General features: G+C 70.5%; 42 protein-coding genes and 2 pseudogenes. 20 read left to right on the forward strand and 24 right to left on the reverse strand.

Annotation, left to right across the window (positions count from 1 at the left end; translation table 11 throughout):
* Positions 1-333: 333 nt before the first annotated feature.
* The 10 genes from ABZX96_RS32260 to ABZX96_RS32305 form a co-directional block, all read right to left on the reverse strand.
* Positions 334-981: a hypothetical protein gene (locus ABZX96_RS32260; protein WP_355551250.1), complete on the reverse strand. Its 648-nt coding sequence runs from the start codon at positions 979-981 to the stop codon at positions 334-336.
* Between the two features lie 40 nt (positions 982-1,021).
* Positions 1,022-1,744 carry a hypothetical protein gene (locus ABZX96_RS32265; RefSeq protein WP_355551252.1) on the reverse strand — a complete coding sequence of 241 codons (723 nt, stop codon included), beginning with the start codon at positions 1,742-1,744 and terminating at the stop codon, positions 1,022-1,024.
* A 110-nt stretch (positions 1,745-1,854) separates the two neighbouring features.
* Positions 1,855-2,049, reverse strand: a complete 195-nt coding sequence (locus tag ABZX96_RS32270) for a DUF5999 family protein (protein WP_355551254.1) — start codon at positions 2,047-2,049, stop codon at positions 1,855-1,857.
* 92 nt (positions 2,050-2,141) lie between these two features.
* On the reverse strand, positions 2,142-4,031 hold the full coding sequence (locus ABZX96_RS32275; RefSeq protein ID WP_355551324.1) for an ABC transporter ATP-binding protein: 1,890 nt from the start codon (positions 4,029-4,031) through the stop codon (positions 2,142-2,144).
* A 192-nt stretch (positions 4,032-4,223) separates the two neighbouring features.
* Complete coding sequence (locus ABZX96_RS32280) at positions 4,224-4,388, reverse strand: hypothetical protein (RefSeq protein ID WP_355551256.1); 165 nt, start codon at positions 4,386-4,388, stop codon at positions 4,224-4,226.
* A 1-nt stretch (position 4,389) separates the two neighbouring features.
* Entirely contained in the window at positions 4,390-4,863 is a 474-nt protein-coding gene (locus tag ABZX96_RS32285) for a hypothetical protein (protein ID WP_355551258.1), read from the reverse strand.
* 218 nt (positions 4,864-5,081) lie between these two features.
* On the reverse strand, positions 5,082-5,525 hold the full coding sequence (locus ABZX96_RS32290; RefSeq protein ID WP_355551260.1) for an ATP-binding protein: 444 nt from the start codon (positions 5,523-5,525) through the stop codon (positions 5,082-5,084).
* Between the two features lie 162 nt (positions 5,526-5,687).
* Positions 5,688-5,867 (reverse strand): hypothetical protein, encoded by a 180-nt coding sequence (locus ABZX96_RS32295; RefSeq protein ID WP_355551262.1) that lies wholly within the window; start codon positions 5,865-5,867, stop codon positions 5,688-5,690.
* A 27-nt stretch (positions 5,868-5,894) separates the two neighbouring features.
* On the reverse strand, positions 5,895-6,506 hold the full coding sequence (locus ABZX96_RS32300) for a hypothetical protein (protein WP_355551264.1): 612 nt from the start codon (positions 6,504-6,506) through the stop codon (positions 5,895-5,897).
* A gap of 3 nt (positions 6,507-6,509) precedes the next feature.
* A complete protein-coding gene (locus ABZX96_RS32305; RefSeq protein WP_355551265.1) occupies positions 6,510-6,995 on the reverse strand; it encodes an NUDIX hydrolase in 486 nt (161 codons plus the stop codon).
* Between the two features lie 287 nt (positions 6,996-7,282).
* Between ABZX96_RS32305 and ABZX96_RS32310 the strand changes: the two genes are divergently transcribed.
* Positions 7,283-8,635 carry a hypothetical protein gene (locus tag ABZX96_RS32310; RefSeq protein WP_355551267.1) on the forward strand — a complete coding sequence of 451 codons (1,353 nt, stop codon included), beginning with the start codon at positions 7,283-7,285 and terminating at the stop codon, positions 8,633-8,635.
* Here ABZX96_RS32310 and ABZX96_RS32315 read toward each other — a convergent pair.
* Positions 8,609-9,670 (reverse strand): NAD-dependent epimerase/dehydratase family protein, encoded by a 1,062-nt coding sequence (locus ABZX96_RS32315; RefSeq protein ID WP_355551269.1) that lies wholly within the window; start codon positions 9,668-9,670, stop codon positions 8,609-8,611. The two genes, ABZX96_RS32310 and ABZX96_RS32315, sit on opposite strands and share 27 nt — an antisense overlap.
* A gap of 276 nt (positions 9,671-9,946) precedes the next feature.
* Between ABZX96_RS32315 and ABZX96_RS32320 the strand changes: the two genes are divergently transcribed.
* The 4 genes from ABZX96_RS32320 to ABZX96_RS32335 all read left to right on the forward strand — a co-directional run bounded on the left by ABZX96_RS32320 (position 9,947) and on the right by ABZX96_RS32335 (position 12,868).
* Positions 9,947-10,108, forward strand: a complete 162-nt coding sequence (locus ABZX96_RS32320) for a lasso RiPP family leader peptide-containing protein (protein ID WP_355551271.1) — start codon at positions 9,947-9,949, stop codon at positions 10,106-10,108.
* 188 nt (positions 10,109-10,296) lie between these two features.
* Entirely contained in the window at positions 10,297-12,081 is a 1,785-nt protein-coding gene (locus ABZX96_RS32325; protein WP_355551273.1) for an asparagine synthase-related protein, read from the forward strand.
* Positions 12,078-12,422, forward strand: a complete 345-nt coding sequence (locus ABZX96_RS32330; protein WP_355551275.1) for a lasso peptide biosynthesis PqqD family chaperone — start codon at positions 12,078-12,080, stop codon at positions 12,420-12,422. The genes ABZX96_RS32325 and ABZX96_RS32330 overlap by 4 nt, the downstream gene beginning before the upstream one ends.
* Entirely contained in the window at positions 12,419-12,868 is a 450-nt protein-coding gene (locus ABZX96_RS32335) for a lasso peptide biosynthesis B2 protein (RefSeq protein WP_355551277.1), read from the forward strand. Before ABZX96_RS32330 ends, ABZX96_RS32335 begins: the two co-directional genes overlap by 4 nt.
* Before the next feature lie 4 nt (positions 12,869-12,872).
* Here the strand turns inward: ABZX96_RS32335 and ABZX96_RS32340 are convergent, their stop codons facing one another.
* From ABZX96_RS32340 to ABZX96_RS32365, 6 genes are all read right to left on the reverse strand, one after another.
* Entirely contained in the window at positions 12,873-13,523 is a 651-nt protein-coding gene (locus ABZX96_RS32340; protein ID WP_355551279.1) for a hypothetical protein, read from the reverse strand.
* A 303-nt stretch (positions 13,524-13,826) separates the two neighbouring features.
* Positions 13,827-14,924: a hypothetical protein gene (locus tag ABZX96_RS32345; protein ID WP_355551281.1), complete on the reverse strand. Its 1,098-nt coding sequence runs from the start codon at positions 14,922-14,924 to the stop codon at positions 13,827-13,829.
* Positions 14,925-14,927: 3 nt separating this feature from the next.
* The gene (fxlM, locus tag ABZX96_RS32350) at positions 14,928-16,997 is read right to left on the reverse strand and encodes a methyltransferase, FxLD system (RefSeq protein WP_355551283.1); all 2,070 of its coding nucleotides are present in this window, start codon (positions 16,995-16,997) and stop codon (positions 14,928-14,930) included.
* Between the two features lie 31 nt (positions 16,998-17,028).
* Complete coding sequence (locus ABZX96_RS32355) at positions 17,029-18,264, reverse strand: lanthionine synthetase C family protein (RefSeq protein ID WP_355551285.1); 1,236 nt, start codon at positions 18,262-18,264, stop codon at positions 17,029-17,031.
* Positions 18,261-21,350, reverse strand: coding sequence for a lantibiotic dehydratase (locus ABZX96_RS32360; protein WP_355551287.1), 3,090 nt, complete (start codon positions 21,348-21,350; stop codon positions 18,261-18,263). Before ABZX96_RS32360 ends, ABZX96_RS32355 begins: the two co-directional genes overlap by 4 nt.
* A 105-nt stretch (positions 21,351-21,455) precedes the next feature.
* Positions 21,456-21,626, reverse strand: a complete 171-nt coding sequence (locus tag ABZX96_RS32365; protein WP_355551289.1) for an FxLD family lanthipeptide — start codon at positions 21,624-21,626, stop codon at positions 21,456-21,458.
* Between the two features lie 259 nt (positions 21,627-21,885).
* Between ABZX96_RS32365 and ABZX96_RS32370 the strand changes: the two genes are divergently transcribed.
* The 4 genes from ABZX96_RS32370 (at position 21,886) to ABZX96_RS32385 (ending at position 24,808) form a co-directional block, all read left to right on the forward strand.
* Positions 21,886-23,442 carry an XRE family transcriptional regulator gene (locus ABZX96_RS32370; RefSeq protein WP_355551291.1) on the forward strand — a complete coding sequence of 519 codons (1,557 nt, stop codon included), beginning with the start codon at positions 21,886-21,888 and terminating at the stop codon, positions 23,440-23,442.
* Between the two features lie 11 nt (positions 23,443-23,453).
* Positions 23,454-23,858, forward strand: a complete 405-nt coding sequence (locus tag ABZX96_RS32375; protein WP_355551292.1) for an ASCH domain-containing protein — start codon at positions 23,454-23,456, stop codon at positions 23,856-23,858.
* A gap of 3 nt (positions 23,859-23,861) precedes the next feature.
* Positions 23,862-24,164: a hypothetical protein gene (locus ABZX96_RS32380; protein ID WP_355551294.1), complete on the forward strand. Its 303-nt coding sequence runs from the start codon at positions 23,862-23,864 to the stop codon at positions 24,162-24,164.
* Positions 24,165-24,583: 419 nt separating this feature from the next.
* On the forward strand, positions 24,584-24,808 hold the full coding sequence (locus tag ABZX96_RS32385) for a hypothetical protein (protein WP_355551295.1): 225 nt from the start codon (positions 24,584-24,586) through the stop codon (positions 24,806-24,808).
* 288 nt (positions 24,809-25,096) lie between these two features.
* Here the strand turns inward: ABZX96_RS32385 and ABZX96_RS32390 are convergent, their stop codons facing one another.
* A complete protein-coding gene (locus ABZX96_RS32390; protein ID WP_355551296.1) occupies positions 25,097-26,491 on the reverse strand; it encodes a helix-turn-helix transcriptional regulator in 1,395 nt (464 codons plus the stop codon).
* Positions 26,492-27,554: 1,063 nt separating this feature from the next.
* Here ABZX96_RS32390 and ABZX96_RS32395 point away from each other — a divergent pair.
* The 5 genes and pseudogenes from ABZX96_RS32395 (at position 27,555) to ABZX96_RS32415 (ending at position 31,722) form a co-directional block, all read left to right on the forward strand.
* On the forward strand, positions 27,555-28,652 hold the full coding sequence (locus ABZX96_RS32395) for a hypothetical protein (RefSeq protein WP_355551297.1): 1,098 nt from the start codon (positions 27,555-27,557) through the stop codon (positions 28,650-28,652).
* Between the two features lie 29 nt (positions 28,653-28,681).
* On the forward strand, positions 28,682-29,404 hold the full coding sequence (locus ABZX96_RS32400; RefSeq protein WP_355551299.1) for an ATP-binding protein: 723 nt from the start codon (positions 28,682-28,684) through the stop codon (positions 29,402-29,404).
* A 124-nt stretch (positions 29,405-29,528) separates the two neighbouring features.
* Positions 29,529-30,158: a WhiB family transcriptional regulator gene (locus ABZX96_RS32405; RefSeq protein ID WP_355551301.1), complete on the forward strand. Its 630-nt coding sequence runs from the start codon at positions 29,529-29,531 to the stop codon at positions 30,156-30,158.
* Positions 30,155-30,586: pseudogene (locus ABZX96_RS32410) on the forward strand (DUF2637 domain-containing protein); the annotation flags it as partial. The gene ABZX96_RS32405 and the pseudogene ABZX96_RS32410, both read left to right, overlap by 4 nt.
* Positions 30,587-31,530: 944 nt before the next feature.
* Entirely contained in the window at positions 31,531-31,722 is a 192-nt protein-coding gene (locus ABZX96_RS32415) for a hypothetical protein (RefSeq protein WP_355551303.1), read from the forward strand.
* Between the two features lie 72 nt (positions 31,723-31,794).
* Here the strand turns inward: ABZX96_RS32415 and ABZX96_RS32420 are convergent, their stop codons facing one another.
* On the reverse strand, positions 31,795-32,025 hold the full coding sequence (locus ABZX96_RS32420) for a hypothetical protein (RefSeq protein WP_355551305.1): 231 nt from the start codon (positions 32,023-32,025) through the stop codon (positions 31,795-31,797).
* 137 nt (positions 32,026-32,162) lie between these two features.
* On the opposite strand from ABZX96_RS32420, the gene mobC reads away from it, so the two are divergent.
* The 4 genes from mobC (at position 32,163) to ABZX96_RS32440 (ending at position 35,589) form a co-directional block, all read left to right on the forward strand.
* The gene (gene mobC, locus ABZX96_RS32425) at positions 32,163-32,687 is read left to right on the forward strand and encodes a plasmid mobilization relaxosome protein MobC (RefSeq protein WP_355551306.1); all 525 of its coding nucleotides are present in this window, start codon (positions 32,163-32,165) and stop codon (positions 32,685-32,687) included.
* A 16-nt stretch (positions 32,688-32,703) separates the two neighbouring features.
* Positions 32,704-34,434, forward strand: a complete 1,731-nt coding sequence (locus ABZX96_RS32430; protein WP_355551308.1) for a mobilization protein — start codon at positions 32,704-32,706, stop codon at positions 34,432-34,434.
* Between the two features lie 80 nt (positions 34,435-34,514).
* On the forward strand, positions 34,515-34,955 hold the full coding sequence (locus ABZX96_RS32435; RefSeq protein WP_355551310.1) for a hypothetical protein: 441 nt from the start codon (positions 34,515-34,517) through the stop codon (positions 34,953-34,955).
* Positions 34,956-35,145: 190 nt separating this feature from the next.
* Positions 35,146-35,589: a hypothetical protein gene (locus ABZX96_RS32440; protein WP_355551312.1), complete on the forward strand. Its 444-nt coding sequence runs from the start codon at positions 35,146-35,148 to the stop codon at positions 35,587-35,589.
* A gap of 218 nt (positions 35,590-35,807) precedes the next feature.
* Here the strand turns inward: ABZX96_RS32440 and ABZX96_RS32445 are convergent, their stop codons facing one another.
* The 4 genes and pseudogenes from ABZX96_RS32445 to ABZX96_RS32460 all read right to left on the reverse strand — a co-directional run bounded on the left by ABZX96_RS32445 (position 35,808) and on the right by ABZX96_RS32460 (position 38,341).
* The gene (locus ABZX96_RS32445; protein WP_355551313.1) at positions 35,808-36,494 is read right to left on the reverse strand and encodes a DUF317 domain-containing protein; all 687 of its coding nucleotides are present in this window, start codon (positions 36,492-36,494) and stop codon (positions 35,808-35,810) included.
* Between the two features lie 47 nt (positions 36,495-36,541).
* Entirely contained in the window at positions 36,542-36,850 is a 309-nt protein-coding gene (locus ABZX96_RS32450; RefSeq protein WP_355551315.1) for a hypothetical protein, read from the reverse strand.
* Positions 36,851-36,977: 127 nt separating this feature from the next.
* Positions 36,978-37,337 (reverse strand): DUF317 domain-containing protein, encoded by a 360-nt coding sequence (locus ABZX96_RS32455; protein ID WP_355551317.1) that lies wholly within the window; start codon positions 37,335-37,337, stop codon positions 36,978-36,980.
* 230 nt (positions 37,338-37,567) lie between these two features.
* Positions 37,568-38,341: pseudogene (locus ABZX96_RS32460) on the reverse strand (transposase).
* 432 nt (positions 38,342-38,773) lie between these two features.
* On the opposite strand from ABZX96_RS32460, the gene ABZX96_RS32465 reads away from it, so the two are divergent.
* Positions 38,774-40,768 (forward strand): AAA family ATPase, encoded by a 1,995-nt coding sequence (locus ABZX96_RS32465; protein ID WP_355551319.1) that lies wholly within the window; start codon positions 38,774-38,776, stop codon positions 40,766-40,768.
* Positions 40,765-42,696: an ATP-dependent helicase gene (locus ABZX96_RS32470; protein ID WP_355551321.1), complete on the forward strand. Its 1,932-nt coding sequence runs from the start codon at positions 40,765-40,767 to the stop codon at positions 42,694-42,696. Before ABZX96_RS32465 ends, ABZX96_RS32470 begins: the two co-directional genes overlap by 4 nt.
* Positions 42,697-42,920: 224 nt before the next feature.
* On the opposite strand, the gene ABZX96_RS32475 is transcribed toward ABZX96_RS32470, so the two are convergent.
* Complete coding sequence (locus ABZX96_RS32475) at positions 42,921-43,145, reverse strand: hypothetical protein (RefSeq protein WP_355551322.1); 225 nt, start codon at positions 43,143-43,145, stop codon at positions 42,921-42,923.
* Positions 43,146-43,593: the final 448 nt, after the last annotated feature.

Here is a 43,593-nt window from a genome sequence, read left to right on the forward strand (position 1 = left end):
CCACCACCTATATCTACACACCGCCGTAAACACTCTTTCCCACCACGACGCTCTTCCGATCTTGCCGCTTCGGCACCGGCGGACCGGGCACGGCGCACGGGCGCCGTGCCCAGCCGGGGCCCGCCGTATCGGGGGATTGGGCGAGCCCTCACGGGTGCGGACGGGACGCTGCGCCCCAGCGACGTCCGTCCGCGGCTTCCCACGGGTGACGGCCCGCGGGAAGTGGGGGCCGCACCCGGGCGTCCCCTGGCCCGGGTGCGGCCGATGCCGCCCGGCGACGAGGAGGACCGCGCGGGTCCGCGCGGCACGGTGAGGTGTGCCGGCGGAAGCCGGTCAGGGCGGCCCGGCGGGACGGACGATTCCGGTCTCCAGCTCCTCGTCCAGGTCCACGAGCTCGCAGACGTCGAGCGACCGGACGTACTGCCCGGCGATCACCCAGGAGACCAGGGGGCTGCCGAAGGCAGCGGTGACCTTGCCGGCCGGGAGGGGACGGGGTGCGGCGGGGTAGTACCGGGTGCCGTGCACCCCCACGATCTCCGACTCCCGTACCCGGACCGCCACCGCGCCCTCGCGGCGCAGGTGGGGACAGTATCGGACGGCCTGTCCGGCGCAGGGCACGCACACCGGCGGGTGCACGGTCCAAAGCCCGCGCGGCCAGGTCTCCCACGCGCCTCGGTCGTCTTCCAGCAGCCACAGGACGCCCTGCCCGCGCCGCCGGTCGGCGGGTCCGCCGCAGCAGTGGCACAGCAGGCTCGTCATGCACTGCCGTTGCCGCTGGGGGTGGACCCCACCGAGGTCCGGCTTTCCGGCCTGGCCTGGTGCGGACGGCGCGAGGCAGGCCAGCAGGACGTCGTCCTCGTCGCGGTCGAGGGGGCCTTCGTCCTGGTAGGCGAGGCCCCGGCTCGTCGCGATCATCGGGCGGGCGATGGGCCGCTCGCCGCTCCAGGGGACGAACCACGGGATCGGCATGCGTGCGGTCATGGGGTCTTCCGTACGTCGTTGTCGGGAAGCGGAAGGGGCGTCACAGCCGGGCCCAGCGTTCGACGTCGGCCCGCGGGCGCGGGATGCGTCGGCCGCCGCCCAGGACGGGTGTCGGTTCGGACAGCCGGCGCAGGGGTTCGTCCGGCACGTTGATGGGGTGGTGGACGGCCAGCGCCAGCGGCTTGGCCGGTACCGTCCGGCGGACCACCACCGTCCACAGCAGATCGGCCCCCTGGTCGTAGACCGCATACCGGCCGGTCCTCCCGCTGGGAACCAGCGCGGCGAGCGCCGGGACGTGCCGGACCGCGGCCACGTAGGCGTCGATCACGGTGGAGGGTGTGGCCGGGTGCCCGTTCCTTTCCCGGGCGAACCACTCGATCACTTCCGGCGCCATGAGCACCGACGAGGCCGAACTGGCCCGCAGCACATACCGCCACGGCAGGCGCGCTTCGCCGGGGGGTCCGGCCGGGTAGCGGGGATCGGGAAGCCACAAGGGCGCCTCGGCGGGCGGCGCGGACACTCGTCGGGAGCACGTGGCGTCGGGGTGGGTGCTGGTGTAGTGGACGATGCGTCGCCCGCTGCGTCCCAGCACCAGTTGGTGGCACAGTCCGTGCTTGCGGCTGGTGTCGCTGGCGAGGTGGAGCTGCTTCTCCTTGTCGTACAGCCAGCCCCCCTTCTCCGCCAGCCGGGCCGGCAAGGTCCGCAGGAGACGGTTCGCCAGCCACATCTCCACCCCGTGGATGGCGGCGAACACCCGCGTCACGCCCTCCCCCACCCCGACGGACAACGTGCCGGGAGCCAGGTGCGGCGGGGGCGCGGAGCGAGCCCACCGACCGCGTTCGGCCAACCGCCAATCAGGGCGGCACTGGCTGCTCACGCCGCCGTCCCAAGGCGGCTGCGCCAGGGCTCGATGGCGCGTCCGTCCGGCAGGACCTCCCCGGTGTCCTCGAAGACGATGAGGCCGTTGCACAGCCGGCTCCAGCCCTGTTCGGGGTGGTAGGCCGCCAAGGCTGCGGCCTGTCTGTCAGAGGCATCCACCGCAGGGCAGGGCGGGTAGTGCTGGCACATGGGAAACCTTCCGATTCCAAGAACGAGTGGGGACACGGGCCCGCTGGGACGCAGGCGGACCGGCCGCGTGGACGGCGGGCCGAACGACGCGTTCACGTCGGGGGGCTGGAGGCGGGCTGGTACTGGGCGCGCTGCCGCTCGTACATCCGGTGGAAGCCGGCACGGGCGGCCATCAGTTCCTCGAAGGTCCCCGATTCGCTGAGGCGGCCGTGATCGAGGACGTGGATGAAGTCGGCGTGGCGGACCGAGTAGAGCCGGTGGGTGATCAGGATGACGGTCTGGCCGTCCTGCGCCCCGGCGCGGATCTTGGCGAAGGCGGCCTGCTCCGCCTCCGGGTCCAGCGCGGCGGTCGGCTCGTCCACGATCAGGATGTCGCCGTGCCGGAAGCGGGCTCGGGCGATCCCCAGGCGCTGCCACTGGCCACCGGAGAGTTGGTGGCCGCCTTGGTAGCCGCGGGCGAGCAGGGTGTCCAGGCCGCGCGGGAGTTCGTCGAGGAGTTCTTCGGCGTCCGCGTATTGGGCGGCTTCCCGTAGCCGGTCGGGGTTTGGTGGGGCGTCGGGGCGTCCGATGCCGATGTTGACGCGGGCGGTGAAGGGCCAGCGGTGAAAGTCCTGGCCGACGGTGGCGATGCGGGCGAAGAGCTGTTCGCGGTCGAGGGCGGCGGCGTCCAGGTTGTCCCACAGGATGCGTCCCTGGCCGGGCTGATAGAGGCCGGCCAGGAGTTTGACCAGGGTGGTTTTGCCGGAGCCGTTGCGGCCGACGATCGCGATGACCTTGCCCAGGGGGATGGTCAGGGAGAGCTCGTGCAGGGCCGGGGTGTTGTCCGTGCCGGGGTAGGTGAAGCTGACGTTCTCGAAGCGGATCTCGCGAACGTCCTTGGGGACGGGTATCCCCCCGGTGGGGATGCGGCGGCGGGCGGCCTCGGCGCGGATGGTCTGCAGGTCCTGGACGAACAGGCCCTCCTCGTACAGGGCATTGACCTGCAGGGCGAGGTTGGACAGGGAGCCGGCGCCGCTGCGGATGGCGAGGACGGCGGTGCCGGCCGCGGACAGCGCCATCGCCCCGCTCCACAGCAGCAGCCCCAGGGTGGCGAAGGTGCCCAGCGCCGCCGCGCCGGTGCAGGCCGCCCCGATCAGCCCGGTGCGGGCCGCCAGCTTGGCCAGGCGGCTCTGTTCGCCTTCGTAGGTCTGGGACATGGCGCGGAAGTGCCGCAGCAGGAAGCGGCCGACGCCGTGCAGCCGCACCTCGGGGGCGGCGTGCGGGGAGATCAGCAAACTGGCGATCAGCCTTCCCGCCCGGGCGTGCTGCGTCCACGTCTTGAAGGAGACGTAGCGGCGGCGGGCGGTGATGAGGGTGGCCCAGGCGCTGGGCACCGTCATCAGTACCAGCATCGGCAGCAGCGCCACGTGCAGCACCGAGAGCACGCCCCCGGCCGCCACCAGCGCGACCAGGGCGCTGATCACGGAGGTGGACTGTTTGATCATGCGGCGGGCCGCCCCGGCCCCGTACTGCGCCGAGTCCAGCGTGCGGTGGAACTCGTCGTCCTCGATGGCCTCCAGCTCGATGGCGGCGGTGGCCTCCAGATAGGACTCGGTCGCCAGCCGTTCCACCTTCGGCTCCAGCCGCCCGGTCCCGGCGATCGAGGCCGCGCGCAGCAGCGCGGACAGGGCTCCGAGCACGGCCACGACCATGATCGCGGGCACGGCCGCGCGCAGCCGCTCGGTGGTCAGCCCGCCGCCCAACAGGGTGGCGAGCGCCTGGTTGACGGCCAGGAGGCTGCCGGCCGCGCAGCCGCCCCGGCCGACCTCCGCCACCACCACCGTCCCCAGGGCGCGACGGTCGGCGCGGTGGGCCAGGCGCGCGGTCTGGGCCAGCAGGCCTGGCAGGCGGCGCACCATGCCGAACAGGCTCAGGTGGAGGAAGGCGTCGTCGTGGCTGGTCCAGCCGACGTCGTAACGCAGCGGGCCGCCGAACAGCAGCATCTCCGAGGTGGCCTCGGGGACGGCCGCGCCGTTTTGGCGGTCCGCGTCGGAGCGGGGTTTCCTCCGCTGTCGCACCAGCCGTTGAAGGCCGCGGGGTGGGCGGGCTGGGTGGGAGGAGGCAGTGCCAGGAAGGACCATGATGGCTCGTTTCGTTGCCGCCCGACGCGGTCTGACGTGCGGCCGGGCGGAGAGCTATCTCGTGGACAGAACAAGCAGGGGCCGGACGAGCAGCAGGTAGGTCGCGGCGAGGAGCAGCCCGGCGGCGAGCGCGAACGCGGCACGGTGCCGGGACAGGACGGCGCATCCGCGCCGCAGCCGGCCGGGGTGCGGGTGCCGAGCCCTGCGTAACCGGGGCACGTCACGGCCCTCCAAGGGAGGGGCCCGCGCCATCGGGAGGTACGGGTTCCCAGTGGGCGCAGCACTTGCACAACCGGCCGGTGAGCGTGCCGTGGCGGTCGAAGACGGGGTGGTTGTGCCACGGGTTCGGGCACCGGTGGGTGGGCTGGACGACCCGCTCGACGGTGGGGAGTCGTTGCCCGAGGCGGGTGCGGGGGCGGCCCGGGTGGACGATGAGCCCGGCGTTGCGCAGGACGCCCGAGATCCAGGATTCCGACCGGCCGTAGACGGCCGCCAGTTCGCTGACGGTGTCGGTCCAGGCGCGGGCCACGATCTTCTCCAGTGGGATCGGAGGGGCGTTGCGCAACTGGAGACCGTTCTCGCCCACCGCCCGGTACAGCTGTGTGTTGGTGATGCCGAACCGGCGCCGGATGACACCGACGGGCGTGCCGCGCCGGTAGGCGGTGCCGATCTCGTAGGAGTTCTCCAGGAACATGCTGCCTCCCAAGGCACGGCGCGCGGCCCGGTGGTGGTGCGCGTACCGACGGCGAGCACGAGCGGACGCGGGTCGGTGGCGTGGTGCGTGCCGGCCCCGCGCCCGCTGGGGTCTCCGGCCTGCCGGGAACGGGCCGGGCAACGGGCGCGGGGGGCTGCACCGTTCCGGTGTCGTGCACACGGGAAGGCCGGAACGGTGATCCGTGGGGGCGAAGGTCATCAGGCGGCCTCCGCCCGGTACGGCAGGGAGCACCACGTCGTGATGGCGCCGCCGGTGTCCACGTCGGCGCCGTACCCGGCGCCGTGGCACCGGGCGATGGATTCCACCAGGGCCAGGCCCCGCCCGCTTTCGGCCTCCGCGTCCGCGTCCTGGCGGGTCGGCACGGTTCCGGTGGGTCCGGAGGGCTTGTTGCTGATCTCCAGCACGATCCACCCGTGGCAGGTGAGCGTCAGCCGCACGCCGATCAGTGCCTGGTCGTGGCCGTGCTGGACGGCGTTGGTGACCAGTTCGCTGGTGATCACCTCCAGGTCGTCCACCAGAACGGCGGCCGTGCGGTGGGTGAGCAAGACATCGCGCACCCGGTGCCGGGCGCGGTGCGCGGCCTCGGGGAGAGGCGCTATGGCGAAGCCCAGCAGCGGCCGGTCGACCACGGGCGCTGTCACCGTCGTCCTGCGGCCCGAGCCCGAACGAGGGAAAAGAGGTTCGGGGCTGGGCGGGGAGATCCGGGTCGGCGGCCGACGGCGGTGGGTCATGCGCGGTTCCTCTCAAGCGTCAGGCTCGGATGGACGGAACGGACGGGCGGATCGGATGGGGAACGGGGAAACTCAGCGAGCGTCCGGCCCGTGAGCGGAGCGGGAGGGGCCCGGCGTCGTGCGGGAACGGTCGGAGGCGGTCGCGTCATCGCCGTGGCTGCCGTCGTCGCCGAGGCGGTGCAGCAGGTACAGCGCGACGCCGATCAGGCAGGCCAGCAGGGCCGGGGCGATCCAGGAGGGGAACGCGTTCATACGATCACCCGGGTGCTCGGGTCCGTCTCACCGCACAAGGCCGGTCTGGCGGGAGGCGAGGAAGGACCGGAGCCGGCCCATCTCCTGCGGCGCCCGTTGCAACAAGAAGGCGTGCCGCCCGCCGGAGACCCCGGGCAGGGCCGCGAAGCCGGCTTCGTCGCGGGCCAGGCGCATCACGGCCTCCGAGTCGGTGCTGCCGCGCACCCACCGGATCTGCGGTCCGCCCTCCTGGCCCAGGCGCCAGGCGTAGTCCAGCGCCCACCACACCACGAACCGGCTCAGCCGCTCGTGCCGCCGCTCGGGATCGGTGAACACCGACACGTGCAGCGCCGCCTCCGCGAGCTGGCGAGGCCACCACCCCCAGGCGGGCGTCCCCACCCGCACCGCGGCGCAGGCCACCACCTCCGCGCCCCGGCACAGCAGCCACACCACCGGCCGCTCGGACACGCGCTTCCCCACATGGTCCAGAACGCTGGTCCGCTCGACATCCAGCGCGTCGGCGGATCGGTCCCCCAGTGCCGACAGGCGCGCCTCGATCAGATCGGCGACCGCGTCGTAGTCGCCGGTGAGCGAGGGGCGGATCTCGTACCGCATCCCGGTTCTGGTGGCGGAAGCGATGGAGGCTGTCCGGTTCCGCACCGCTCAGCCCTCCACCGCGTAGGCGGGCGCACCGCGGCGCAACACCGCGGTCGTGCCTTCCGTACGGGCGGTCAGCGCGGCCATGACCAGCCGGTCGTGCTCGGGCCGGCAGTGGTGCTCCAGCGCGGATATCGCCACCCACGCGTAGCCGGCCACGCCCGTTTCCCCGCCGGGCACGACGATCGGCGTGTCGTAGGCGTAGCGACCGCAGTCGTACACGAAGGTGTAGCCGACCGGACCCCCTTCCGCTTGGGCGGGAAGGAAGTCCTTGGCGAGCAGGCGGAAGGGCGAGACGACCAGGCCGAGCTGGGTGCGGACGGAGCGGGCCATGGCCTGCCAGTCCTCCTCGCCCGGCTCCGCGACGCCCCCGGGCAGTTCGTAGGACTCGGCGCCCGTGGGCTGGACCATCAGGACGCGGTCCGAGGTGTCCAGGATCACCGCGCTGCCTCTGATGTCCAGCAAGGGTGAGGCGGGCGGAGGGGTGGCCATGAGATCTCCAGCGTGGGTGAGGAACGGTCCGCACCGCTGAGTCGGCGGGTTGCCGGAGGCCGAATGCGGTGGAAGGGCGGGGACAGGATTCCGCCGGATCCGCGATCATCGCCATGCCGCGGGAATGTCACTTCGTGACCCGCTCGTGCCACGTGTGCACATGAACCGATCACCTGGGTATCACCTGCGGCAACGGCGTTGCTTCGCGCACAGGTTCGGGAACAGTGGCCGTGGACGATAGTCAGTGCCCGGCCGCTCCTGCGCCGGGCATCGCGGAGGGAGCACGCGTGGCCGCACAGACGGTGCTGGGCCTGCTGGTCGAACAGCGGGGCCAGACGTACGGGATGTTCGTCGCGGACTACGAACGAGCCGCCCGGGAGGTGGCCGAGCTGCGGGGCGATCGCGCCATCGCCACGGCCACCGTCGCCGAGGCCACGTTCCGCCGGTGGACCTCCGGACGCCTCCAGACGCTTCCGTTACAGCCCGCGCTGCTGATCCTGGAGCACCTGTACGGGCCCGCCCACACCGCGCGCAGCCTCTTCGAACCCGCTACCGCCCTCGTGCCCGCTTCGCCCCCGCTTTGCCCCGATCCTCGCCCCACGATCGACGAAAGAGAACTGATCATGACCGCTCGGGACGCTGCCGAGCACGCGGGAGACGCCGCCTGTCTCCGGGTGCCCGACATAACGCTGGACCAGCTCCGCGACGACCTCATCGCCCTCGCCCGCGGCTACTCCCGCACCCCGCCCTCAGAGGTGCACCGCCGGGCCAAAGAACTGCTGCTCATCGCCCAGACGATGCTGGAACGCACCCAGGTGCCCCGGCAGCGCCAGCAGCTCTACCTCGCCGCGGGAGAAGCGTCGGCGCTGCTGTCCGGCGTCAGCTTCGACCTCGGCGCCATGGCCCCGGCCGTCCAGTTGGCACGGACCGCGGTCCTGTACGGCGAACTGATCGAGCACGGCCCGCTCCAGGCGTACGCGAGCGGCATCCTCGCCTTCCTGGCGTACTGGGACGGGCGGCCGTCCGAAGCCGTACGCCACGTCCACGCCGCCCAGCACTTCACGGGGCTGGGCAGCACGGCGACCACCCGCCTGTCGGTCATCGAGGCCCGCGCCTACGCCCACCTGGGCGACCCGCAGCGCGCCACCGCCGCCATCCGGGCGTCGACGGAGCAGCACAACGCCCGGCGCGATGACCTCCATGACGACATCGGAGGCGAGTTCGGCTTCTCCGCGGACCGCGTGGCCATGAGCACCGCCACCAGCTACCTGCTGCTGGGCGACGCGACCGGCGCGGAGGATTCGGCGGCCCGCGCGCTCACCCTGCTCACCGAGCACGCTGACGGGGACCCCTCGCAGGTCGTCGCCTCCCAGGCCCGCATCGACCTGGCGCGGGCCCGGCTCATGCTCGGCGAGCTGGAGGCGGCGGCCGAGGCCGTGGAGCCGGTCTTCCAGGTCCCCACCCAGTGGCGCGGCGCCGGCGTCCTGGAACGGCTGGCCGGCCTGCGCACCCAGCTCACCGAGGCAGAGTTCCGGGGCTCGGTCCGGGCCCGGGACCTCGGCGAGCAGATCGAGGAGTTCACCTCCCTGGCCGTCGCCCGCGTCCTCAGTGGCTCAGCGCGCTGGGCCATCGAGGGCTGACGCGGCCCGAGCGGCGGTGAGGATACGTTCCTCTTTCTCCGGGGCGATGCCGTGCTCCTCCCACCGGGGGTGCGGCACCGGCGCGCCCCCCGCCCGCAGCCACGCCCAGGTCGCCTCGACCGTTTCCGCCAGCGGCCGGCACACCAGGCCCGCCGCCCGCGCCCGGTCGGAAGCGATGTTCCACACCCCCGCGTGGGTCCGCCACAACGGAAGCTCGGTCCACTGCCCCACCCCGTGTTCCACCAGCAGCTCGTCCGGCACCCAGGCCAGGCGACCGCGACGGCCGGTCACCCTCAAACAGGCATCCAAGAAGCCGCCCATCGTCTCCCGGCCGACCGGCGCCACCACGTTGTAGTCCCCGCCGTTACCGGCCACCGCCTGGTCCAGCGCGAAGGCCGCCACGTCACGCACGTCGACGGGCTGAATGCTCTTGGCCGGGTCGCCGGGCGCCAGCACGGTGCCGCCGCGCTCGGCCCGGCGCAGCCACCACGGCAGGCGCCCGACATACTCCCCGGGCCCCAGGATGACCCCGGGCCGCAGGACGACGGCGCCGTCGGCGCCGAACACCTCCCGGACCGCGCGCTCGGCCCCGGCCTTCTGCCGTCCGTAGTACCAGTCGGGGCCCTCCCAGCCCGGCGGCAGCACCCCGTAGTCGGCATCGGCGTCCGGCGGCCCGTCCAGGACCTCCGAGTCCTCCGTCAGCGGCTCACTCGGCCAGCCCCGATAGGCGTTGACGGTCGATACATAGACATATCGCTTCGTGCTGCTCACCAATGCCCGGGCGCCGGCCAGTACCTCTCGCGGGGCGAGGTCGCCGGAGGACGTGTCGATCACCGCGTCCCATCGCGCCGTCTCCGCGAGACGACGGAGGTCGGCGGGGCTCGTCCGGTCGCCGTGGACGGTGTGAACGCCGGGCAAGTCCCCTCCGGACAGCCCGCGGTTGAAGGTCGTCACATGCCAACCACGAGCCAGAGCCCCGTCAACGACGGCACGGCCGAGGAACCAGGAACCGCCCAACACGAGAATGCGCTGCATGCCTTGATCCTCCACACCGCCGGCAGCGCGCGCCAGTGCTGGGCCACCCGCCGCAGCACTTAGCAGCGGGCACTTGCCAGCGTGGTCTCGCTTTCTTCTCTACGGCTGGTAACCCCGGGGGGAGAGGTGGGTGGATTCCGTGCGGGGCCCCCTGAATCCGTACTTGGTTCCGCAAACACCACTTTGGGGGGATTGTGGGGATTGACGCCGCCGTCACACGCTGGGGGGAACGGAGCGAACGCAGTTCGCTACTTTCGGCTACTGAAGGAGAGTGTCATGCACGACGCGACGAAGATGGGCCTGCGGGCCGAGGCGGTCCTTCCGGCGGAGGGCGCGGGGTATGAGTCGCCGGTGCTGGTGGAGGCCGGGGCGTTCGCCGAGGACACGCGCGGCTCCACCGGCAGCTACAGCGAGGGGTTCGTCGGGCGCTTCCTGTGAGGACGTCCTGATCGGCCGGCGGTTTCCGATGTTCTGCTCGTGGTGGGGGTGACGTGTACTGGTTCGCCGCTGTTCCGGACTGCCGTTCGGGCGAGGCTGCCGCGGAGCACCTTGGGGGTGCGCATGCGTTGCTGGTGCCCCATGCTTCGGGCCGCCCGTGGCTGGTGGGGAACATGCCGGCGTGCCAGGTGCGCTCTTTCGCTGCGGGCGGCACGCGGCTGGCGGTGCTCGGCCACGCGCCGGGCACCGCGGCCGGGTCCCCGGACGCGGCACCCGACCGCGTCGATGGCGCGCCCCGTAACCAGGCCGCGGCCGGTGAGGGGCCGGCGGCGCAGACGGTGCGCCGCTGCCTGGCCCGCGTCCGGGACACCGGGGACCTGGCGGATGTCGACCAGGTGGCCGCGCTGATGCGGGGGAGCTGCCATGTGGCGGTCACGGCGCATGGCCGGTACCGCCTGCAGGGCACCGCCTCCGGATTGCGGCGGGTGTTCTGGGCGCGCTGGCGCGGGATCGCGGTAGCCGCCGACCGGGCCGACATCCTCGCCCGGTTGACGGGTGCGGCGTTGGACGAACGGTATCTGGCACTGGCACTGCTTGTTCCCGGCCCGCCCGCTCCGGCCGACGACCTGACCCCTTGGCGGGGAGTGGAGGCCGTGCCCCCGGGCAGCGCGCTCACCGTTTCGGCCTCCGGCCCGCCCGGGGTGCGCCGGTGGTGGCAGCCGCCGCCTGCTGATGTGTCGCTGGTCACCGGGGCTCAATTCCTGCGGGAGGCCTTGCGGGAAGCGGTGGCTGAACGCGTGGGCCGCGAGGACGCGGCAGGCAGGAGGGTGGGCTGCGACCTGTCCGGCGGCCTGGACTCCACCTCGCTGGCCTTCCTCGCCCGTGACCGCGGTCCGGTGCCGGTGACGCTGACCGTGACGTACGAGGATACCGCCAACGACGACCCCTACTGGGCCGCCATCGCCAGAGAACACCTGCACCCGCAGCAAGGCCGCGCCCCGGACGAGGCTGTGGCGCTGGACATCGCCGGGGCGAGCCTGCCGGGGCAGTACACCGGCCTGGAAGCGAGGGCGACCGCCGATGCCGCGGCGCCGCTGCTGCGCGGACGCGCCGACCTGGAGTTCCTTGCCGCCACCTACCTGCGCCACGGCGCCTCGGTGCAGCTGGCCGGCCACGGCGGTGACGAAGTCCTTCAGGCTCCGCCGGGCTACCTGCACGGCCTGGTCCGCCGCCGCCCCCTGACGGCCCTGCGCCATCTGCGCGGGCACCGCGCCCGCCGCCGCTGGCTGCAGGGCGCGGCCCTGCACGCGCTTGCCGACACCCGCTCCTACCCACAGTGGCTGGCCGGCGAAGCCGCCCGGCTGAAGAACACCGAGCCCGCCCGCGGACCGTTCGGCTGGGGCGAGCCGCTGGCCCTGGCCCCCTGGGCCACCCCCGCCGCCCGAGACCTGGCCGCCGACACCCTCCACGAGGCAGCGCGCACCGCCGCGCCCCTGGTACCGGACCGCGGCCAGCACGCCACGCTGCACCGCGTGCACACCGCCGCCCGCCTCTACCGGCACCTGCGCCAAGAACACCCCCAGCCCTGGATCGCCCTGCCGTTCCTCGACGACAGGGTGCTGGACTCCTGCCTCGCCGTCCGCCTGGAGGAGCGCGGCACCCCCTTCGCCTACAAGCCCCTGCTGAAAGCCGGCCTGCGCGGCATCCTCCCCGAGGAATTCCACTCCCGAGCGACCAAAGGCGCCGGCACCGCCACCGTCTACCAGGCACTGCGCGAGCAGCGCGCGAAACTGTCCGCGCTGGCGGACCACTCCGTGCTGGCCGAGCGGGGCTTGATCGACCCGGTCGGCCTGCGCCAGGCACTGTCCGCACCCGGCCCGCGCACCGACGTCCACCTCGAAAACACCCTGGCCTGCGAGCACTGGCTGCGCTCGACCACCACGCCCGGCCCGGCCTTCCTGGAGCGCCCGTGACCTTGCGCCTGAAACCGCACGTCAGCCTGACCGACACCGAGACCGGCATGGTGGTCCTGGACGAGGACTCCGGGCGCTACTTCGAACTCAACCAGCCCGCGGCCACAGCCCTGCGCGCCCTGCTCGACGGGGCCGACCCCGCCCACGCCGCCGCCCTCCTGGCCGGCGACCGCCCCGACCTGATCGAGCGGGCCACCACCGACCTGCGCCACTTCCTGCAACAACTCACCGACACCGGCATCGCCGCCGACACCGGCGTCACCGCTGCCAGCGACACTTGCGGCACGACCGCGGGCACGGCTTTGCGCACTGCCAAGGCATGGCGGAAAGGGAGCCGATGAGCGTCGCCACCGCCCTGCCCGAGCCGCCGCGCCGCCCCGCCCGATGGCGGCAGCCCCCCGCACGGCTGGCCATCGCGCTGGCCTGGGCACTGGCCAAACTCCCCCCACGCCGCATCCGCTCCCTGATGGAAACCACCCGCAAAGGAGCCCGGCCCGCCACCTACGCCGAAGCCGAGGCCGCCCGCAACCAGATCGTCGCACTCAGCGTGGCCTGCGCCGGCGAAGGCTGCCTGCAACGCTCCCTGGCCACCGCACTGCTGTGCCGCATGCACGGTACCTGGCCCACCTGGCGCACCGGAGTACGCACCCAGCCCTTCACCGCCCACGCCTGGGTCGAAGCCGACAACCGCCCCGTCGCCGAACCCGAAACCACCGCCCACTACCGACCCGTCATCACCGTCACCCCCGCACAAAGGCAACCCCACCACAGGCAGCCACCGCGGTAGCCGGTCACCACCGCACCCCGGGGCCGGCAACACGCCTGAGGCGTGTTACGTGAGTGCGTTGAGGATAAGGAGGGTGTGGGCGCAGAGGGGTGGCGGCGGTGCGGGTGAGCAGGCCCCAGAAGGTGTGGGCGTGGTGGTGGGCCAGTCCGAGTTGTTCGGTGATTTCGCCGTTGGTGGTCTCGATGCGGTTGCGGAAGGCGGCTATCGGGCGGCGCTGGGCCCAGGACATCCGCCGGCGTTCCTCCCGGTTCGGGGCAACGACCACCATGCGGCCGTGGGCGGCCTGGTCCTGCGTGAAGGCCTCGCCGGTAAAGCCCCGGTCCAGCAGCAGTCCCAGCGGGGCCGGGCCGCATCCAAAAGGTCCTGGGCGACCTGGCGTTCGTGGCACAAAACTGCGCCAAACTGACTCTCCCCAGGCGTCGTTGTGCGCGTCGGTGTGCGAAGCCATCGCACACAGTCCCGCCAGGTACAGGGCGAAGTGCTCGTCGGGGACGACAGCCTGGTTGGCGCCGGGTCGCCGATTGCACAGATGTCCCGGTCGGGTATCGGTTTCCGGTGGAAGGTCACGCGGCTGACGGCGGACGCCAGGACGTTTTGGTGGGGCCGCGGAATTGCCGAACCTGTTGAAGGCGAACAGCAGGTGATTGGTGAACACGGCCCTTGGCCCTTGGGTGATCTGTCCGTAGTGGACGGGGTCGGCGAGTACCCGTCCGGCGTCCTCGAAGGCGGCCAGCGAGTCCGGCAGCCGCGTGAGGGGCTGTCGTCGGTGTCGCCTTGGGCGGTGATGAGCATCTGCTCCGAGGCGCAGGGCTGGGGATGGCTCTCTCTCGTCGTCACCTCGGTGTCCGGCTACCTGGGCCCAGACGTCGCCCTATTCGTAAAAGTCCAGGCCGACGGCGAACATCATGCGACCAACACAGCAGACACAAGCCCGTGGGCACGGACCGGCGCTTCCTGCCTACGACGGCTTTGCCGCAAGCGTTCGCCTGAGAACGGCTGTACTGCCGCCCAAGGCCCTTTCCAGGTCACCGCGCAAGTTGCCCGGTATATAGCCCTGTCCCAGAGAACACGAAGCCACTGTCTCCGTCAGCTCGCGCCGCTCGCTTGCTCTAAGAAGGAATGTGCGACCGTCGTGGTGCAGGACGTCTCGGGCCGCGTATCCATCGCGGGCCTCGCGGGCCTGCTGGATCACCTGGGCCGCTAGAGAGAGCGCTGCTCGGTGTTCTACACCGCCGAGGGCATCGATCGCGGACAGCCCGAGCCGGACATGGAAGACGGCCAGACCACGGGCTGAAGTATCGAGACTCTGATAGAGGTCGATCAGGCTCCTGCTGGTGGAGGTGTCCTTGCGGCACAGTAGTGTCAAGCACGCGGTGACGGTGTTCTCCCAGGGGTCTCCGGGTTGGGTGGTGCGGCAGAGGGTGAGGGCGTCGTCGGTGTCGCCTGCCGTGGCTCGGGCGAGAACCGCCACCTGGCGGCCGTCGAGCATGCGCTGTCCGATGCCGTGGTGCTCGTGGAGCCGGGCCCGGGCTTCTTCCCAGCGGCCGGCCGCGGCCAGTGCGCGGGCGCCGGTGGCCAGCAGCGTCGCCCACAACCACTTGCACACCTGGTGGTGGGCTTCGGTGGTGAGGGTCAGGTGGGCGGCGGGGATCTCGATGCCGTCGATGGTGGAGTCGTTGCGGGAGGAGACGGCCGTGAAGAGATTCTGGACGAGTTCGTACGCGCGGTCCCCCTCCCCCGCCCGGGTATGGGGGCGAGCCAGGTTGATGAGGGGCTCCAGGGCGTAGCACGCGGTCAGCGCGTCCAGGGGATGGGCGCGCAGGTACACGTCGGCTTGCCGGTGGCACCAGTGCCGGGCCAGTTCGGGCAGGCCGCAGTCGGAGGCGAGGAGCGCGGCCAGGTTGTGCACGGCGGCGGCCGAGGCCATGTCGTTGTCGCGTTCCGCCGTGCGGGCCCGGGCGCACAGGTCCGCGACGCGTTGGGGCAGCGGGGTGCAGGCGGGTCGGGCGCGGGCGACGAGGGGGAAACGACGTGCTGTTGGCCCGGCGGGGTCCATCGGTTACTCCCAGGCGACGGTGATCGGATGGTGGGGGCGGTGGAGGACGAAGCGGCCGGCGTCGGGGGCCGGGGTGTCGGGGGTGGTGGGGATGGCGAAGCGGACGGTGCGGTTGCGGAAGCCCTCGTGCCAGGTGTTGATCTCCTGCCCGACATGTTCCGCGAGGGCCGCGCCGGTGGGTCCGTGGCCGATGACGCCGACCTCGTAGCGCTTTCCTCCGTCGGCGGCGGGTTCGGCGGGCCGGATGGTGAGGTAGGCCAGGCTGCCGTCCGCGGCGGTGGTGGACATGGCAGCTACGGGGAACATGGGCGAGACTAGGCCGCTGTCCTTCGCCGTGGGCTGGACGTCCATGCGCATGATCGGGTTGGGGAGGCGGCAGGCCAGCCACAGGTCGAGCCACTCGAAGGACTCCATCGGCGCGAAGAGCACGTCCGTCCACACGGTGTTCCGGGGCGATTCGAGAACCCCGTCGAGCGCGTCGGGGTCGGTGGCGCCGGCGTTGTCCTTGTGGGTCTGCAAGGTCACCGTGCCGTCGCCGGTGAGGTCGATGACGCGCCGCGCGTCGTCGCCGATGCCCCGCAGGGGCATGAAGACGGCCATTTCGCTTTCCCGGCTGGTCCACCCGGCTTCGCCGCGGTGGAAGGCGATGCTGCGGGAGGCAGCGCCGGCCAGCCGAAGGGGGACGACCAGGAGCCCGTGCGGGGCGAGCTGGTCCAGCCACGGGGTGGGGATCTCGTAGGCGCCCACGGTGGCGATGATCCGATCGTACGGTGCCGCGTCGGGGTGGCCGAGGGCGCCGTCGGCGAGGATCACCTCCACGGTGCTGAAGCCCGCGGCGGCGAGGTGCTTGCGGGCGCCGTCGACCAGGTCGGCATCGACGTCGATGGTGGTGACGCATCCGGCTTCGCCGACGATCGCGGCCATCAGGGCGGCGTTGTACCCCGTTCCGGCTCCGAGTTCCAGAACGCCGTGGCCGGGTTCGAGCCGGAGTTGTTCGAGCATCATGGCGACGATCTTCGGTTGCGAGGCGGCGCTGATCCGGGCGCCGTTGGCGTCGCGCTTGGTGTAGACGGCATCGTCCGCGTACGCCTCCTTCAGCGGCACGCCGGGCACGAAGGCGTGCCGGGGCACGCTGCGGAAGGCGGCGTCCACGGTGGCGCTGCGGACGGTGTTCGTCTCCCGCAGGTGGTCGGCCAGTTCGTTGCGGAGGGCGTCAGCGGAGGAGGACGGCGTGTCACTGAGGGTGGTCGTCATGTCACGGACCATAGAGGTGCCGGAGGTGGCGCACGGGGAAATGGGCTGATCCGGAGAGTGAAAGACGGCGTGCACGGCCAGGGCCGCCAAGGTCGCCTGCTCGGCCCCCGTCAGGCCGGCGCGGTTGGCGTGGAAGAGGAAGTGGTGGGCGCAGATCGCGCGCAGGCCGCGTTCCAACTGCCCGCGTCGGGCGAGGGAAGCGAGGGCTCGTCCGGCGGTCTCATAGGCGGTGAGCCATGGGTCCGGGAGGAGGTCCGGCACGCTGCGGGGCTCGGCGGTCATCAGGTGCCGTACGGCCCGGCCGAGTGACGGCTCGGGAGCCAAGGACCGGGCCTGCGGGGCGGGTCGCAGGGCGGTGATCTTGGCCCAGACGTCCCCTTGTTCGAACCAGTCCAGTCCGGCTGCGCGCAGCATGGCGCTGAACAGCAGGACGGTGCTCTCTCGCCGGCCCAGGCGGAGATCGGTCCGGTTCAGGATGCACTGGCTGTCGTGGTGGAAGAGGGTGTGGGCGGCGTCCATCGCCGCCGCGCCGCCGAAGGCGAGTGCTTCGGGTTCGTAGATGCCTCGCGTCCAGCTCGCGAGGTGGCCGTCGGCGGTGAGCCGGGCCAGCAGCTCGGTGACCGCGGAGGTGTGCGGGGCGTCCGGTTGGAAGCGCAGTCGCCATCCGGGGGCCTTGCGCAGGAACCACCAGGTCCGGCGGACGCCGGGGTCCTCTGCCGTGTTGAGGGCGGGGGCGAGGTGGTGGGCGGCTGTCTGGTCGGCCGTGTGGGGGTCGGTGAACTCGCATGTGATTTGGTGCCAGTCGGGCGCGGGCGGCATCAAAGGTTCCCTTCGGGTGGACGCGGGGCGATCAGGTGATCAGCAGGCAGGCGTCCCAGCCCGTGGCGGGCGGCTGGTCCGTGGTCAGAGTGAGGGTGGACAGTGCCGTTCCGGCGCTGCCTTCGAGCAGTCCCGGACCGGCATCAGGTGCGGGGTACGGGGCTGCGGCCAGCAGGTTCTGGCTCAGCTTCCGCAGGGCCGACGCGGCGGTGGTGTCGGCGTCGGTCGCCGCGCGGGCCGTGATGCTCGCGAGGCCGGCGTATCTGTGGCACAGGGAAGCGTCGCTCGTCATCGCGAGCTGTGCGGGATCGTTCAGGGCGCCGAGCAGGGCGTCTTCGGCGGAGCACTGGCGGGGGAGGTCCTCGTGGGCCTGGGCGGCGAGTTGTTGGGCGCGGGCCAGGCCCGCCGTTCCGTAGCACCATGAGGGTCGGCGGTTCGCGCCGCTGTGGTGGTGCGAGTTCGTCGGCCCGGTGTCCAGCTCGTCCCGGGTGATCAGGTACGGCCATCGAGGGCCGGTGGGTGTGTCGAGGCGCCAGGAGTCCAGCCACGCGCAGATCGTGTGGATGGCGTCCTTCTGGCCCGGGACCGTGACCTCGTGCAGGGTGGCGGTGGCGAGCAGGGCGAGCGGGCCGCTGATGCCGTGGGCCATGCCCGCGTTGCCGTGGCCGCCGGGGAACTCCTCCTCGTCCATGCGGCCGGCGGGCCCGGTGGGCGTCCACCATCCCGGCAGCGCGGTGCCGCCCCGTGTCAGGGGTTTGGTCAGTTGGACGAGGTAGTCGAGCACCGCTCGCACGGCGGCGCCGCCCGGCCGGCGACGCAGCAGGTACGTGCCGAGCCCGGCGAGGCCGCGGATCAGGTCGAACTCCGCCAGTACCGGCAGGCGCCCGGCCCGGATGCGGTCGCCGCCCTCCTGGGCGCGGCGGTGGGCGTCGGCCGCGATCTGCTGGTCAAGGGCCTGGAGAGCCTGCCGGTAGGCGCCGGGATGAACGGTCGCGACCGCCGCGAGCGCGTAGGCGACGGCCGGGGCCCCGTAGAACAGCCCCGTACTGGGGCCGGTGGTGAGGGGTCGGGTCGCGGTGAGGGTCAGCCAGTCGTGGACGCGTCGCCACGGGCGCAGGTCGGCCGCGGCCAGCTCGGTGTGCAGCAGCGCGATCCCCGGGACGCCGTGCGCCAGGGACTGGGGCCACCACGCCCGTCCGTGCGGCAGGGCCGGGTCTGTCGGCCGCGCGAGGCGATCCGCGATCTCCAGGGCGTCTTCCAAGGTCACGGCGGTCCTCCTCCGTTCGTGCGCGCGAGGCAGGCCAGGGCCGCCGCTCGGGCGAGGTAGAGGCACACCGCCTTCGCCTGCCGGTCCACGCCGTAGGCCCGCAGGAAGTGGGCGTGCAGCAGGGCGCCGAGAGCCGCGTCCGCGTCGATGCCCCGGGTGTGCGGGCCGGGCAGGTGGCGGCGGTAGGCCGTCACCGCCGTCGACCGTTCCTCCCAGGCATCCACGATCGCCGTGCCTCCCGGGGAGCGTCGCAACGCGGCGAAGCCGTCGCGCGGATCGGCCAGCCGTACGGCGTCGGCGAACGCCAGCCGCGGGACGGCGTCGGGAGAGGCGGCCGGTACGTGCTCGATGAGCCACCGCAGGCCGGGGAGGGTGCCGCCGGTATACGCGGTGGCGAGCGCGGTGAAGTGGGCGGCGGTGAGTGCCTGCCGGTGCGGCCGGGACGGCTGCGCGAGCTGGGCAAGCACCGCGCGGGAGTCGGCGGCGAACACGTCCTCGGCCGCAGCCCGTGCGGCCTCAGTCCCCCAGCGCCCGGTGTCCGGGTACGAGGTCGCGTAGGCCACCTCGCGCAGCATCCCCCACCGGCGCAGATCCGCCACCCACGAGCTGACGCGTCCGACGGCCTCCCCGAAGGCGGCCGGGGTAGCAGCGGGCAGCCGGATACGGAGCCGGAGGCAGTCCTGCTCGTGTTCGCGGGATCGGAGGAACCACCAGATCGGCTCCTCGCCGTCCCACTGCCCGAGGAGGGTCGGCAGATGTTCGGCGAGAACGGCGTCCTGGCGCCGGGCGTCGCCGTAGAGCTGGGCGAAGAGCACCGGGGACAGCCCGGGAAGGTCGCCGTGCGCGCCGGTGACCAGGCGCTCACGGACCGGCGCAGGCGGCGTTGCCTGTGCCTTCGGCCGGCGCACGGCCAGGGGAATCACGATCTCGTGGGCCTGTCCTCCGCACCATCCCACCGCGTCTTCGGCCGGGGCTTCCTCCAGTACGGCATAGGGGTAGGAGTGCAGGTGCTCGCGCAACAGCACCCGGTGTCCGGCATCGCTCAGGGCCAGGGGCAGGCGCCAGTCGCCGTCGGTGAGGTGGACCCGCTGGGGCGTGCGACGGCGGCGGCACCACCCGGCCAGGGCGCTGTCCCAGTCCGCCCAGGTGGCGGACCGGCCGGGCAGTTCCTCGGCGCCCAGCCGCCACCGGGCAGGGGAAAGGATCGTGCGTCCGTAGCGGAGCCGGGGCAGGAACGGCAGGTCGGCCGCCGCGCCCCAGTCGAAGTCGGTCACCTGGGTGTGCTGCGCGCGGGGCAGTTCGGTCAGGAAGCGGGCGAGCGGCGGACTGTAGGTGCGCAGGTTGAGCGCGTGCATCCCCCATGCTTCTACGCGTTTGCCCAGGTCAGGCGCCGCCAGGTACAAGCGGGTGCTGTCACAGCCCACTGCCAGGTCCTCCACGGTGAGGATGTCGGCGCCGGTCGTGTCCCGGTGTTCGGCGAGGGTGATCACCAGGGGCAGGGTGCGCGGGGCCCGTGTCACATGGGCGGTGGCGGAATTGAGCGGCGGGAAGGAGAGCTGGGCGCAGACCGTGTCCGCGTCGTCTCCGGGCAGGGAGGCGAGGCTGTTGACGGCCTCGGCCCGGTGGGCGGCGTCCAGCACGCTGAGGAAGCGTCCCGTCGTGACGCCGGCCGCGCGGGAAACGGAGGTCACCACCAGGCGGAACCGGTCGCGTCGTACGGCGGACAGCTCGGCCGCCTCGACCCGGACGGCCAGTTCAAGGTGAGCGGGAAGCCGGACATCGCGACCGTCATCGGCCCCCAGGGCAGCAATCAGACGGTCGTCGAGGACCACTTCCCGTTGCCCGTCCAGCACGGCCCGCTGCACCAGCGCGAGCAGAGCCGCGTCCCGGCTCGATCGCTCCGGCCGGCAGGCGGTCCGTGACGTGCCGGGGTAGCCATCGGGCCAGCCGAGACCGCGATCGCAGAGGACTTCCAGGACGGGCACCAGCGCACCGGGCCCGTACCGGGCGTAGAAGCGGCGGTGGTAGTCGCACCACGCCCGGGAGCCGTGGGGCCGGCTACTGAGCCGGGCCAGGATCATGGCGGCGCGGCCGGCCTCGTCCGCGATCTGCTGGGGAAGCACGGCTTGCACGTCCAGCCGCAGGTCCTCCGTTACCGGGTGGCACCGTGTCCGCGCGATGCGGCGCATCACCGCGGCGGCGTCGGCCCGGATCCTGCGGCCCTCATCAGCAAGGGCCCGTTGATGGCGTTTCAGCAGCGCGTCGACCTGTTGAAGTTCGGTGACGAGGGGGTCCGCCGTGTTCCCGATCGCATGGAGTAAGTGCCGCAGTGCGTCCGGTTCGGTGCTGGGCGCGTGCGCGTTGGTGATCAGTGCGCGCTGCTGGACGAGCCCGATCAGTATCGCGGTCGCCGTCGTGTACGGAACGCGGGAGGAGTCGCCCCGCAGCCTGTGGATCAGTTCCCCGGCCGGGATCGGGGTGCGGGCCGCCTCGATCGCCGCGCGGACCGGGGCGGTACAGCGGATGTGGACGTCAACGGCCTTCACGCTCTGGTCCTCCGGGTGCGGTTGATACGGCACCACCAGGTGGTCACCGACCACCGTCATGGTCGAGTTGGCCACCACAAGCAGCCGTTCCAGCAGGTCCGGTCGACTCTCCACCTGGGCGATGACCTCGGCCAGCCACTCGGCATCGGCCCTGGCCACCCCCTGGTGCTCCGAGCCCCACCACAGGTCGGCCCGGCCCCCGAAGGGGGCGTACGCCACCCCGGCGAACAGGCCACGAGGAGTCGGACGCCCGGTCATCCGCAGCAGGTACCGCGCCACGGACAACGCCGCGCGCCGCGTCTCCCGAGCGGCCGGCGCCTCTGCGGCGCACACGGCGTGGACCTGTCGGGCGAGGTCCGAGCTGGCGTGGCTGATGGCGTCGGACACCGCAGTGATCGACCAGACGCTACGCAACCAGCCCACCTGCTGGAACGCATGCTCCGAAGACGCGGCGGACAGGTCGGGCCACGGCGGCAGCCCCAGTCCGGCATGAGGTGTGGAGCGGATCACGGCCCACCCGAGCGAACGGTATTCGGCCACGCCGCCGTACGTTGATCGCACTGCTCTCCCCGGTCATAGCTGGAGCACGGCGACCGTCGCCGCCGACGCGAGGAAGACACCCGGACGGCCGGCCACCCGTGAGCATCAGGCAGCGCTGATGCAGGTGGTCTTCTCACACGTGGACCCGCAGTTGTCATCGGTCATGTTGACCAGACCCGCGGGGTCCGCGACCTCCAGCAGCGTGATGTCCAGCACGAAGCCGTCCGGCTCGGCCGACCTCTGTTCGGGTGCCGCGTTGCTCGTTGCCGCCGCCATCGCGTTCCGCCTTTCTCTCCCCTCCCACAGACGAACGACACCGAGTTCGGTCGGCACCGGAACGGGGAGGCTCTGAGCAGGGCCGCGGTCGCGGCCCGGACAACAGCCTGCTCCGCCCGTGCCCACCGCGGTAGTGAGAGCCGCCCGCCTCCAATGGGCGGGCGCACCGCCCGAACGGCGCCGCCTTGCGACCGCGGATGTCACACGGCACCGTGTGCGCGGGACGTCGCGGCCGGAGAAGCGCCGAGAGGGGGCTGCGGTGGACAAGGGCACTCCCACCACCTCGCAACCGCACGTTGCCGCCTGCGGACGACGCCTGCGGGAACGGGCGCTGGCCCGGTCCGGTTCCCCGTCGGCGGTCCCTCATGAGCTGGTGATGGCCATCGCGACCGAGATCGAGGCGCACTGTGGGCACCACCGTCTCAAGTGCGTACGCCTCGCGCTCGGCTGGACCGTCGCCGAGGCGGTGGCCGCCGCACACCGGCTCGTGCAACAGGAGTCGCTGCCCAAGATCGGATTGACCGAGCGCTCGTGGAAGGACTGGGAGGCCGGCAACCCGCCCAGCCTGACCTACCAGGACCTGCTGTGTCGGCTGTTCACCAGCGATCCGGTCGCCCTGGGCCTCGCCCGCGACTACTCGCCGCGCGGCTCACCTCCGCATGGAAAGGTGGAAGAGCCCGGGACGAGTCCCGTCCCGGCAGCGGGCAGCGCCACGGCCAACGGCTCGTCCGGAACGGCGGAGGTGGGACCGACGAAACGTCGCGACATGGTGAAGGTCGCCGGGATCGCCCTGGCCTCCCCGGCCCTGACGGCGCGCGTGCTGGACCAGGCCGCAGCCGAGGCTTTCGACTTCACTCAGCAAGCGGAGGCCACCTCCCTCGGCGCGGGGACGCTGGATCACCTCGACCACGCCACCGCACAGTTCAACAACGCCTACTCGCTCCACTCACCCCGGGACCTGTTCGACGCCGTGCTGGACTACCGACGCAAGGTCGCCCGGTTGCTCGCCGCCCGGCACACCAACCGACAAGGCCGCGAGCTGGACGCATACGCCGGATGGCTCTCCGAACTGCTGGCCTGGCTCGCCCACGACCTGGGCAGCCCACGGGCCGGTCTCGCTTTCGCCACCGACGCCTTCGCCCATGCCCGGCAGGCCGGACACGACGAGTTGTGTGCCTGGGCCATGGACGCCGCCGCCTCGATCAGCCTGTACGCGCAGCAGCCGGACAAGGCCCGGAATGCCGCCGAGAAGGGCCTGTCCGCGGCCCCGACCGATCACCCGCTCACCGTCCGATTGCAGGCCCAGCTCGCTCGGGCGTGTGCCGCCCGTGGCGACGCCGACGGCTTCGATGCCGCCTTTCGTGTCGCCAAGGACGCCTACGAGCAGCTCCCGACACGGCCACCACGTTGCTTCGGCATGGATGTCGCACCGCTGGCCGAATACGCGCTGACCTCCTACCCGGCTACCTCTTTCATCTGGCTCGGCCGGCCCCAGGCAGCGCAGCGGCACGCCGAGCAGGCCCTGACCGCCTTCGCGTCGGCCCCCGCCGCCTCGCGCTCGCCCAGCCGCGAGGCGATCGCACACATCGACCTGGGACTGGCCCATGCCCACCTCGGCGATCCGGACGCCGCCGTGGCACTCGGCCACCAGGCACTCGACTCCGCTCGTGTCGTGGAATCCGTCCGCAGCCGCGCCGCGGACCTCGCCACCGTCCTGAGCCACCGCTACCCACGGGACTCCTCCGTCGCGGAACTGCGCGAACGCATCAGTGCGTCGGCCACCTCCACTGATCCCTCCGCACCGTCGCAGACCTGAAGGAGACCGCCTTGGGCACCGGTGACATCCCCGCCACGCATTCACTCAACATCCGCGCGGAGAACCTGGCGTTGATCAAGAGCGGCGCCAAGACCATCGAGGTACGCGTCGGGTACCCCAAGATCCGCCGGATTGCCGTGGGCGATACCCTCTGGTTCCGCTGCGGAGACGTCTCTGTTGCCACTCGCATCACCGGCAAAGTCGAATACCCCGACTTCGAATCGCTACTGGACAACGAAGACAACTTCGCGATCGCCGGTGAAACCATGCATCGGGACGAGCTGCTGGCCGCCTGCCGGAACATTTACCCGGCCGACAAGGAAGCCCTCGGGGTCTTCGCCCTCCACCTCCGCCTCCGCCTCCGGCACACTGCCGCCGACCAGGACGGGGACGACACACCTGGTGCCGGAAGCTGAGCAGTGCTGCGGGCCCGTTTCCCTGATGGCGCTCTTCGTCCCCATCCGTCGCCCGATCCTTCCCCAAACCTGCTCACCATTGTTCCTCAGCCTGAAATCTTCGACGCCGAGTCTGAGAAGACCACCCACCTCACCGACAAGATCGTCGCGATCGCCGGACGGGAGATGTGGCCCGAGGGGGAGATCCTGGTCCACGGCGAGCAGTGGAAGTCCGGCCCCGGTCCGCGGCGCGATCCGGCCTGGTACGGCGACGGCGACCCCTGTGACGAGGACGACGCGACGGACGAGGAGTCCACCGTACGGTGATCGCCGCCTGGTACCGAACGGAGGGGGCTGGTGGCCCGCCTGACACGGACGTTCCGCAGGCCCTTGAGAGCGCGGGGCGAACGTCGCCCCGAACGGGTGACACACTCTCGGACCCGTGCCGATCGGGCCAGCCCGTCGCTACGATCCGCTGCGTGAAGACCCCCAAGCCCCGGGCAGAACGGGGTAGTTCATCAGACCGGCCGAGCGGGCCGTGTGCCATCTGCCGTCGGTCGATCGGCGGCGCTCGGTGGAAGCTGAGCAAGTCGCGCAAGCCCTGCCATGAGTCCTGCCTGCAACGGGCCACCCTGGCGGGTCAGCGCTCGGCGGGGCCACCCGTTCCGGTCGACCGGGCGGCCCCGAAAGCCCCGCCGCAGCGAACGGGGCCGGGCACGCCCTCGCGCTATCCGGGGACCTGCCCGATGTGCGAGAAGCCGTACCCGGCCAAGACGCTGGTGACGAAGGTTTTCGCCGGTTGGGCCCACAGCGACTGCGTCTTCCCGCCCGAGACACGCTCGCCCGCCGGGGCGGCCGGTGAGTTCGAGCGCAACCGGCAGGCCGTGCTGTCGGGAGAGACGTTCCGCAGCCGCGCGCCCTCCAGCTGGCGCCGCGGCTCCTCGCCTTCCTCCGCCGGCGGCCGACGCTGAAAAACCAAGCGGCTTGTGGTCCGCGCTGCTGCTCTACCAGGCGCTCGCCGAACCTACAAGCTGAAGGCGTAACCCCGAGCCGTCAAGCAGGTCCACGCCGCCTTCGCCGCCAGCTCGCCTGTACGGCCTACCGCACCGGGCCCGGGCAGAGAAGTGCCGTCCTACGGGACGCTGACGGCGGTGAACCCGCGTCCCTGCCGCTGTTGTCTACGGCGCCATGAGGGCCCGGGCATCGGCAGCTCGGTGCAATGCCCATCTGCTCACCACACCGAGCTGGCGCACGCTGAATCAGAACCCGTCGATCGAACTGCGTACCGGCGGCAGGGCGTTGTCCTGCTCATACAGGTCCCGCCAGATTTCTCGCAGCAGGTTGACCCGTTGTTCGAGCTCGGGGAGCAACTGCTGGATGTGCTCGACCGCAGCTCCCGAACCGGCCGGCAGTGCGGCGCGGGTGAGGAGCTTCAGCTCGGCGCGGGCCTCTTCGAGGAGGGCCGCGTGCGGCACACGGGCGATCACCGCTTGGGCGTCGACCTCGGAGATGGCCCACTCCCCCGGTGCTTCCTCGGCTGCCCAGATGACAGTGCGGTGAGCTGGCGCGAGAGTCAGTCGGCAATCCGGGCCGATCAAGCCGCTCAGGACGGGCAGGGGGACCGCGTCCTCGCCGGCGAGGGTGGCGGCCTCCTCAGCGGAGTCCACTACGAGGCGAGCGGTGAGCATGTGCGCGTGGCGGCGGCGCTCGGCCTCGGCTTGGTTCGCGCGTGCGCCGGCCTCCTCCCGCGCCGACGTGATCCTTCCGGCCGCCGAAACGTTGGCCCACGCGTTGCGGGCTCCGCCCAGGGCGTCGCGTTCGTCGTCTTCTTCGTCTCCCTCGACCCAGGTGATGACGACGAAGCGGCAGTCGGGCATGCTCGCCGGGTACAGGACATGGCTGACGACCTCGACGGTCTCCCAGCCGAGGGCCGGGACGTTCATGCGGAAGACGTGTCCGTCGCGGGTTTCGCCCAGCTCCGAGGCGGTGTCCCAGATGTGCCGGACGTCGGGGTCCTTCTTCACGTCCTCGATCAGCCGGCGAAGCTCGGCGTCGTCCTCGTTGGTGGCCTCGGCGAACTTGAGCATCTTGACGTACGCGGAGGCGTGCTTGCCCCAGTCGTGGTACTGGGGGCGGGCTTCCTGGTTGGTCAGGGCCCAGCGCATGAGATTGGCGCGCGGTTCCATGACCCAGGGCCACCACTCGGCCATGGCCGTGTTGAACGCGATGATGTTCCAGTACCGGTCGCACAGGTAGGTCGGGCTCGGCATCTGCCGGTCGACGAGCAGGCGCAGCGCCCGACGCAGCTCCGGGTGGCTGTCGGTCGTGGACGGGTCCAGGGACGTGCCCACGTTGTACAGCAGCAGCGCGTGGCGTTCGTCCCGGTCCAGCTTGAGCAGCGTGGCCAGGGCATCACACTGAGCCCGTGTGAAGCGGGGCGGTGTCGCACCACGCTCGATCTTGCGGTAGGTACGCACGCCCATGCCCAGGGCTCTCGCGGCCGGGGGCTGCGTAACGCCGGCGGCCTTCCGCCACCTTCTCAGCAGGCCACCGAATCCCATGAACTGCCCGGCGAGCTGTCCCTGGCGCTCCTCGGAGGAGATCCTCTCTTCGTCAGCGCCATTACCGTCGGGCTCGTTCCCTTTGGCGATCATGAGGCCCTCCCTCTTCCCGTGCTTTACGCAGGAGACAACTGCTTTCGGGCATGAAAAAAGAGGGTCGGCGCATTCGCCGGCCCCCGCCCTGCCATCTCCCGCAGGAACCATACGCAAGATTTAGGCGATCTTGACCACTTGTGGCGCGGGACACAATTCCCGCTAGAGAAGACGGTTTAACCCCCAACAAATTGACGCAGGACATCTAGGCGCGATCGCGCACGAAACGGACATCTATACAGGGGGCATTCTTGCCGCACTACCGAATCGGCAAATGTTTGCCGATTTTCGTTTCCGTCCGGCCGTAACCACCTGAACCAAATGATCAACTTTTGGCGGCTTTCCCGTGAAACGCTCATCTCCCTTGCGCGAAAAGGGACTTACGGTCGCGTAGGTAAGTGTGCGGCACGCCTCCACGGAAGCCCTTACAGAGACGGAATGAGCATTCGGCCGCCGTTGACGAGGTCTCGACGCTTGGCTTAAATCCATTCCCACCAGCCAGTTCAACAGCTTGTTGTGACGCACGACGCAGGGGACCACATGAAGATCATCTCCGGGGCGCTCGGGATGATCATCCCGCTTCCCACTTGGCCGCCGGCGGTGACTCACGGCGTCGAGTTCCGCGGGCTGCTTCTGCGGCTTGTGGAGAGTTCGTTAGCTAGTTCTGGATCTTGCCGCAGGGTCCGCATATGTTCGTCGTCCTCACCCGGCAGACGGCCCGGTGACAGGCAGCAGAGGAACGAAATACGGAAGACGCGAACCGGCCGGGCCGGGTAAGCCCGGAAAAACAACGTCGGCGCCTGAGAGGTGCAACTCCCAGACGCCGACGGCGATGCACTCCTGCCTGTGCGAAGGCCGGAGATTCATCCACACCACCGCACCGGCCCTTTCCACGGGGCGTACCGGCGCGGCTTCATTGCCGAGGAGAGTGTTACATGTCGACTGCCCCGCGCAAAAGGCCAAAACCCGCGGCCCGCGCAGTTGCCCCCGCCCTTTCCACCCACCGTCACTCAGGGCCGGAGGCCCGCGGGCTGTCCCAGGTCGTTCAGCGGGACGGTGTCTGATGGCACGGATACGCACGGTCAAGCCGGAGATGTTCGAGTCCGAATCCCTCGCCGAGTGTTCGGTGACCGCGATGCTGACCTTCATCGGCCTGATGACGCAGGCCGATGACTCCGGCCGGCACCGCGACCACCCCGCGATCATCACGGGACGACTGTGGGCACTGCGGCCCGAGCACACCGCCACGCACGTCGCCCGCGACCTGGAAGAGCTGGCTGCCGCGGGGCTGATCTGCCGGTACACCGGTTGTGACGGGCGTACCTGGCTTCACATCGTGACCTGGGAGCACCACCAGAAGATCAACCGACCCACCGAGTCGCGGGTCCCGCGTTGCCCGATTCACCAGGGCGAGCAGGCATGCGGCAAGTGCAAGGCGCAGGCATGTCCGGCCACCGGGCGCACGGCGTCAGGGAGCAGGACGACGGCTTCACTGAGTCCTCACCAAGTGCTCCGTGAGGCGTCAATGAGTCCTCACGGAGGACTCGACCAGCCGTCAGTCACCGGTTTCGCCGCAGGAGCGGGCGCTGAGAAATCCGGCTGCGCGCAGGGGATGGTCCCGCCGGGGCTGTCGGACGACAACGCGGGGAGCGTCTCAGCGCCGGCCCGTGAAACCGCAGGTCAGGCGGCATTCCATGAGGATTCACGGAAGGCTCACGGAGAACTCGCCGAAGCCTCACCGTCCGGATCTAGGATCTTGGATCCTGGATCTTTCCTTACGGGGCGCGAGGCGCCCGCGACCGCCCCTACTCCGGAACCGGTATCCGCCCAGCAGTTGGTGGCCGAGTACGCCGGCGCCTGCAAGCGCCGTCCCCCGAAGGACGTGCTCGGCATCCTGGGCCGCAAGATCAAGATCCTGCTGGACGAACGCTTCGAACCGGACACCATCCGCACGGCGCTGGAGCGCATGCGGACCAAGGGACTACATCCGAGCGTCCTGCCGAGCCTGGTGAACGAGGTCGTCAACGCCGCGTCGCCGCCGACCACCGCCGCACCGTCCTCCGTCGCCGCTATGGGGCCGTGGGCCGGCGCCGTCTCGTCCCACACCCCGTACCTGAACCCGACCGCCCCCGCGCCGAGCACGTTCGGAGGTTCCCTGTGACCCGCGTCCGACACGCCGAGCCTCAGCTCGTGGTCTCCGATCGACTCCGTGCCCGCCTGGCAGCGAAGATCGCCGAACGCGGACTTGACCCGGAGCGCCCGCTCCCGGACACCCCGGAACCCATTCCGGCGCTGGAAGCCGCCCAGACGCGCATACCGGTCGACTACCGCGACGCGCTGCCCGAGCACCCGGACGTCGCGGCGTGGGTACGCGCCATCGCGGACGCCTCGGTGGCGCCGCACGTCGGCGGACTCAACCCGCACCACGGCACGGCGGGGCGCCGACGGATCACGCACGGCCCGTCCCTGCTGCTGTGGGGTGACACGGGAACCGGAAAGACCCACCAGGCGTACGGGGCGATCCGGGCGCTGACCGCCGCCGGCTGCGGCGTGCAGTGGCATGCGACCACCGCCGCCGATCTGTACGCCGAGATGCGCCCGAGGAGCGGCGTGGACCCGGAGCACATGCTCCGCCGGATCGTACGGATCCCCCTGCTGCTTCTGGACGATCTGGGTGCCGCCAAGGGCTCGGAGTGGACGGAGGAACTGACCTTCCGGCTCGTGAACTGGCGGGCCCAGAACCACCTGCCGACCATCTTCACCAGCAACCTCCCGCCGGTGCGCACCGCGGACATGGACCCGCGCCAGCCGGTGCTACGCGACAAGGTCGGCGACCGCGTGCTCTCCCGCCTGTCCGGCATGTGCACGCCGGTGCGCTTCACCGGGCCGGACCGCCGCTTCCTGCGCCGCTGATCCCCGCCTTCGGCAACCGACCTCGCCTCCGTCGCGGCACCGCCGCGCCCCAGCACTGCCTCGCCACACCGCCGTTCACCGACGCCGCGCCATCGCCCGGCAAGAGGCGTATCCGGAGAATCCCATGCGCTACATCACCACCACCGACACCCCTCCCCCGGCCCTGCGGGGGATCGCCGACCACAGCTGGCATGCTCGCGGTCTGTGCCACGGAATGACCCCCGCCGACTCCGACGAGCTGTTCTTCCCGGCGCCCCGTGATCACGAGGCCATCGCCGAGGCCAAGTCCATCTGCGGCCGGTGCCCGGTCAAGAAGGACTGCTTCGCCTACGCCCTGGACAACGAGATCCGGTACGGCCTGTGGGGCGGACTGACCGAAGCCGAACGCCGCCCCTGGCACGCGAAGGTCAGCAAACGCCTCGACTACAGCCGAGTACGCGCCGCCTTCCAGGGCCGCGACATCCACCTCAGCGACGCCGAGCGCGAGGCCGTCACCCGCCACGCCTACGTCCGGGGGTGGAGCCCCCAACGCCTCGCCTACACCCTGCGGCTCGACCTCGACTGGGCCCGCGACCTGATGCGCAAAGCGGCCCACGCCGTGGACGACCGCGACCGCTACTGGGGCCTGTACGGCGAAGACGGCACCACCGGCAACGAGCGCGACCAGGACGAGAACGAGGAGCCCTCTACCTCACCCGTCACCCGCCAGGTGCACACCCAAGCCTTGATCACCGCGCTCGGAAAGGCCGCATGACCCACCGCACCACCGCGCCCCTCACCGTCGCCCCCATCGGAGCCTGGGACCGGCTCGCCATCATCACCCTCGGGACCGCCGGCTGCGCCCTGAGCTACGACGCCCTGCAGCAGATGGCCGTCGCCATCCACGTCCGGGGACTGCTGACCTACCTCTTCCCGCTCGTGATCGACGGCTTCATCGCCTACGGCGTACGGGCCCTGCTGGTCCTCTCCTCGGCTCCGCTGCGCGCCCGGCTCTACGTGTGGACGCTCTTCGGCACCGCGACCGCCGCGAGCATCTGGGCGAACGCCCTGCACGCGGTGCGCCTGAACCAGCAGACCACCAGCGACGGGCTGCGCCTGGGCGACATGGTCGTGGCGGCTCTGTCCACTCTCGCGCCGCTCGCTCTGGCCGGCGCCGTCCACCTGTACATCCTCATCACCCGCCACCATCCGCAGACCGCCTCCGGCGAACAGGGGACCGCCGAGGCGAAGCGGGACGGTGCGGTCTCCACCGAGCCAACCGGCTGGGACCGTCGCCCGCGTCGGCTTCGCCCGGTCCCCGACACCGGTGCGGGTCACTGGGCAACTGGGGACCGAACGGGGCCCTCGCCGCGAACCGATCCGGTGGGCGTTGGGGACCGACGTCCGGAACCGCCCCGTCCCGACGGCCGCCCGTCGGTCGGGGACCGTTCCGGCGTGGACGGTGCGAGCTCGGAAGACGTGACGGACCGCCTGGCGGACGGGGACCGCGTGGTGGTCCCCATCCCGAACAGGGACCACGGCGACGCGGTCCCCGCGCCCGGTCCGAGCGCGGACGGGACCGTCGGCGCCCAGGCCTCCGACCACGGGGACCAGGCCCTGATCATCCGCCCCGTCCTCGCCAACGGGGACCAGGACGGGGCGGACTCGCGCCAGGGGACCGGACCATGCGGGGACCGCCCCCGCCCGGCCCTGGGGATCAAGTCCGTGGACGGCCGTCCCGACACAGTCCCCGGGACCGGTCCCGAAGAGTCCCGTCCCCAGCCCGGCCTCGGGACCGACTCCGAAGGCCCCCGTCCCCACCCTGGTCCCGACGGCGGAAACCAGGAAGAGACGGGCGTCGGCCCCAAGGCCACCCCGAAGACCACCGGGGACCGGTCCCGGGCGAGCCGGGGACCGCAGTCGGCAGCGAAGCTCTCCGTGGACCAGCTCGTCGCCCGGCTCCGTCCCCACGTTCCCGCGCTGCTGGAGCGCGACGGGAACGCGGAGGTCACGCGCGCCCAGCTCAGGGAGATCATGCGCGCCCACGACATCGGCATCCGCAACGACCGCCTGACCCCGGTCCTGCAACGCCTCCGCCGCGAGACGAGCAGGACCACCACGACGGCCACGACGACAAGGAGCGCACGGTGAAGACGTGCCCGCGCTTCACGCGCATCAAGACCGGCTACGAGCGGGACATCCGCTTCCTGAGCAACCACTCCGCGCGCCACCAGGGCACGACGCCGGCGAAGACCAGCGCGAAGAACGCCTTCACGGTCAAGCGGAGCATGGCCAGGGCGCTGAACCGCCACATCGACACCTGCCCCGAGTGCGGCTGATCCCCGCATAAGCGCAGGTCAGCCGCCTGTGCGCCCGCCCTTCAGAAGCGGTGGCCCGGCCTTGGTACCGGGTCACCGCCCCACGACGGAGGACACGCCATCACCCCCCGACACCCGCGTACGACGGCGCCGACCGCAGCCGAAGCCGACGCCTGGGCGGACGTGCTCGTCCGCCACCACCTCCTGCACGCGGCCGTCCTGGCGCCGACCGGCCAGTGGCTCCTCCAGGACGAGCCCGAAGCCCGCGTCCGCGTCCTCGACGGATCGGCCGCCCTGATTGCCTTTGTCGCCGAAGTCCAGCACCGACTCCGCACTCCCAGGAACCGCACCCGATGACGAACCCGATCCCACGCTCTGCCCCCACCGCAGGCCAGCCGGCCCCCAACTCGACCGTGGGGCGAGCAAGTTATCGGCCAAGACACTCTTCCCCGTCGGGGAAGGTGCCTTGGCCGGAACCCGCCCCAGGGGTGGCGGGGGCGGACCAGCGCCGGGGGGCACTGGTCCGGGAGGCAGCGGCCGAGGGCGGACCGCAGCCGGAGAAGCAGGCGCCGCAGCACAAGCGCCGCGACGCCAAGAACCACTCGCGCAAACGCTCGCCCAAACGCGAAGGCCTCAAGCGTCGGCACGTCTGCAGCGTTCGCCTGAACGACGACGAAAAGACGCTCCTCACCGCCGCCGCCCGGAGCGCCCGTACGTCCCTGCCCGCGTTCCTCGCCCGCAGCGGCCTGGCCGCCGCGCACGACCTCGACAGCACCACCGCCGCCATCGCCGGCCAGCGGGAGCTGGTGGCCGAGCTGTTCGCCGCCCGCCGCCACCTCGGACAGGTCGGCAACAACCTCAACCAGGTGACCCGCGCCATCAACTCCGGCGGCCGGCCTTCGGAACTCGACTCCGTCATCGCCGCCGTCCACCGTGCCGTACACCGCGTCCAGCACGCCACCGACCGCCTGCTCAGCCAGCCGTAGGACACAGCACCCCAGCATGATCCCCAGGATCCACAAGCGCGGCACGCGCACCATCGGCCTGCTGCACTACCTCTACGGACCCGGCACGTACGAGGAACACGTCGCCCCCCACCTCGTGGCGTCCTGGGACGGCAACGCCCCCGACCCCGGCCGCGACCCGCAGGCCACCCTCAAGCAACGCCAGCACCTCCTGGACCAGCCTCTCGGCAACATCGACGAAGCCGACCGGCCGCGCAAACACGTCTGGCACCTGTCGGTCCGCAATGCCGCCGAGGACCGCCTCCTGACCGACGACGAATGGGCGGACGTGGCGCGGCGCATGGTGGCCGCGGCCGGGATCGACGACCCCGGCGAGGCGGCCGGGTGCCGCTGGGCGGCCGTCCGGCACGCCGATGACCACATCCACATCGTCGCCACCATGGTCCGGGAGGACGGCTACAAGCCGGACCTCCGCTTCGACGCGCGCCGCGTACAGGCCGAAGCCCGGCTCCTGGAAGCCGAGCTGGGACTGCGGCGCCTCAACGCCGGTGACGGCACCGCCGCTCAGCGACCCACCAGCGCCGAGCGTCACAAGGCCGAACGCCACAAGCGGGAGCGCACCCCCCGCGAAGAACTGCGGGAGTCCGTACGCCGGGCGGTGGCCGGGGCCGAGAGCGAGACAGAGTTCTTCGACCGGCTGACCGCCGGCGGATTGCTGGTCCGCCGGCGCGTCGCTCCCTCCGGCGATCTGCTCGGCTACACCGTCGCGCTGCCCGACGACCGCAACAAGGACAGCGAACCCGTCTTCTACTCGGGTTCCAAACTCGCCCCCGACCTCTCCCTGCCCCGTATCCGCGAGCGCTGGTCCGGCACCCCGCGGCCGAGCACCAACGACGAAGTCCCGCCGGGCTCCCCTGCCCGCCGCTCCCCCAGCGGGCCCGCCACGGCTCGCCGCCGTGCCACCGCCGCCGTCTGGCAGGCCGTGCTCATCCTCGACCGCGGTCCCGACCCCCAGGCCGCCGCGCACATCGCGGCGGCCGGCGAAATCCTGGACGCGCTCGCCAAGACCTCCGCCGCCCACACCCGGCAGCAGCTGCGCGAGGCGGCCTTCGCCTTCGAGCGGGCCTCGCGCTCCCACGTCCGTGCGGAACGCGGCCACGACCGCGCCCTGCGGCAGGCCGCCCGCGATCTCGTCCACAGCGGCCCGGCACTGGGCCGTGGAGAGGACGGCGCCACCACGGCGATGCTGATCGACATGGCGTTCTTCCTCGTCACCGCCGCCGCGCACTGGCACGCGAAGAAGGAACACACCCAGCAGGCCGCCGCCGCCCTGAAGGCCGCCGACCACCTGCGCGCCGCCTACCGAACCGCCGCCCCCGTGCCCATGGGCGTCCTGTACCAGCGGGGCCGACGCCTCCCGCAGCCCCTGCGGCACCGGCAGTCCGCCCATCTGCGCACGGCGGTACCCGAACTGGCCGAGCAGATCCTGGCCGAGCCGGGTTGGTACGCCCTGGCGGCCACCCTCGCCGACGCGGAGAACGCCGGCCACGACCCGTCGGCGCTGCTGGCCGAGGCCGCCGGTCGGCGCGAGCTGACCACCGCGGAGTCCGTCAGCGACGTTCTGGTGTGGCGGCTGCGCCGCATGGCCGACCTGCCCGCGGACGCCTCGACGATGCCCGAACACCACAACGCTGCCACGGCTGGCTCGACAGGGCGCACCGCCTCCCCCTCGACCAGCCGCCACGACCGGTCGCGCAGGCCCAGATGATTATGGACTCTGAGAGTTGCAGCAGGTCAGGGCCATGGTGCACGCTCCCTGTGGCCTGCCAGACGACCAGAGGAGTTCCGGTGTTCCGACGCGCTCGTGCCCACCGTGAGTTCCGCGACGCCCAGCGCGCGGGCTACGCGCTGCTGCGGATGCACCCGACGCAGCCGCTGCCCGACATGGCCGGACCGAACACCCCGGCCCCGGCCGCACCGGAAGCAGCAGCGCCGGACTTCTTGCCGCCGGACTTGCGGGTGCCCTCGCGACAGGAGGTGTCCGGCCTGATGATGCGCTGGGAGCAGCCGCTCATCATCGACGGCGAGGTCCGCTCGTGCCCCGAGTGCGGCGCGTACCGGGACTGGATCATCTTCAGCATGCGCGACGACTCGGTATGGCTGCGCTGCCGGGCCGGCCACGAGACGCAGGAACCCAGGCTGGACGCAGCTTGGTACAACCGCAACTCTGGCCCGGTCGACGGGTTCCACGCCACCCTCGAAGAGGGCTTGCGGCACCTCGGCCACTGATTCCGAGACCCCTACTCATCACCGGCCCCCGGAGGGCCGGTCCAATCAGACCGTCCGCTCCACAGTCACTCAGGGGCCTCGCAGCCACCTTCACACCACGACCGCCCTTGGCCTGGGCACCCTCACTGCCCTGGCTCTGGCAGGCTGCACCCGCAAGCCCGCACGCCCTGCGCGTCACGACGACGTCACCGTGACCGGCTGCCCGACGCTGGAACAGCTCTGCGGCGACGCAGCGACCGGCGGCAGCCTCCGCTTTCCCCGCAAAACGAAGGCGCCCTTCATATACGCCGGCGGCAGCAGCTCTGAGTTGACCGAGGAGCTGTACAGCGACACCCGAGAGAAGCTCTCCAGGAACATCAGCAAGATCTTCGACGCGATGGTCTCCTGCCCCATATACCAGGTGGTGTCCGACAGCGCTGTCATCGACATGGGCACCCAGCAGACGACCGCCCCGAACGTAGGCGGCGGACAATGGAGCCGAGTGATCACCTACTCCGTCGGCGGGCGGCGCAGCGTCGTGAAGCAGACCGCGGTCCGCGCCGGAAACGTCTTGGCGGTCGTCGCGAGGTCCTCAGGACTCGTGGACTTCCACCTGGAGAAGACACTCGGCAAGGCCCAGACCGCCGCCCGCTGACCTCCGCACCTCACGGCTGCGCCCCCTACTGGATTTGCAGTAGGGGGCGCAGCCGTATCGAAGGAACAGCGATGAGCAGATCACCGAGAGGGGCGGAGGGAGGAACGGATTCCGGGCCCGGCTACGCGTGCGGACAGGCGAGGCCCCCTCGGCCGCGTAGAGGCAAGCGATAGTGCGCTGATCCCGATGCGTGTCTCCAGCGCGGACGCCCCAGGACCTCAGCTGCGGCGATACACCGTGAGCCGGCCCTCCATACCATCCGGCAGCGTACGGCGCGGCACCGGAACCGATGAAGCGAGCGAGGAAGCGAAGACCGCGACCAGGTCGTGCGGGACGCTGGCGCTGAAGCTGGCGCACCACAGATACGGGGCGCCGAGAACGGGTTCCGCCCATGCCTGCCAGCCCATCAGCTCAGGCCGCGGGTCGGCGTCCTGGATGAGCGGCGGAAGCGTCTCCAGTGACACGCTGGTGGAGAGACCGGGGTCCGTGGCGGTCGTACGAGGACGGTCCACATCCCTGATCCAGCCCCGGGCGACGAGCGCGGAGACAACCGTCTCGGCCTCGGCGAACCCGGCCGCCGGCAGCTCGCGGGCGTCGAGCGCGACGAGGAGATCGGCGAGCACCTCGTGCGGAACGCCGGTGGTGAAGTACGCGTTCCACTCCGTCATGACGCTGGACGGGTGCGGACGGGCGGAAAGCTGCCAGGCCACCGGCAGTCCCCCGAGTTCGAACGGGTAGCCGGCGAGAATCCACTCGGCGCCGCACAGCCCGTCCGGGCTCACGTACAGCAGGGTGTGGCGGGACGTCGGCCACATGCGCCAGCCCATCCAGGTGAGCAGATCACCGATCCGCTCGGCGAGAACGCCATCATCACCGGCCAGATGGCGCGGGGCCACCCAATACACCGGCTCCGGCGAGTCGTGGTGAAAAGGATCATTGGGATGGTGGGGGTTCAGGACACCTCCGTGGTTCGTGAGCGTTCAGTGTCCGCCGTCGCCCGGGCGGCCTTGCGGCGGCGGTACGAGGGGGCCTCGGCCGGAGCCTGCCAGGTGAGCTGGACGGCGACGTCGGGCGGCAGGTGCCCGAGCTGCTCAGCGTCCTTGGCCTCCGCGATGAAGACCGCCGGGGTTCCTTTCTCGTCCCGGGCGATGACCACGCCGCCCAGCTTGTGAGCCATGGGAAAGAACGGGTTGATGGCCAGCCGGACTGGCGTACCGCGGTCGCATCCTGTCAAGAGGTCGACGACCTCTCCGACGGTCATCTCCGGCGCGTACGGCTCCAGGGCATCCTCCTTGCGCTATCGAAGGCGGGCAACTCGGTGTCAGGCAGAGGCACAGTACGTGTCGTACGCGACATCGGGGTCGCACGGCCGTGTCCTCGATGCCCTCTCACATCGGGCGAGAGGTGGTCAGGATGCGGGTCACGGTGGCGGCGACAATCTCCGCCGGGGTCTCGGTGTGGAAGGAAACGCTGTATCCGGGAATCTTGGCGGTCCCGGTGACGGCGAGTTTCCAGCCCTCACCATCGGTGCCTGGGCGCCCGCCCGGAAACCAGCCGAGGTAAAAACGGCCATCCTGCGAATTCACGTGTACATCACCTCGGTCGTCCACGACCAGGTTGAAGAATTCGGACGTGAAAAGGTCGGTTACCAAAGTCGGTTGTCCTGCCCCCAGCCGCCACCCGCGCAGCCGCAAAGCATCGGCGCTCCTGGAGAACCCGGGGGTGGGCACCTCCACAGTCACAGGCATCACCTCTCTGACCTGGCATTTTCCTGGGAAGGTGTCTACGTTGACATCCGAATGGAATGTTGGCCAGTCCTTACGGAATCTTTCCTGTCTGCCCCCGGCGAACTGGTGTCCTTTGTCATCCAATCGAGGCGTTTGACAGCGAACTCAGCCGTTTCGGATTTTCTGACAGTGAATCTAAGGGTTGTCCCGTAAATGATCTGCGGCGTGCTGGATGGCCTTCCTGTTTCCCGTCACCCTACGAGGGCGAGGTTGTGTAGGCGGGCGATGCCGAGCATGGCGTGGTGGACGCCGTCGCCCTTCAGGCGGCAGTCACGAAGGATCTTCCAGCCCTTCATTCGGGCAAATACATGCTCGACGCGGGTGCGGACCTTGCGGTGGGAGGCGGTGCGCTCTCCTCTTTCCAGGCCGGGAGTTCGGGCCTGGCCGCGTTCGCGACGGTGCGGAATGACCAGGCCGGTGCCCCGGCAGCCGCCGTCCGCGATCACGGTCGTCCTGCCGACGGCGTCCTTTGCGCCGGACAGTTCCCATGCCTTGCAGTCGTGGCGATTGCCGGGCAGCGGCCGGCCGACGGCGACGATGAGCCGGGTGTCGGCGTCGATGACGACCTGGTGATTGGTCGAGTATCGGTAGTTCTTCGACTGCTCGGCGAGGCCGTGATCGTGGGTGGGGCCCCAAGGTGCCGTCCACGATCAGCACGGTGTGCTTGCGGAACCGCTTGCGTTGCTGGAGCGCAAGTGAGGGGCTGAGGTGGTCGATGATGCGGTTCGCAGCCGACTTGGGCACCCCGAACAGCGGGGCCAGCCGACGCAGGTGAGGTTGGTGCGCCAGTACGCGGCGACCAGCAGCACCCGGTCCTCCAGCGGCAGACTCCACGGCCGGCCCTTGCGCACCGGGTCGGCGCCCTCGCGCCGCAGCGCGGTGATCAGCTTGCCGAACTGCGGAGGGCTCAGCCCGGTGAACAGGGCTGTCCAGGACGGCTCCGACGCCTTGATCACACCAGACACAGCAAGATCACCTCACCCGTGCCCAGCAGTTACGGGACAGCCCTTAGTCGACCCAGGTCAGCGACTCGCACACGACTAACTGCGTTGCGAAAGGATACGAACTAGTGTCCATGGCCATCTTGTCAGATCGCAGACGCTGTGGCCGAATCTCACGACAGCTGGCCAGTCAACGGCCGTTTGACTACGAATCCGAGACTGGCTGCACAGTCTGTGTTCGCTCTACGGAGCGAGTCGGCGCCAGGTCAGCTGGATCTGACACGAGGTAGGGCAGCCGCGCCTCCACCACGGCCCTCGTCAGCCGCGATTCCTGGTGTCGCCCCAGACAGGACCGGCGCCGATTTTGATCGATATGGCCCTGAGATCGAACGGGTTCGATACCGTCATGTGCGCGGTTGCCGTTCATGAAGACGTCGTTGTACCGGGAAGTGACGAATGTTCATCGAGAAGCTTGTGCTGGAGAACTTCAAGTGCTACGGGCCGGGACGCACTTCAGTCCGCCTGGACCGGGGCATGACTGCCTTCATTGGTGCCAACGGTTCGGGCAAAACCGCGGCCTGCGAGGCACTGCTGCGGTTGTTCGGGATATCCGGCCAAGAACGGTCCGTACGGGTGGACGACTTTCATGTGCCCGTGGACGAGGTCGACCTGCCCGCCAGCCGCGCACTCACGATCGAAGCGGTGCTCGCCTTCCCCGAACTCGACGGCAGCGGGGAGAACGATGAGGTCGAAGAAGGCGACGACGGGGATGCCGCGGAGGATGCGGAGCGCCAGCAGCCAGCTAGCACGTTCCGAGCGGTCCCGGAGTTCTTCCGGCGCATGGCTGCCGAAGAGGTTGGTGACCTGAAAGTCCGAATTGCACTCCGGGCCGAATGGGTCGATGACGGCACGGTGGAGGGGGCGATCACCGAGTCACGCGTGATCGTCAACACCCTTGCCGAGGAGTACAGCGAGGACGACTATGTGCAGCTCAGCGCTGCGGAGCGTAGCCGTATCCAGATGATCTACATCCCGGCCTCCCGTGACGGCGTGCGCCAGGTAACGGCCTTTCTCCGCAGTCGACTGTGGCGAGCTGCGCAGTGGTCAACTGGCCTGCGGGACCTCGTCAGTGGCCATGCGGCTGAACTTGCCGAAAAGTTCTCCGAGGAGCCCGTGGTCCAAGCGGTCGAAGGTGCACTGACGGCCCGGTGGCAGGAACTGCACGACGCACGAATGCATTCGGACCCCAAGCTGCGGCTGCTCGACGGCGACTTCAACCAGCTGGTCCGCGATTCCGAGCTTGTCTTCGAGCCCGACCACAACGCTCAGCCCAGACCAGCCCGCATGCTGAGCGACGGGCAGCGGTCGCTGCTGCATCTCGCCTTGACGGCAGCAGCCATCGACGTCGAGGCCGCCGTCTACGCCGGCCAGCATGATGACGACTTCACTCTGCAAGCTGCTCACCTGCCGCACTTGACCCTGATCGCGGTCGAGGAACCCGAGAACAACCTTTCGCCGTTCTTCCTGTCTCGGATCGTCGGCCAACTGCAAGATCTGAGCGGTACTACAACGACACAGACGATCCTCTCAAGCCACTCATCCAGCGTGATGACCCGTATCCGCCCCGAAAACGTTCGATACTTCCGTACGGAGCCAGCCGCCGATACGGCATCCGTCCGCGAGATCGCCCTCCCCGACGACACCACCGAAGCGGGCAAGTACCTGCGGGAGGCAGTGCGTGCCCACCCGGAGCTGTACTTCGCCAAGTTCGTAGTGCTGGGCGAAGGCGACACCGAGCAGCTCGTCATTCCCCGGATCGCCCAGGCCCACGGTGTGCAGCTGGACCCGTCCTTCGTAGCGATGGTGCCGCTCGACGGCAGGCACACCAACCACATGTGGAAGCTGCTCCGCGACCTAGACATCCCCCACGCCACCCTGCTAGACCTCGACTACGGCAAGGCTGGCGCGGGCCCGGCGCGGCTCCGTGACGCCTGCAACCGTCTTTTGGAGAACGGGCTCAATCCCCTGGAAGGGCTTACCGGCTACGACGAGGTAAGCGAGATCCACGACGACCTTCTCCTCCAGGACGTCGGGCCGATCCTGCAGCACCTGCGAAAGTTCGCCGTCTTCTACTCCGAGCCGCTTGACCTCGACTACGCCATGCTGTGCGCGTTCGATAAAGCCTACAGACACCTCGAAGGCGGCCAGCGTGGGCCGGATTCTAGTGATCCCACAACTACGGTTCTGGGGGAGAAGGGGACCAGGCCGGGCTACTGGAACAAGGAACGGGCTGAGCGGCTGGGCTGGTACCGGTACCTGTTCCTGTCGCGTTCGAAACCGAGTACCCACCTGAGCGCGCTCGGCCGCCTCAGTGACGAGGAGCTCCGATTGAACGCGCCAGAGGTGCTTGTGGCCCTCGTGGAGCACATTCGAAAGGTGGTCTCACTGTGAGCGCCTCCGACCGCCGGCTCCTGGCAGGTGCTCCAACGCAGCGGCCAACGACCGTGGTTCCGGTGGAAGATTGGGCCCCGGCAGGAATCGAGGATCTGGAACCAACCGCGTGGGCGGCTCTCCGGGACACCGGCAATGTAGCGGTCGTGGCCGGCCCGGGCGCGGGCAAGACGGAGTTCCTTGCTCAACGCGCTGCCTACCTTCTGCAGACCGGGCTGTGCCCGTGGCCGCAGCACATTCTGGCGATCTCCTTCAAGCGGGATGCGGCCGCTAACCTCGGCCGCCGGGTCGCCGCCCGCGCTCCGGAGCACGCCAGCCGCTTCGCCTCCATGACCTTCGACGCGTTCACCAAGGGGCTGGTGGATCGGTTCGCGCTGGCCCTTCCGCCGGACTGGCGGATGAGCCACGGGTACGACATCCGCAACGCACCCAACTCCGAAGTGAACACCTTCCTCAACACCGTCGCCTTCTCGGCCCCGCAGACGCTGGCCGGGCAACTCGGATTTCAGTCCGGACGCTTCGTCTCCGACATCGTCGGGCGATGGAACTTGCCCGAGAGCGTGCCGACGGACGATGACGTCGACCCCGTCTCCTACGCCGTACGCGAGTGGTGGCGCGCCCGCTACCTGCGGCCGGGAAGGGCGGAAGTCGACTTCGTCATGCTCAACCGGCTCGCCGAGCTGCTGGTCCGTGCGGTGCCGAAGCTTCGACGCGCCCTACGGATGACCTACCCCATCGTGTTCGTCGATGAATTCCAGGACACGACCAGCGCGCAGTTCTCCTTCCTCACGTCCGTTTTCGGCGAGGAGACCGCGGTGACAACGGTTGGGGACAGCAAGCAGCGGATCATGGGCTGGGCCGGCGCTATGCCCGAGGCCGTCCAGCGCTTCACAAGCACTTTCGACGCCACCACCTACCCGCTGGCGTGGAACTTTCGCTCCAGCGACGCCCTGGTCGAACTCCAGCACGTGATCGCCAACAAACTCGATCCGGCCTCAGTGCGGCCCACCCCGAAGGCAACTGCCGAGGACGGGCACGAGCCGGCCGTGCTGTGGGCATTCTCGGGCGGAGATAGGGAGGCGCGGTTCATCGCCGACTGGATCGCCCGGGACATTGCCAGCTCGGACCGTACTCCAGCAGACTTCGCGCTCATCGCACGGCAGAAAGTCAAAGACTTCGAGCCTCTGTTTCGGGCTCGCCTCGCCGCGCACGGAATCCGAGTCCGCAACGACGACGCTCGGCTCGGCAAGATGGCCCTCCAAGACCTGCTCAAGAGCGAGACGACCCGCCTGTTCGTGGGGCTGCTCCGGCTGGCGCACCAGCCTCGTGGCCTCGCAGCATTGTGGCAGGAGGTATCGGCGACTCTGGAGCGTGTACACGGCGCAACCGATGACGAGAGAGCCCAGCAGCGTGTCGGCGAGGACTTGAGCGACCTGACCACCCGGCTCCGTGCCTGGCTTCAGGCCCACCCTCCGTCGACCACGTCTGCGGCCGACGCCGTCCGAAAGGTGCTCGACCTCGTGGACAGCGCGGCCCTGCGCCGCTACGTCAAGGCCACGGCACCCGGTGAGGAGTTCGATCTCGTCATCGAAGCATTCGAGGCACGCCTTGAGACGGTGCTTGACGGGTCAGAGGACTGGGGTGGGGTACTCGACGAATTCGAGTCCGCCGATGCCGTCGTCTTGCTCACCACCCACCGCAGCAAGGGCCTCGAGTACCACACCGTGTTCTTCCTCGGTATTCACGGCAGACAGTGGTGGGCGCTCGGGAGCGACCCGCGTGAAGGGACATCGACCTTCTTCGTGGGTCTGTCCAGGGCAGCTCAACGGCTGGTCTTCACGACGGACCGGTCCCAGCGCACCGGTCCCATCGCGGCCTTCTTCGCGATGCTCACTGAGGCGAGAGTGCCAGAGGTCGATCAAGGATAAGGGCAGGCTCGTGAGACTGCCCTCTCTGACACAGTCTGAGACGCCGTGAGAAGCCGCAGGTTCCAGCCTCGCTGAAGGACGCGGACAGCGATGATGTTCTCGGTGACGCTGATGCGCCGCTCGATGGTGTTGCGCTGCTTGCAGCTCTCGCGATCAAGATCGGTGGCCGGCCGCCCCGGCTGCCCCGCCGCAGTCTGTGCCCACACTGGTCCGCCGGGACCGGATCACCGCCGGATGCCGCGCTTGCGCAGGTGGTCACGTACCGCGTGGGAGGAGTCGGCCTTGTCCACCAGCACCACCTCCGGCCTCGTGCGCGGGCGGCCACGCTGCCGGGAAACGCGCAGGCGGGACATGACCGCCTGGGAAGCGGGTGCGTCCCCGGCCTGCCCGGCGGTGAGGACGAACCTCAGGGGCCGGCAGCGGGCATCGGCTGCGAGGTGGATCATCATGGTCGGTCCGCCACGGGACCGGCCGATGGCGTGATCGGTTGGTTCGTCGGCTGGGGCCCGTTTTTGCGGACCCCGGCCGCGTGCCGGTGAGCCCGCACGATCGCGGTATCCACCGGGACAGCCCACGTCGGTTCTTGCTCGGTATCGGTCCGGGCTATCAGCGTGGTGAACACCCGCTTCCAGGTGCAGTCAGTGACCCACGCGTGAACGCGATCGTGCCGGCGACCACCCCGCCTCGGTGCCCGGTCCGGCAGCAACGGCTCGACCCGCGCCCACCGAGCGTCGGTCAACGGCACACCCGGGTAGCAGCAGTTCCCGGATGTCAGCGCGGTCGGAGCCTGTCCATGTCGCGGGGGGTGGAGACGATCTCCCCGGCCGGGCCGGCGAAGGAGGGGTTGAGGGCGGTGATGTCGGTCGTGCCCAGGTAGCCGTGGGCGTGGGGGCCGGG

It is taken from the genome of Streptomyces sp. NPDC003077 (assembly GCF_040611095.1).
Lineage (GTDB): Bacteria > Actinomycetota > Actinomycetes > Streptomycetales > Streptomycetaceae > Streptomyces.

Coding starts and splice junctions, on each gene's coding strand:
- ABZX96_RS32395 (WP_355551297.1), top strand. CDS start 27,555: ATGGCACGGATACGCACGGTCAAGCCGGAGATGTTCGAGTCCGAATCC.
- ABZX96_RS32305 (WP_355551265.1), bottom strand. CDS start 6,995: ATGGCCACCCCTCCGCCCGCCTCACCCTTGCTGGACATCAGAGGCAGC.
- ABZX96_RS32450 (WP_355551315.1), bottom strand. CDS start 36,850: ATGACCGTCGGAGAGGTCGTCGACCTCTTGACAGGATGCGACCGCGGT.
- ABZX96_RS32365 (WP_355551289.1), bottom strand. CDS start 21,626: ATGGCGGCGGCAACGAGCAACGCGGCACCCGAACAGAGGTCGGCCGAG.
- ABZX96_RS32405 (WP_355551301.1), top strand. CDS start 29,529: ATGCGCTACATCACCACCACCGACACCCCTCCCCCGGCCCTGCGGGGG.
- ABZX96_RS32320 (WP_355551271.1), top strand. CDS start 9,947: ATGCACGACGCGACGAAGATGGGCCTGCGGGCCGAGGCGGTCCTTCCG.
- ABZX96_RS32455 (WP_355551317.1), bottom strand. CDS start 37,337: ATGCCTGTGACTGTGGAGGTGCCCACCCCCGGGTTCTCCAGGAGCGCC.
- ABZX96_RS32275 (WP_355551324.1), bottom strand. CDS start 4,031: ATGCTGCTGTTCGGCGGCCCGCTGCGTTACGACGTCGGCTGGACCAGC.
- ABZX96_RS32260 (WP_355551250.1), bottom strand. CDS start 981: ATGACCGCACGCATGCCGATCCCGTGGTTCGTCCCCTGGAGCGGCGAG.
- ABZX96_RS32430 (WP_355551308.1), top strand. CDS start 32,704: ATGATCCCCAGGATCCACAAGCGCGGCACGCGCACCATCGGCCTGCTG.
- ABZX96_RS32345 (WP_355551281.1), bottom strand. CDS start 14,924: ATGGACCCCGCCGGGCCAACAGCACGTCGTTTCCCCCTCGTCGCCCGC.
- ABZX96_RS32270 (WP_355551254.1), bottom strand. CDS start 2,049: ATGTGCCAGCACTACCCGCCCTGCCCTGCGGTGGATGCCTCTGACAGA.
- ABZX96_RS32335 (WP_355551277.1), top strand. CDS start 12,419: ATGAGCGTCGCCACCGCCCTGCCCGAGCCGCCGCGCCGCCCCGCCCGA.
- ABZX96_RS32385 (WP_355551295.1), top strand. CDS start 24,584: ATGTGCGAGAAGCCGTACCCGGCCAAGACGCTGGTGACGAAGGTTTTC.
- ABZX96_RS32315 (WP_355551269.1), bottom strand. CDS start 9,670: ATGCAGCGCATTCTCGTGTTGGGCGGTTCCTGGTTCCTCGGCCGTGCC.
- ABZX96_RS32475 (WP_355551322.1), bottom strand. CDS start 43,145: ATGATGATCCACCTCGCAGCCGATGCCCGCTGCCGGCCCCTGAGGTTC.
- fxlM (WP_355551283.1), bottom strand. CDS start 16,997: ATGCCGCCCGCGCCCGACTGGCACCAAATCACATGCGAGTTCACCGAC.
- ABZX96_RS32465 (WP_355551319.1), top strand. CDS start 38,774: ATGTTCATCGAGAAGCTTGTGCTGGAGAACTTCAAGTGCTACGGGCCG.
- ABZX96_RS32390 (WP_355551296.1), bottom strand. CDS start 26,491: ATGATCGCCAAAGGGAACGAGCCCGACGGTAATGGCGCTGACGAAGAG.
- ABZX96_RS32285 (WP_355551258.1), bottom strand. CDS start 4,863: ATGTTCCTGGAGAACTCCTACGAGATCGGCACCGCCTACCGGCGCGGC.
- ABZX96_RS32295 (WP_355551262.1), bottom strand. CDS start 5,867: ATGAACGCGTTCCCCTCCTGGATCGCCCCGGCCCTGCTGGCCTGCCTG.